Annotated in this window: 51 protein-coding genes (1 of these 51 only partly in view); 35 read left to right on the plus strand and 16 right to left on the minus strand. The window is 71.7% G+C overall.

Features of this window, described 5'->3' with window-relative positions:
- The first annotated feature begins 125 nt into the window (after positions 1–125).
- The 25 genes from ACFSNB_RS11915 to ACFSNB_RS12035 all read left to right on the plus strand — a co-directional run bounded on the left by ACFSNB_RS11915 (position 126) and on the right by ACFSNB_RS12035 (position 23,034).
- The gene (locus tag ACFSNB_RS11915) at positions 126–875 is read left to right on the plus strand and encodes a hypothetical protein (protein WP_377316803.1); all 750 of its coding nucleotides are present in this window, start codon (positions 126–128) and stop codon (positions 873–875) included.
- A complete protein-coding gene (locus ACFSNB_RS11920; RefSeq protein ID WP_377316805.1) occupies positions 872–2,920 on the plus strand; it encodes a PP2C family protein-serine/threonine phosphatase in 2,049 nt (682 codons plus the stop codon). The genes ACFSNB_RS11915 and ACFSNB_RS11920 overlap by 4 nt, the downstream gene beginning before the upstream one ends.
- A gap of 514 nt (positions 2,921–3,434) precedes the next feature.
- On the plus strand, positions 3,435–3,629 hold the full coding sequence (locus ACFSNB_RS11925) for a Flp family type IVb pilin (RefSeq protein ID WP_377316807.1): 195 nt from the start codon (positions 3,435–3,437) through the stop codon (positions 3,627–3,629).
- A 38-nt stretch (positions 3,630–3,667) separates the two neighbouring features.
- Positions 3,668–4,213 (plus strand): prepilin peptidase, encoded by a 546-nt coding sequence (locus ACFSNB_RS11930; RefSeq protein WP_377316809.1) that lies wholly within the window; start codon positions 3,668–3,670, stop codon positions 4,211–4,213.
- Between the two features lie 6 nt (positions 4,214–4,219).
- Complete coding sequence (gene cpaB, locus ACFSNB_RS11935; RefSeq protein WP_377316811.1) at positions 4,220–5,230, plus strand: Flp pilus assembly protein CpaB; 1,011 nt, start codon at positions 4,220–4,222, stop codon at positions 5,228–5,230.
- Positions 5,231–5,361: 131 nt separating this feature from the next.
- The gene (locus ACFSNB_RS11940) at positions 5,362–6,729 is read left to right on the plus strand and encodes a type II and III secretion system protein family protein (protein WP_377316813.1); all 1,368 of its coding nucleotides are present in this window, start codon (positions 5,362–5,364) and stop codon (positions 6,727–6,729) included.
- A 29-nt stretch (positions 6,730–6,758) separates the two neighbouring features.
- Positions 6,759–7,418, plus strand: coding sequence for a CpaD family pilus assembly lipoprotein (locus tag ACFSNB_RS11945; protein WP_377316815.1), 660 nt, complete (start codon positions 6,759–6,761; stop codon positions 7,416–7,418).
- 23 nt (positions 7,419–7,441) lie between these two features.
- Positions 7,442–8,683: an AAA family ATPase gene (locus ACFSNB_RS11950; RefSeq protein ID WP_377316817.1), complete on the plus strand. Its 1,242-nt coding sequence runs from the start codon at positions 7,442–7,444 to the stop codon at positions 8,681–8,683.
- Positions 8,684–8,685: 2 nt separating this feature from the next.
- On the plus strand, positions 8,686–10,041 hold the full coding sequence (locus tag ACFSNB_RS11955) for a CpaF family protein (protein ID WP_377316819.1): 1,356 nt from the start codon (positions 8,686–8,688) through the stop codon (positions 10,039–10,041).
- The gene (locus ACFSNB_RS11960) at positions 10,038–11,018 is read left to right on the plus strand and encodes a type II secretion system F family protein (protein ID WP_377316821.1); all 981 of its coding nucleotides are present in this window, start codon (positions 10,038–10,040) and stop codon (positions 11,016–11,018) included. Before ACFSNB_RS11955 ends, ACFSNB_RS11960 begins: the two co-directional genes overlap by 4 nt.
- A 4-nt stretch (positions 11,019–11,022) precedes the next feature.
- Positions 11,023–11,970 (plus strand): type II secretion system F family protein, encoded by a 948-nt coding sequence (locus ACFSNB_RS11965; RefSeq protein ID WP_377316823.1) that lies wholly within the window; start codon positions 11,023–11,025, stop codon positions 11,968–11,970.
- Positions 11,967–12,833, plus strand: a complete 867-nt coding sequence (locus tag ACFSNB_RS11970) for a tetratricopeptide repeat protein (RefSeq protein ID WP_377316825.1) — start codon at positions 11,967–11,969, stop codon at positions 12,831–12,833. Before ACFSNB_RS11965 ends, ACFSNB_RS11970 begins: the two co-directional genes overlap by 4 nt.
- The gene (locus ACFSNB_RS11975) at positions 12,830–13,420 is read left to right on the plus strand and encodes a TadE/TadG family type IV pilus assembly protein (protein ID WP_377316827.1); all 591 of its coding nucleotides are present in this window, start codon (positions 12,830–12,832) and stop codon (positions 13,418–13,420) included. The genes ACFSNB_RS11970 and ACFSNB_RS11975 overlap by 4 nt, the downstream gene beginning before the upstream one ends.
- The gene (locus ACFSNB_RS11980; RefSeq protein WP_377316829.1) at positions 13,413–14,039 is read left to right on the plus strand and encodes a TadE/TadG family type IV pilus assembly protein; all 627 of its coding nucleotides are present in this window, start codon (positions 13,413–13,415) and stop codon (positions 14,037–14,039) included. Before ACFSNB_RS11975 ends, ACFSNB_RS11980 begins: the two co-directional genes overlap by 8 nt.
- A 25-nt stretch (positions 14,040–14,064) precedes the next feature.
- Complete coding sequence (locus ACFSNB_RS11985; RefSeq protein WP_377316831.1) at positions 14,065–15,906, plus strand: hypothetical protein; 1,842 nt, start codon at positions 14,065–14,067, stop codon at positions 15,904–15,906.
- Positions 15,907–15,970: 64 nt separating this feature from the next.
- Positions 15,971–16,312, plus strand: coding sequence for a hypothetical protein (locus tag ACFSNB_RS11990; protein WP_377316833.1), 342 nt, complete (start codon positions 15,971–15,973; stop codon positions 16,310–16,312).
- A 116-nt stretch (positions 16,313–16,428) separates the two neighbouring features.
- Positions 16,429–17,826, plus strand: coding sequence for a F0F1 ATP synthase subunit beta (atpD, locus tag ACFSNB_RS11995; RefSeq protein WP_377316835.1), 1,398 nt, complete (start codon positions 16,429–16,431; stop codon positions 17,824–17,826).
- Positions 17,823–18,233: a F0F1 ATP synthase subunit epsilon gene (locus ACFSNB_RS12000; RefSeq protein WP_377316837.1), complete on the plus strand. Its 411-nt coding sequence runs from the start codon at positions 17,823–17,825 to the stop codon at positions 18,231–18,233. Before atpD ends, ACFSNB_RS12000 begins: the two co-directional genes overlap by 4 nt.
- Entirely contained in the window at positions 18,230–18,541 is a 312-nt protein-coding gene (locus ACFSNB_RS12005; RefSeq protein WP_377316839.1) for an AtpZ/AtpI family protein, read from the plus strand. Before ACFSNB_RS12000 ends, ACFSNB_RS12005 begins: the two co-directional genes overlap by 4 nt.
- Entirely contained in the window at positions 18,538–18,780 is a 243-nt protein-coding gene (locus ACFSNB_RS12010) for an N-ATPase subunit AtpR (protein ID WP_377316841.1), read from the plus strand. Before ACFSNB_RS12005 ends, ACFSNB_RS12010 begins: the two co-directional genes overlap by 4 nt.
- Positions 18,777–19,451, plus strand: coding sequence for a F0F1 ATP synthase subunit A (gene atpB, locus ACFSNB_RS12015; RefSeq protein WP_377316843.1), 675 nt, complete (start codon positions 18,777–18,779; stop codon positions 19,449–19,451). The genes ACFSNB_RS12010 and atpB overlap by 4 nt, the downstream gene beginning before the upstream one ends.
- Positions 19,452–19,660: 209 nt before the next feature.
- Entirely contained in the window at positions 19,661–19,915 is a 255-nt protein-coding gene (locus ACFSNB_RS12020; RefSeq protein WP_377316845.1) for a F0F1 ATP synthase subunit C, read from the plus strand.
- The gene (locus ACFSNB_RS12025) at positions 19,912–20,643 is read left to right on the plus strand and encodes a F0F1 ATP synthase subunit B family protein (RefSeq protein ID WP_377316847.1); all 732 of its coding nucleotides are present in this window, start codon (positions 19,912–19,914) and stop codon (positions 20,641–20,643) included. The genes ACFSNB_RS12020 and ACFSNB_RS12025 overlap by 4 nt, the downstream gene beginning before the upstream one ends.
- Positions 20,627–22,144, plus strand: a complete 1,518-nt coding sequence (locus ACFSNB_RS12030) for a F0F1 ATP synthase subunit alpha (RefSeq protein ID WP_377316849.1) — start codon at positions 20,627–20,629, stop codon at positions 22,142–22,144. The genes ACFSNB_RS12025 and ACFSNB_RS12030 overlap by 17 nt, the downstream gene beginning before the upstream one ends.
- Positions 22,144–23,034 carry a F0F1 ATP synthase subunit gamma gene (locus tag ACFSNB_RS12035; RefSeq protein ID WP_377316851.1) on the plus strand — a complete coding sequence of 297 codons (891 nt, stop codon included), beginning with the start codon at positions 22,144–22,146 and terminating at the stop codon, positions 23,032–23,034. Before ACFSNB_RS12030 ends, ACFSNB_RS12035 begins: the two co-directional genes overlap by 1 nt.
- On the opposite strand, the gene ACFSNB_RS12040 is transcribed toward ACFSNB_RS12035, so the two are convergent.
- From ACFSNB_RS12040 to ACFSNB_RS12050, 3 genes are read right to left on the minus strand one after another with little or no spacing between them, the layout of a single operon-like run.
- Positions 23,035–23,523, minus strand: a complete 489-nt coding sequence (locus tag ACFSNB_RS12040) for a MarR family winged helix-turn-helix transcriptional regulator (protein ID WP_377316853.1) — start codon at positions 23,521–23,523, stop codon at positions 23,035–23,037.
- A gap of 13 nt (positions 23,524–23,536) precedes the next feature.
- On the minus strand, positions 23,537–25,033 hold the full coding sequence (locus tag ACFSNB_RS12045; RefSeq protein ID WP_377316855.1) for a class I adenylate-forming enzyme family protein: 1,497 nt from the start codon (positions 25,031–25,033) through the stop codon (positions 23,537–23,539).
- Between the two features lie 32 nt (positions 25,034–25,065).
- Positions 25,066–26,727 (minus strand): acyl-CoA dehydrogenase family protein, encoded by a 1,662-nt coding sequence (locus tag ACFSNB_RS12050; protein WP_377316857.1) that lies wholly within the window; start codon positions 26,725–26,727, stop codon positions 25,066–25,068.
- A gap of 166 nt (positions 26,728–26,893) precedes the next feature.
- On the opposite strand from ACFSNB_RS12050, the gene ACFSNB_RS12055 reads away from it, so the two are divergent.
- On the plus strand, positions 26,894–28,087 hold the full coding sequence (locus tag ACFSNB_RS12055; protein ID WP_377316859.1) for a thiolase family protein: 1,194 nt from the start codon (positions 26,894–26,896) through the stop codon (positions 28,085–28,087).
- Between the two features lie 12 nt (positions 28,088–28,099).
- On the plus strand, positions 28,100–30,181 hold the full coding sequence (locus ACFSNB_RS12060; protein ID WP_377316861.1) for a hypothetical protein: 2,082 nt from the start codon (positions 28,100–28,102) through the stop codon (positions 30,179–30,181).
- 412 nt (positions 30,182–30,593) lie between these two features.
- Here ACFSNB_RS12060 and bcrD read toward each other — a convergent pair whose 3' ends face one another.
- The 7 genes from bcrD to had are packed head-to-tail and all read right to left on the minus strand — an operon-like array spanning position 30,594 to position 38,213.
- Positions 30,594–31,427, minus strand: a complete 834-nt coding sequence (bcrD, locus tag ACFSNB_RS12065) for a benzoyl-CoA reductase subunit D (RefSeq protein WP_377316863.1) — start codon at positions 31,425–31,427, stop codon at positions 30,594–30,596.
- Positions 31,428–31,445: 18 nt separating this feature from the next.
- Positions 31,446–32,735, minus strand: coding sequence for a benzoyl-CoA reductase subunit A (gene bcrA / locus ACFSNB_RS12070; RefSeq protein WP_377316865.1), 1,290 nt, complete (start codon positions 32,733–32,735; stop codon positions 31,446–31,448).
- Positions 32,736–32,749: 14 nt separating this feature from the next.
- Positions 32,750–34,033, minus strand: a complete 1,284-nt coding sequence (bcrB, locus tag ACFSNB_RS12075; RefSeq protein WP_377316867.1) for a benzoyl-CoA reductase subunit B — start codon at positions 34,031–34,033, stop codon at positions 32,750–32,752.
- A 4-nt stretch (positions 34,034–34,037) separates the two neighbouring features.
- A complete protein-coding gene (bcrC, locus tag ACFSNB_RS12080) occupies positions 34,038–35,201 on the minus strand; it encodes a benzoyl-CoA reductase subunit C (RefSeq protein WP_377316869.1) in 1,164 nt (387 codons plus the stop codon).
- 2 nt (positions 35,202–35,203) lie between these two features.
- Positions 35,204–35,974 (minus strand): cyclohexa-1,5-dienecarbonyl-CoA hydratase, encoded by a 771-nt coding sequence (locus ACFSNB_RS12085; protein ID WP_377316871.1) that lies wholly within the window; start codon positions 35,972–35,974, stop codon positions 35,204–35,206.
- Entirely contained in the window at positions 35,971–37,110 is a 1,140-nt protein-coding gene (gene oah / locus ACFSNB_RS12090; protein WP_377316873.1) for a 6-oxocyclohex-1-ene-1-carbonyl-CoA hydratase, read from the minus strand. Before oah ends, ACFSNB_RS12085 begins: the two co-directional genes overlap by 4 nt.
- 35 nt (positions 37,111–37,145) lie before the next feature.
- Positions 37,146–38,213, minus strand: coding sequence for a 6-hydroxycyclohex-1-ene-1-carbonyl-CoA dehydrogenase (gene had / locus ACFSNB_RS12095; protein WP_377316875.1), 1,068 nt, complete (start codon positions 38,211–38,213; stop codon positions 37,146–37,148).
- Positions 38,214–38,354: 141 nt separating this feature from the next.
- Here had and ACFSNB_RS12100 point away from each other — a divergent pair, with 141 nt between their 5' ends.
- Positions 38,355–39,536 carry an acyl-CoA dehydrogenase gene (locus ACFSNB_RS12100; RefSeq protein WP_377316877.1) on the plus strand — a complete coding sequence of 394 codons (1,182 nt, stop codon included), beginning with the start codon at positions 38,355–38,357 and terminating at the stop codon, positions 39,534–39,536.
- An 83-nt stretch (positions 39,537–39,619) separates the two neighbouring features.
- Complete coding sequence (locus ACFSNB_RS12105; protein WP_377316879.1) at positions 39,620–40,624, plus strand: MBL fold metallo-hydrolase; 1,005 nt, start codon at positions 39,620–39,622, stop codon at positions 40,622–40,624.
- A gap of 54 nt (positions 40,625–40,678) precedes the next feature.
- Here the strand turns inward: ACFSNB_RS12105 and ACFSNB_RS12110 are convergent, their stop codons facing one another.
- A complete protein-coding gene (locus tag ACFSNB_RS12110; protein ID WP_377316881.1) occupies positions 40,679–41,089 on the minus strand; it encodes an Rrf2 family transcriptional regulator in 411 nt (136 codons plus the stop codon).
- Positions 41,086–41,541: a GNAT family N-acetyltransferase gene (locus ACFSNB_RS12115; protein WP_377316883.1), complete on the minus strand. Its 456-nt coding sequence runs from the start codon at positions 41,539–41,541 to the stop codon at positions 41,086–41,088. The genes ACFSNB_RS12110 and ACFSNB_RS12115 overlap by 4 nt, the downstream gene beginning before the upstream one ends.
- Positions 41,542–41,738: 197 nt before the next feature.
- Here ACFSNB_RS12115 and ACFSNB_RS12120 point away from each other — a divergent pair, with 197 nt between their 5' ends.
- From ACFSNB_RS12120 to ACFSNB_RS12130, 3 genes are all read left to right on the plus strand, one after another.
- Positions 41,739–43,313, plus strand: a complete 1,575-nt coding sequence (locus ACFSNB_RS12120; RefSeq protein ID WP_377316885.1) for a benzoate-CoA ligase family protein — start codon at positions 41,739–41,741, stop codon at positions 43,311–43,313.
- Entirely contained in the window at positions 43,310–44,536 is a 1,227-nt protein-coding gene (locus tag ACFSNB_RS12125) for an acetyl-CoA C-acyltransferase (RefSeq protein ID WP_377316887.1), read from the plus strand. The genes ACFSNB_RS12120 and ACFSNB_RS12125 overlap by 4 nt, the downstream gene beginning before the upstream one ends.
- Positions 44,537–44,601: 65 nt before the next feature.
- Positions 44,602–46,287, plus strand: a complete 1,686-nt coding sequence (locus ACFSNB_RS12130; RefSeq protein WP_377316889.1) for a methyl-accepting chemotaxis protein — start codon at positions 44,602–44,604, stop codon at positions 46,285–46,287.
- Positions 46,288–46,329: 42 nt separating this feature from the next.
- Here the strand turns inward: ACFSNB_RS12130 and ACFSNB_RS12135 are convergent, their stop codons facing one another.
- Complete coding sequence (locus ACFSNB_RS12135; protein ID WP_377316891.1) at positions 46,330–47,043, minus strand: SDR family oxidoreductase; 714 nt, start codon at positions 47,041–47,043, stop codon at positions 46,330–46,332.
- Positions 47,044–47,238: 195 nt separating this feature from the next.
- Between ACFSNB_RS12135 and ACFSNB_RS12140 the strand changes: the two genes are divergently transcribed.
- The gene (locus ACFSNB_RS12140) at positions 47,239–48,810 is read left to right on the plus strand and encodes a helicase HerA domain-containing protein (protein WP_377316893.1); all 1,572 of its coding nucleotides are present in this window, start codon (positions 47,239–47,241) and stop codon (positions 48,808–48,810) included.
- Positions 48,811–48,958: 148 nt separating this feature from the next.
- Here ACFSNB_RS12140 and ACFSNB_RS12145 read toward each other — a convergent pair whose 3' ends face one another.
- The gene (locus ACFSNB_RS12145) at positions 48,959–49,582 is read right to left on the minus strand and encodes a hypothetical protein (protein WP_377316895.1); all 624 of its coding nucleotides are present in this window, start codon (positions 49,580–49,582) and stop codon (positions 48,959–48,961) included.
- Between the two features lie 340 nt (positions 49,583–49,922).
- On the opposite strand from ACFSNB_RS12145, the gene ACFSNB_RS12150 reads away from it, so the two are divergent.
- Complete coding sequence (locus ACFSNB_RS12150; RefSeq protein ID WP_377316897.1) at positions 49,923–51,683, plus strand: DEAD/DEAH box helicase; 1,761 nt, start codon at positions 49,923–49,925, stop codon at positions 51,681–51,683.
- A gap of 146 nt (positions 51,684–51,829) precedes the next feature.
- The gene (locus tag ACFSNB_RS12155) at positions 51,830–53,314 is read left to right on the plus strand and encodes a bacteriohemerythrin (protein ID WP_377316899.1); all 1,485 of its coding nucleotides are present in this window, start codon (positions 51,830–51,832) and stop codon (positions 53,312–53,314) included.
- A gap of 22 nt (positions 53,315–53,336) precedes the next feature.
- Here the strand turns inward: ACFSNB_RS12155 and ACFSNB_RS12160 are convergent, their stop codons facing one another.
- The gene (locus ACFSNB_RS12160) at positions 53,337–55,121 is read right to left on the minus strand and encodes a cation:proton antiporter domain-containing protein (RefSeq protein ID WP_377316901.1); all 1,785 of its coding nucleotides are present in this window, start codon (positions 55,119–55,121) and stop codon (positions 53,337–53,339) included.
- A gap of 91 nt (positions 55,122–55,212) precedes the next feature.
- Positions 55,213–56,235, minus strand: partial view of a protein translocase subunit SecD gene (gene secD, locus ACFSNB_RS12165; RefSeq protein WP_377316903.1) — the end only. 1,455 nt of this gene lie beyond the right edge of the window; 1,023 of the gene's 2,478 nt are visible here — the last part of the coding sequence; the start codon falls outside the window, past its right edge; its stop codon occupies positions 55,213–55,215.

The raw sequence follows: 56,235 nt of genomic DNA on the forward strand, positions 1-56,235 counted from the left end.
CGGCGGCGCGGCCGGGCCGGCGGACGACCCGCTGGTCGCCGCCGCCGCCGCCGCCGCGACCGCCGCCGCCACGGCGGAACGGCGGTTCGACGAGCTGCTGGGCGAGGCGCGGAGGCGCGACGGCGATGAATGAGCCCCCGATCCGCGCCAGCCTCGCGGTGCTGGCCCTGCTCCTCGCCCTGCTGTCGGCGCTGCTGCTGTGGCGGCATGACCGGCTGCAACGGGTCGAGCAGGAGGCGCTGCTGCGCGCGGTGGCCGGCACGGTGGCCGATCAGGTCGGGCTGGCGCTCGATTACGGCATCCCCTTCTCCGCCTTGCGCGGGATGGAACCGTTCCTCGACGCGGTGCTGGCCGCCAATCCCGAGCTGGCCGGCATCGGCGTCGCCGCCGCCGACGGGACGGCCCGGTTCGCACGCGGCGCCCCGGACGGCGGGGGGCTGGCGGTGACGGTGGCGATCGCCACCGGGCAGGGCGAGGCCGGCGGCGTCCGGGTCAGCGCCGCGCGCGGCCTGCCGGGCGGCTGGCTGGGCCCGGGGCTGGGGCTGATCGACCTGCTGACCCTGGCGCTGGCGTGGGCCGGCCTGCGCCACGCCGGACGGCGGCGGGTGGCGCGGCCGCTGGCGGCGCTGGAGGCGGCGCTGGCGGCGATCGGCCGGGGCGATTTCTCGCCGCCGCCGCAGCGGGGCCGGGGCGAGATCGCCGGGCTGGAACAGGCGGCGGCGGCGCTGGTGGCGCGGGTCACCGGCCGCGCCACCGCCTTTCGCCAGGAAATCGAGGAACGGACGGTGGCCCAGCCCGACGCGGCGGCACGCGCGGCGATCGCCGCGCTCGGCCGCGACGGCACCGCCGGGCTGCGCTTCGGGGAGGAGGGATGAACCGGTTCGGCGCCTCGCTGCGGCTGAAGATCACCGCGCTGGCCCTGCTGGCGCTGCTGGCGCTGATCGCGATCGGCATCGCCGCCCAGACCATCCGCGAGCGCCAGTTCGCGGCGGCGATGGCGGCGGCGGTGCAGCAGGATGCCCGCCTGCTGTGGCGGGCCACCCTGGGCGACGGCGTCGCCCGGCTCGACCGCGCCGCCGGGCGGATCGCCGCCGACCCGGCGGTGGCGGCGGCGCTGGCCCGGCCGGGACGGGCCGGGCTGGCGGCGGCGCTGGCGCCCCATCTCGACCGCCTCGGCGCCGAGGGCGGGCGGGGCCGGATCGAACTGGTCGGGCCGGACGGCGGATTGCTGTTCAATTCCGGCGGCGAGCTGTTCTGGCGGCCGACCCTGACCGGGGCGGCGCTGCCGCCGGGCGGCGGCGCGGTCGATGCGGTCCAGCTCGATTGGGGCCGGGCGGCGGTGCTGGCCCATGGCCTGCGCCTGCCGGGGCGGTCGGGGGCGATCCTGGTGGTCTCGGCCGGGATCGAGCCGCTGCTGGCCGAGATGAAGGCCGGCACCGAGGCCGAGGCGTTCCTGGTCAACCGCCGCGCCCGGCTGCTGGCCGGCACCCGGCCCGGCTTGTGGGAGCGGATCGCCGCCGAAACCGCCGACGCGGCGGAGGCGCCCCGGCGCGAGATCCGCCTCGACGGCCACACCCTGGCGGTGACGGCGCTGCCGCTCGACCCGCAGGGCGGGTTGACCGCCCGGCTGGTGCTGGTGCGCGACGTCTCGCGCGAGGCCGGGGGGCGGCTGACGGTGCAGGCGCTGTCGCTCGGGCTGGCGATGCTGGCCACCCTGCTGGTGGTGGGCGGGCTGTGGCTGTGGCTGCGGCGGATGTTCCGCCCGCTCGAACAATCGGTGGCGGCGATCAACGCGCTGTCGGCGGGGGACGGTTCGGTGTCGATCGCCGCCCACGGCCGGCGCGACGAGATCGGCCGGCTGGCCGAGGCGCTGGAACGGTTCCGCGCCAACATGGCGACGCTGGCCCGGTTGCAGGCGGCGGAACGGCGCCAGCGCCGGCGCCAGGAACGCTTCATCCACCGCGAAATGACCGCGCTGGCCGGCACGCTCGACCCGCTGGCGCGGGAAGAGATCCTGCGCGATCTGGCCGAACTGGAGGGCGATGGCGGCGACCAAGGCGGGCTGGGCGTCACCGCCGCCGCCTTCCGCCGGATGTCGGTGCGGGTGCGCCAGCAGCAGCAGCATCTTCAGGAACTGATCGGCGAACTGCGCGAGGCGCTGAAGATGCAGGCGGCCTATCTTCAGCTCCAGCAGGAACTCGACATCGCCCGCCAGATCCAGCGTTCGATGCTGCCGGTCAATTTCCCGACCGATCACCCCCGCGTCGCGCTGTACGCGGAAATGGAGCCGGCCAAGGAGGTCGGCGGCGATTTCTACGATTTCTTCTTCCTCGACGAGCGCCGGTTGGGGATGGTGATCGCCGACGTGTCGGGCAAGGGCGTCCCCGCCGCCTTGTTCATGGCGATCGCCCGCACCCTGCTGAAGGCCACCGCCTTGTTCGGCAGCCCGCCCGCCCGCTGCCTCGCCAACCTCAACAACCTGCTGGCCGAGAACAATGAGAAGGACCTGTTCGTCACGGTGTTCTACGGCATCCTCGACCTCGACAGCGGGCGGTTCACCTATTGCAACGCCGGGCACAACCCGCCCTATCTGCTGCCGGCCGACGGCCCGCCCCGGCCGCTGCCACGGACCGGCGGCGCCGCGCTGGCGATCCTGGCCGACCTGCCGCAACGCGACGCGACGGTGACGCTGGCCCCCGGCGACGGGCTGTTCCTGTTCACCGACGGGGTGACCGAAGCCCAGGAGGAAGGCGGCACCTTCTGGGGCGAGGCGCGGCTGGAAGCCACCCTCGCCGCCGCCGGCCGCACGCCGCACGATTGGATCGGCGCGGTTTATGACGGGGTGCGCGGTTTCGTCGCCGACGCGCCGCAATTCGACGACATCACCTGCCTCGCGGTGCGCTGGCAGCCCGGCGGGTGATCCCGCCCGGCATCTGCGACGATTTGTGACGAAAGCGGGCGGCGCCGGAACAGCCCGGCCCCACCCGCCGCGCCAAGTCCCGCCCCCGCCAAACCTTTTTCCACCATTGGGACTTGACCCCCCGCCGCCGGACAAAGCGGCGGTCGCAACCGCCCGTGTCTGTGACCCGACCCGGCGCGCGGACCTTCCACGCTTGGATCTTCTTGGTTTTTACCATCAAAGGCTGCGTCTTTTTCTCGGCGAATGGGGAAATTTAAATAAAATTGTCTCTTTTCTCGGGCCGGGACCCGATGCCGGAGCGCCGACATAATCAATTGAAAATGAACGCTTTTACGTAAAACTTTGTTGCAATTGCGTTAATGACGCTTTGGTCATATCCCGTTATGGTTTCGCTCATTGCCCTCATGGATGCCTTTCGGCTCGGGGTGAGCCGGCGGCAGGGGGGCCCGGTCGTGCGCCGCACGCTGGCGACCGACACCGGGGGACGATCGGTTCAAACCCAAGGAGAGAGACCATGAAGAGACTTTTCGCCAAGCTGTCGCGCGACGAAAACGGCGTCGCCGCCCTCGAATATTCGCTGCTGGTCGGCCTGATCACCCTGGTGGTCGCCGCCGCGCTCAACACCGGCACCATCAGCAAAGACCTGAAGACCATCTTCACCAACCTCAGCACCGACATCACCACCGCCGCCACGGCCTCCACGAAGTAGTCCGTCCGGACCGGAACGGCGTCGGGGGAGGAACGGAGATGGGGCTGACGGGAGGGACCGTCTGTTCCGGGATCGCGGCGGGCGCCTTCGCGCTGGCCGCGCTCACCGACCTTGCCCGGCGCCGGATCGCCAACCGGCTGGTCGGCCTGGCCGCCGCCGCCTGGGTGGGGGCGGCGCTGGCGGGAGGATTGGGGATCGACCCGCCGGACGGAATCGCCCCCGGCGGCTGGCCGGCGGCGGCGGCGGCCCTGGCCACCGGACTGGCGGCGTTCCTGGCGATGCTGGCCTGCTACCGCTTCGGCTGGGTCGGCGGCGGCGACGTCAAGCTGGCGGGGGTGGTCCTGCTGTGGGCCGGGCCGGCGCTGGCCCCGGCGGCGCTGACGGTGATCGCCCTGTCCGGGCTGGCGCTGACCCTGACGATGCTGGCGACGCGGCCGCTGCGGCGCCGGACGGGGGGGCCGGCCGCGCCAAGGGGGATGCTGGCGGCGCTCGACGACCGGCGCGGCGTGCCCTACGGGGTGCCGCTGGCGCTGGGCGGACTGGCGGTCACCCTGCCCCCCTGGCTCGGCCTGCTGAAGGGGTAAGGGATCGTGACCCTGCGCGGATTGTTTCGGATCGTCCTGATTCTGGCGGTCGCCCTCTGCTCCGGGCTGCTGTTCCGCGGCCTGTTCATCGCCTCGACCGCCGCGCCGCCGCCGCCCAAGCCGGTGGCGGTCGGCGCGGTCGCCACCGCCGCCCGGCCGCTGCCGAAGGGGCTGCTGCTGCGCGAGGACGATTTCGGCTGGCGCGAGATCCCGCAGGATCAGGTGACGCCGACGATGATCGCGAAGGGCAGCCCCAACGCCCGCCGCCTGCCCGGCGCGGTGGTGCGCCAGCCGATCGAGGACGGCGCCGACCTCACCCCGCGCGACATCGTGTTTCCCGACGCCCCCGGCTTCCTCGCCGCCGCGCTGGCGCCGGGGATGCGGGCGGTGTCGGTGGCGATCGACGACGTCACCGGCAATGCCGGCCTGATCCTGCCCGGCGACCGGGTCGATCTGCTGCTGACCCAGCGGCTGGAAAACACCGGCCCCCAGGCCGCCGCCAAGGTGGCGAGCGAGATCGTGCTGTCCGACCTGCGGGTGATCGCGGTCGGCTCGCAGATGAAGGCGCCCGAATCCGACGGCGCCCAGCCGCGCCCGGCCCGCACCGTCACCCTTGAGGTGACGCCGGACCAGGCCGAGCGGGTCTCGGTGGCGACCCGGCTCGGCCAATTGTCGCTGGCGCTGCGCAGCCTCGCCTCGCCCCGGCTCGACCCGGCGCCGGGGGCGGCCGGCGCCGCGCCGGCCCCGGCGATGCCCGCCCCGCTCGCCGTCGAAAGCGAGCCGGCCCAGCCGACCTGGGGCGAGGACGTGTCGATGGCGATCCGGATGCAGGCGGAACGCCGCCCGGCCCCGGCCCCGGCCCATGCCGCCGCCCCGGCGCGGCGGGGGGTGCAGGTCTATCGCGGTTCGAGCCGGCCGGAAAACAGCGCCGGCCCGGGGGGGCTGGCTGGCGGGACGGAAAGCGGCCCGGTCGATTCCGCCGCCTTCGCGGCGGCGGCCAGCGCGATGCCGCGCTGAAACCAGGGGACGCGCTGACGGCTCGGGGCGGCGCGACCGAGAGACGGAACCGGCGACGCGGCGAAGCCCGCGCCCGGAGGGGGACGGAAGGGGTGGGACGAATGGGGTGGTGGCGCAACGGGGGATGGAGGGTGGCGATCGGGGCCGGAATGGCGCTGGCCCTGGCGGGACCGGCGGTGGCCCAGACGATGCGGGCGGCGCCGGTCGCGGCGGAGGCGGCGGCCGGCGCGGCGCCGATGAGTCTGGCGGTCGGCCAGGGCCGGCTGCTGCCGCTGGGGCGGCCCGCCACCAGCGTGTTCGTCGCCAATCCCGAGATCGCCGACGTCCAGGTGCCGTCCGGCAACGCGGTGTTCGTGTTCGGCAAGAAGGTCGGCACCACCACCCTCTACGCCCTCGACGGCAACGACCGCACCATCCTCAGGACCGAGATCGCGGTCAGCCTCAACACCGACGAACTGGAGCGGATCCTGCACCAGCGTTACCCCGATTACCGGCTGACCCTGACCTCGGCCCCCGGTTCGCTGATGGTGGGGGGGGTGGTCAACAATGCCGAGGACGCCGCCGGGGTGGTCAACACCCTGGCCCCGCTGGTCGGCAAGGACGAGACCCTGATCAACGCGCTGAAGGTGCGGGCGCCGACCCAGATCCAGTTGCGGGTGCGTTTTTCCGAGGTGGCGCGCGACATCGTCCAGAATCTCGGCATCAACTGGAGCGCGGTCGGCCAGTCGGGCAATTACCTGTCCGGGCTGATGAACGGGCGCAGCTATTTCAACAGGACCACCAACACCTACACCAAGCCCGACACCAACTGGGGGCTGCTGCTCGGCTTCGTCAAGGGCGACCTCGACATCGAGGCGATGATCGAGGCGCTCGACGGCGAGGGGCTGACCACCACCCTGGCCGAGCCCAACCTGACCGCGGTGTCGGGCCAGACCGCCAGCTTCCTGGCCGGCGGCGAGTTCCCGATCCCGGTGGCGCAGCAGAACAACACCACCACGATCGAGTTCAAGCCCTACGGCGTGTCGCTGGCCTTCACCCCCTCGGTGCTGGGCAACGACCGGATCAGCCTGCGGGTCCGCCCCGAGGTCAGCGCGCTCGACTGGAGCAATGCCGTGACGATGGATTCGGTCCGGATCCCGGCGATCACCGTCCGCCGCGTCGATACCACGGTCGAACTGGCCAGCGGCCAGAGCTTCGCCATCGGCGGGCTGTTGCAGAACAACATGACCGACGCGATGTCGCGCCTGCCCGGCCTCGGCAACCTGCCGGTGCTGGGCAAGCTGTTCTCGTCGCAGAATTTCGCCAGCAACCGCACCGAACTGGTGGTGATCGTCACCGCCTATCTGGTCCATCCCACCGACGGGCGCGGCCTGCACACCCCGGCCGAGAGCCTGCGCCCGGCCAACGACGTCGAATATTTCGCCCAGACCCGACTCGGCAGCGATCCGATGGCCGCCCCCGGCAACCGGCTGGTGGGCAATCCCGGCTTCGCCTACTGAGCGGCCGGCCCAGGCAAGGAGTGACGCGGATGCGATCCCGCCCGATCATGACGGCCCTGCTGGCGGCGGCGGCGCTGGCCGGCTGTTTCCCCCGCCCCGATTACACCGAGATGCCCGACGCCCGGGTGATCCCGCTGCAAACCACCGCCCGCACGGTGGCGGTGGCCGACCCCGACCGCCCCACCCCGGAGGAACGCGCCGCCATCGCCGCGCTGCTGGCCCAGGCCGGGCCGGCCGACGGCCATGTCCGCCTGCTGCCGCCGGCGGGGTGGCCGCGCCCCGATCCGGTCGGGCTGCGGCAGCTGACCGACCGGCTGGGGCTCCCGCCCGGCGCCGCCGTGGTGGCCGGCGCCGCCCCCGGTCCCGACCTGCTGGTCGAGGTGATCACGGTGCGGGCCCAGGCCCCCAATTGCGCCGACCTCGTCACCCCCAACCCCTCGCCCAGCGCCGGCAGCCGGCCGAGCGTCGCCTTCGGCTGCGCCACCTACGGCAACCTCGCCGCCCAGGTCGCCGATCCGGCCGATCTGGCCCAGCCGCACGCCTTCGCCGGGCCGGACGGCGCCACCAGCGCCGCCGCCGTCACCCGCTACCTCACCGACAAGGTCAAGCCGCCGCCGGTGCTCGGGGTGTCGCGGCTCGGCACCAGTTCGAGCGGTGGCGGCGGCGGCGGAAACGGCGGGTCGCAATAGTTCCAAGCCAGGGAGAACAGCCGATGTCGATCCTCGACCGCCTCACCGGCCAGGACCGCCCGAGTCCCGCCAACGCCGAATTCATCGCCGTGCTGGCCGACGAGGCCAGCGCCGCCCTGCTGCGGCAATTCGTGCTGGAGGGGATGGTGTCGCACGCCCATGTCCTGGTCGGCGGGGTGCGCGACCTGATCGGCCTGCTCGGGCAGGTCGAGCGGCCGCCCCGGCAATTGGTGGTGGACGTCTCCGGCTCGACCATGTCCAACACCGAACTGGCCGAACTGGCCGCCGTCTGCCCGCCCGGGGTGGCGGTGGTGGTGGTGGGCGAGCGCAACGACGTCGGCACCTATCGCGAATTGCTGCGGATGGGGGTGGACGATTATCTGGTCAAGCCGCTGACGATGGACCTGCTGCGCCGGGTGCTCAACCGCCGCACCGGGCGCTCGGTGCCGGCCCAGCAGATCCGCACCGGCAAGGTGGTGGCCTGCGTCGGCAGCCGGGGCGGGGTCGGCACCAGCACGCTGGTGGCCAATCTCGGCTGGCAGCTGGCCGGGCCGCTGGAACGGCGGGTGGCGGCGATCGATCTCGACCCGTTCGGCGGCGCGCTCGACCTGATGCTGTCGGCCCCCAACAATCACGGCCTCGCCGACCTGCTGGCCAACGTCAACCAGCTCGACCCCAATTTCGTCGAACGCAGCTTCGCCCAGGCGGCGCCCCGGTTGTTCCTGCTCGCCGCCCGCGCCGAGCTGGACCAGAGCGGCGTGTTGCCGCCGCGCGCGGTGCTGACCCTGCTGGCCGAGCTGCGCAAGCTGTTCCATTACGTCTTCCTCGACCTGCCGGCGCGCGGCGGCGAGCTGACCGCCGCGCTGCTGGCCGACGCCGACACGGTGGCGGTGGTCAGCGAGCCGTCGGTGGTGGCGACGCGCGAGACGCTGCGGCTGATCCAGCTGGCCGAGACCCGCGACGACCGGGTGCCGCTGATGCTGCTGGTCAACCATCCCCGCCAGCCCGGCCACGCCGAACTGAAGCTGGCCGATTTCGAGGAGGCGGTGGGGCGGCGGGCCTCGCATGTGCTGCCGTTCGACCGCGACGCCGCCGGGCTGGGGGAAAATCTCGGCCCGCCGCTGATCAGCCGGCGCGGGCCGCTGGCGCTGGCGCTGCGCCGGGTCGCCGACGATCTCGCCGGGCGGCGCAGCGCCGAGGGCGGCCGCCGGCTGCTGCCCGACTGGCTGCCGCTGCCCGGGCTGGCCCCGGCGCGGGGAGGCTGACGATGTTCGGCCGCAAGCTGGCGGTGCCGCCGCCCGGCGGCGACGCGGCGGGGGGGACGGCGGCGGAAACGGCCGCCGCCGCCGAACCGCCGCGCCCGATGCTGCGCTCGGACAGCTTCCAGAAGGTCCGCACCGCCGTGCTGGCCTCGATCAACGTCTCGGCGGCGGTGCTGCGCTCGCAGGAACAGCTTGAGGGCGACCTGATCGCGCTGGTGGCCGAGATCTGCGTGCGCGACCGGCTGATGGTCACCGCCGCCGAGCAGGAACAGATGGTGCGCGAGCTGCTGCACGACATGTTCGGCATCGGCCCGATCGAACCGCTGCTGGCCGACGACAGCGTCACCGACATCCTGGTCAACGGCCCCGATCAGGTCTATGTCGAGCGGCATGGCCGGCTGGAGCCGACCGCGATCAAGTTCCGCGACAACGTCCACGTCACCAACATCGCCCAGCGCATCGCCGCCTCGGTCGGGCGGCGGGTGGACGAATCCTGCCCGATGGTCGATGCCCGCCTCGCCGACGGCAGCCGCGTCAACGTGGTGCTGCCGCCGCTGGCGCTGAAGGGCACCTACATCTCGATCCGCAAATTCTCCAAGCGTTCGATCACCTTCAACCGGATGGTGGCCCAGGGCAACCTGTCGGCGCCGATGGCCAAGGTACTGGAGATCGCCTGCGCCTGCCGCTGCAACATCCTGATCTCCGGCGGCACCGGCAGCGGCAAGACCACGATGATGAACACCCTGTCGCACCGGATCGATCCGGCCGAGCGCATCGTCACCATCGAGGACGCCGCCGAACTGCAATTGCAGCAGCCGCACGTGGTGTCGATGGAGACCCGCCCGCTCAACACCGAGGGGGTGGGGGCGATCGACCAGCGCGATCTGGTCCGCAACGCCCTGCGGATGCGGCCGGACCGGATCATCCTCGGCGAAACCCGCGGCGCCGAGGCGTTCGACGTGCTTCAGGCGATGAACACCGGCCATGACGGCTCGATGAGCACCATCCACGCCAACAGCGCCCGCGACGCGCTGACCCGGCTGGAAAGCATGGTGCTGATGGCCACCAGCAGCCTGCCGCTCGGTTCGATCCGGCGCCAGATCGCCGGGGCACTGCATCTGGTGATCCACCTCGAACGGATGCGCGACGGGGTGCGGCGGATCGTCAGCGTCGCCGAGGTGACCGGGATGGAGGGCGACATCATCATCACCCAGGACCTGTTCACCTTCGAATACGACGCCACCGCCTACAATCAGGAGGTCCGCGGCCGTTTCGTCAGTTCCGGCCTGCGCCCGGCCTTCACCACCCGGGCCAGCTATTACGCCCTCGACGGCGCCCTGATCGAGGCGATGCGGGAATGAGCGCGCTGAGCCCCGAGGACGTGATCACCCTGGCCGGCTTCTGCGCGGTGCCGGCCGGCTGGGCGCTGGTCGCCACCCTGCGCGCCGCCTACCGCGACAGCCCGCGGATGGTGATGCGCCGCCGCGCCCTGGAGGTCGCCCACCGCAGCCGGCGCAGCGAAAGCGCGCTGGCGGCCGGCGACGACGACCTGCTGCTGCGGCCGCTGCGCGGGGGGGACGGGCTGCGCGAGCAGGCGGCGCGGTGGCGGCGGCGGGTGATCGATCTCGGCGGCCGCCGGGGCTGGCATCTGCTGCTGGCCGCCGAGGCGATCCTGGCCGTCACCACCCCGATCGCGGCGGCGCTGCTCGGCCTGCCGGCGCTGCTGGCGCTGGCGCTGCTGCCGGCGCAGGCGGTGCTGGTGGCGGTGGGAATGCAGCGGGTGCTGCGGGCGCGGTTCCGCCGCCGTTTCCTCGACGGCTTCCCCGGGGTGCTCGACCTGATCGTCCGCGCGGTGCGGGCCGGGGTGCCGGTCAATGCCGCGATCCAGACCGCCGGCGAGGACCTGCCCGAGCCGATCGGGCCGGAATACCGGCGGATGAGCGACGCGCTCAGGCTCGGGGTCGATCAGGGCGAGGTGTTCGCCGCCGCCAGCCGGCGGATCGGGCTGGCCGAATTCCGCTTCTTCGCCATCTGCCTCGAGGTGCAGCGCGAGACCGGCGGGCCGCTGAGCGAGACGCTGGAGAATCTCGCCGCGATCATCCGCGCCCGCGCCGAGGTGCGGCTGAAGACCCGCGCCCTGACCGCCGAGGGCCGCTCCGCCGCCAAGATCATCGCCACGATTCCGCTGGTGATCACCGCCGGGCTCTATTTCGCCGCGCAAGATTATCTCGGCCCGTTCCTCGAAAGCGATGCCGGCCATCACCTGCTGGCGGTCGCCGCGATCATGGTCGGGCTCGGGCTCGGCCTGATCTTCCAGATGACCCGGCTGGAGGCATGAGGAGATGGCGCCGTCGTCCCCCGTCCTGTTCGCCCTGATCGCGCTGGCGCTGGCCGGGCTGGTCGGCGGGCTGACCTATCTCGGCCTCAGCCGCCCCCATCTGCGCATCGCCGAACGCGCCCGCGCCGTCGCCGCCGACCAGTTCGGCCGGGGCGACGGCGGCGGCGCCCGGCGCGGCGCGCTGCTGCTGGCGCTGGCCCATCCGCTGTTCCGCGCCGTCGGCCGGCTGCCGCTGATCGAGGCCGCCCAGCGCGAGCGTTTCGCCGCCCTGCTGCGCACGGCGGGCTGGCGCCACCCCCAGGCGCTGTCCTGGTTCATCGCGGTCAAGGTCCTCGCCGGCGCCGGGCTGGCGGCGGCCGGGTTGGCGGTGGCGACGCTGGCGGCCCCGCCCGGGTCGTCGCCGCTGCTGGCGGCGGCGCTGACCCTGGGCGGGCTGGTCGGCGGCCTGATCCTGCCCGAGGCGGCGCTGCGCTGGGCGGTGGCGCGGCGGCAGCGGCAGGTGCTGGCCGGCGTGCCCGACGCGCTCGACCTGATGGTGATCTGCACCAATGCCGGCTTCAGCCTGGGCGCCACCCTGCGCCGGGTGGCGACCGAATTCGCCGACCTCAACCCGGCGCTGGCCAACGAGCTGGCGATCACCGCCGACGACATCGCGGTGCGGGCCGATCCGCTGTCCGGGCTGCGCAACCTGTCGGCGCGGATGGAGATCCCCGCCTTGACCGCGATGGTCACCACCCTGGTCCAGGCCCAGCGTTACGGCACCCCGATCACCCAGTCGCTGCGCACCCTGGCCCAGACCGAACGGCGGGCCCGGATCCTGGCGATGGAGGAAAAGGGGGCCAAGCTCTCGACCAAGATCACCATCCCGATGATGACCCTGATCCTGCCGGCGGTGCTGATCCTCGCCGCCGGCCCCGCGGTGCTGCGAATCATGGAGGCGTTCGCGAAATGACAGCCCTGAGGTCCCTGGCCGTCCTGGTGGCGGCGTGCGCGGCGGCGCTGACCGGCGGATGCGCCGACCATGCCGCGCCGGCCGGCGCCGAGGCGGCCGCCCGCCCGATCCCGGCGCCGGATTCGGTGCGGATGGGCCGGGCCACCCTGAGCGGCGGCGACGCGCGCGGCGCGATCGGCTTCTACGAACAGGCGCTGAAGGCGCGGCCGGACGATTACGACGCCACGCTCGGCCTCGCCGACGCGCTGGCCCGGATCGGCGAGGTCAGCGCGGCGCGCAAGACCTATCAGCGCGCCGCCGCCCTCAATCCCGGCGCGGTCGAGCCGGTGCTGGCCCAGGCCCGGCTGGCCACCCGCCAGCGCCAGCTCGACGAGGCGCGGCGGCTGTTCGCCCAGGCCGCCACCCTGGCCGCCGCCGACGATCCGCGCGCCCTGGCCGGGCTGGGCGCGGTCAACGACCTCGACGGCCGGGGCGAGGAGGCCCGCGACTGCTATCGCCGCGCCCTGGCGATCCGGCCCGACGACCTCGCCACCCGCAACAATCTGGCGCTGTCGCTCGCCTTGTCCGGCAATCCGCGTCAGGCGATCGACCTGCTGCTGGAACTGGCGCAGAACCCGTCCGCCCCGCCCCAGGCCCGCCACAACCTCGCCTTGGCCTATGGCCTGCTCGGCAACACCGAGGCGTCGGAAAACGTGCTGTCGGCCGATCTCGACGCCGGCTCGGTGCAGAACGACCTGCGCTATTACGCCATGCTGCGCCAGCGGCTGGCCGAACCGCCCCCGCCGCCGCCCCAGCCGGCGGCGGCGCTCGGGCTGCAACCGCTGCCCTTCCCGGCCGCCGGCGGGGAGGCGGCGGCGCGATGAGCCGGGGGCGGTGGAGGCGGCTGGGGGAACGGGCCGGGGTCGCGGTCGAGTTCGCCCTGACCTTTCCCCTGCTGCTGCTGCTGACGGCGGGAACGATGGAGGTCGGGCTGGTGCTGATGACCGACGCCAGCCTGGAACTGGCCGCCCACGATTCCGCCCGCTACGGCACCGCCAGCAGCCTGCTGGCCACCGCCACCCGCACCCAGGCGATCGACACCATCGTCCATTCCTATCTCGACCGCTGGGCCCGCACCCCCGCCGACATCGCGATCGACACCCGGTCCTATACCTCGTTCGCCAATGTCGGCCAGCCCGAGCCGGTCGATTCGACCCTGCATCCCGACGGCACCTGCACCAAGGGCTGCGTCGCCTGCACCGGCTCGGCCCTGACCGGCTCGTGCGACTACATCGACGTCAACGGCAACGGGGTGTGGGACGCCGACATGGGGGTGAGCGGAGTCGGCGGCAGCGGCGACATCACCGTCTACACCATCACCCTGACCCGCCCCGGCTTCACCGGAATCCTGCGGCTGGCCGGGATCTCGACCCTGACCTTTTCCCGCAGCGTGGTGGTGCAGAATGAATAGGGGCTGGCGGCTCGGGCGCGACCGGCGCGGGGCGGTGATGGTCGAACTGGCGCTGGCGCTGCCGGTGCTGCTGATCCTGCTGATCGGCTTCACCGAGGCCTATCTCTACGTCCGGGCGGCGGTGGCGCTGGAACGGGTGGCGTTCGACATGGCCAACCTGATCGCGCGGCGGACCCTGATCTGCCGCGCCACCAGCACCAGCGACCCCAACAGCATCAACACCTACCTGACCACGGTGGCGCCGCTGTCGGCCCAGCCGCTCGACCTCGCCGCCAGCGGCGAGGTGATCGCAAGCGGGGTGGTCTACGATTCGGCCAGCGCCGGCGCGGTGGTGCGCTGGCAGGCGGTCAGCCCCTACACCCTGTCCGGCATCGCCAGCGGGGTGGGCAATGTCGGCGGCAAGGCCACCCTGGCCGGCGGCATCGTGCCGACCAGCGGCGGCGACACCGTGATCGTGGTCGAGGCGTTCCATTCCCATGACTGGCTCAGCGGACTGCGCCAGCTGCTGCCGACGCTGCCGACCGCCACCACCCTCAAGCGGACCGCCTATTTCCGGGGCCGCGTCGCCTCGCTGGCGACGCTCAACACCGCCGCCACCAACCCCGCCTGTCCCGACTGACCGGCGGCCCAACAGGAGGGGAGCGATGCCAGACACGACCAGACGCGGCGCGATCGGCGCCCTCGGCCGTGATTGCCGGGGGGTGACCGGGCTGGTCGTCGCCCTGACCCTCACCACCCTGACCATGCTGATGGTGGCGGGGATCGATTTCGTCCGCGCCGACATGGTCAAGGCGCGGGCCCAGGCGGCGATCGACGCGGCGGTGCTGGCGGCCGGGCACAGCCTGGGCAACGCCAATTGCCTGAGCCAGGGCACCGCCTATTTCAACGCCAACATGGGCAGCGGCTATCTCGGCACCTCGATCAGCGTGCCGCTGACCTTCAAGGTCAACGGCACCACCGTCACCCCCACCAACACCGCCACCACCTGCGCCGTCGCCCATGCCTCGGGCGACCTCGTCACCGCCACCGCGACCATCAAGCTGCCACTGCTCAGCGTCGGCTTCCTGTCGCTGGCCGACATCCCGATCGAGGTCGCCAACGAGGCCCAGCGCACCACCAACAACAATCTCGAACTGGTGCTGGCGCTCGACACCACCGGCTCGATGGACCAGTCGTCCGGCTATGGCGGCCAGACCAAGCTTCAGGCGATGCAGAAGGCGGCGGTCAGCATGGTCACCACCCTGTTCGGCAGCAACAGCAGCGGCGCCAACATCTTCATCGGCCTCGTTCCCTTCACCGAAACGGTCCAGGCCGGCAAGGAGAGCGGCGGCGCGGTGCATGACGGCTGGCTGCGCACTGGCGCCCCTCAGCATTTCGCCTCGGCCAGCACCTGGGGCGGCTGCTTCTACGAACGGCCGACCACCTCCGGCGGCACCACCTTCACTTTCGACGCCACCCCGCCGGCAACGTTGAAGTTCGAGGACTGGCGGGTGGCGTCGTATGACTGGCTTGCTTCCGGAACAGCGGTCCTGACCTGCTCCACGACATACAAGTCATGCACACAATCAGCCACCAGCATCCAAAACAGCAGTATTACCTACACCACGACGTCCGCCGGCTGGAAAGCCGGTCAGCCGCCGTTGACGAACGCTCTCAATGGCAGCACCTATGGCCACAATTATATCAACTCCAATGCCAATAGCGTCGCCGATGTCTGGTCAGATGGCTATTACGGCTGCACCCCCAGCCCGGTGACCTTCCTCAGCAGTTCGTCGGCCACCCTCACCACCCGGATCAACAGCCTGACCGCCAGCGGCGCGACGATGATTTCTTCCGGCATGCTGTGGGCGTGGCGAATGCTCAGCCCCAACTGGCGCAATTCTGATCCCGATATCGGCTGGGGCAACGCCACCCTGCCCAAGGACACCAGCAGCACTCTTACCAAGGCGGTGGTGCTGCTGACCGACGGCAACAATGCGCCCGCTTACGCCGACAGTGTGACGACAATTTTCACCAACACCAAAAGCACAACATCAAACAAAAACAGGGAAACGACGGCAAATTTTAGCAGTACTTATTTTTATAACATGTTCGGGGCCTATCAGGGCACGCCACAAGCCTCTAGCGGTACTCCGACCAACCGCAACGGCTCAACACGTAACGGCTACGACGGCAACATCCTGTTCAATGTGCGTTCGGCAGCAACCACCTACCAACTGCACATCACCCCGGGGGGCGATCCCGACAGCACCACCGCCGCCGACGCGATCCTGACCCAGGCCTGCACCAACGCCAAGGCCGACGGCATCACCATCTTCACCATCGCCCTCAACACCAATGGCAGCGTGTCGTCAAAAACCCAGACCCTGCTGAAGGGCTGCGCCTCGGACGTCAGCTATTATTACAACGTCACCGACGCCAGCACCCTGACCGGGGTGTTCCAGTCGATCACCGGCGCGCTGTCCGAGCTGCGGCTGGTCAAGTGATCGCCCCGCCCCCGGCCCGTCCGCGCTATAATGGCGCGGGCGGGCCTCGGCATTGGAGGCGATCATGGCGTTCGATCTGAAAAAGGTGCTCGACCGCAAACGCGACGCCGAATGGGCGGCGCGGGACGATTTCGCCTTCCGCTGGCGGGTCCGCACCATCCGTCTGCTGATCGACCACGTCGCGGCGGAGGATCCGGCGGTGCCGCTCGACCGCGCCCCCTACATCGCGATGGTCCCGACCGCCGACGACGAGGCGATCCTGACCGCGCTGTCGCACGCCCTGGCCGAGGCCGGGCGGCCGGTGCCCGACGCGGTGCTGGCGGCGTGGTTCGCCACCGCCCACGCCGAGGCCGAGGCCCAGTTGCGGGTGCAGATCGGCCGGCCCGACCCCGCCATCCTGGTCTGATTCCACCCGCGAGGGGCGAATCGCTCGCCCCTGCCCTGTCCGGCGCGGATGGGTGCGGCGGCGCCCGGGCCAGGCGGGATCGTGCTATGCTGTCCGGGTCGGCATCGGGGGTTCGCATGATCGGAACCGTCATCGGCGTGGCCGGATCGGTGGTCGATCTCGCCTTCGCGGAGAACGCCCTTCCCGCGCTGGGCGAGGCGCTTGAGATCGACCGCGACGGCGCCCCGCCGCTGGTGCTGGAGGTCCAGCAGCATCTCGCCCCCGGCACGGTGCGGGCGGTGGCGATGCAGACCACCAGCGGACTGGCGCGCGGGATTCCGGCGCGGGCGACCGGCGGGCCGATCACGGTGCCGGTGGGCGAGGCGGTGCTGGGGCGGATCATCGACGTGGTCGGCCGCCCGACCGACCGGCTGGGCGCCTTCCCGCCCGAGGTGCCGCGCCGGCCGATCCATCGCGCCGCGCCGCCGCTGGCCCGCCAGGGCGGGGCCAACCGGGTGTTCTGGACCGGGATCAAGGTGATCGACCTGCTCGCCCCGCTGGTCGAGGGCGGCAAGGCGGCGATGTTCGGCGGCGCCGGGGTCGGCAAGACCGTGCTGATCATGGAACTGATCCGCGCCAGCGTCGAAAGCCATGGCGGGCTGTCGGTGTTCGCCGGCATCGGCGAGCGCCAGCGCGAGGGGCACGAATTGCTGCTGGAGCTGCGCCAGTCGGGGGTGCTGAAACGCACCGCCCTGGTGTTCGGCCAGATGAACGAGCCGCCCGGCGCGCGCTGGCGGGTGGGGATGGCGGCGCTGGCGGTGGCGGAATATTTCCGCGACGAGCGCCACGAGAACGTCCTGCTGCTGATGGACAACGTGTTCCGCTTCGTCCAGGCCGGGGCCGAGGTGTCGGGGCTGCTGGGCCGGCTGCCGTCGCGGGTGGGCTACCAGCCGACCCTGGCGACCGAGATCGCCGAGCTGGAGGAGCGGATCGCCTCGGTCGGCGGCGCCGCGATCACCGCGATCCAGGCGGTCTACGTCCCGGCCGACGATTTCACCGACCCGGCGGTGGCGGAAACCTTCCCCCATCTCGATTCCAGCATCGTGCTGTCGCGCGAGATGGCCTCGGCCGGGCTCTATCCGGCGGTCGATCCGCTGGCCTCGACCTCGGTGCTGCTCGATCCCGGGGTGGTCGGGCGGGCGCATTACGACATCGCCCAGGCGGTGCGGCAGGCGATCGCCCGCTATCGCGATCTTCAGGAGATCATCGCCCTGCTCGGCATCGAGGAACTGAGCCGGGCCGACCGGCTGCTGGTCGGGCGGGCGCGGCGGCTGATCCGCTTCCTGACCCAGCCGTTCCTGGTCACCGAGGCCTTCACCGGCAAGCCGGGACGCAGCGTGCCGATCGCCGACACCCTGGCCGGCTGCCGCGCCATCCTCGACGGGGCCGGCGACGATTGGGCCGAGCCCTCCTTCTACATGGCCGGCGGCCTCGACGAGGTGCGGGCGCGCGAAGGCAAGGAGGCGGCGGCATGAAACTGGTGATCGCCACCCCCACCCGGATCCTGGTCGAGCGGGACGACGTCGCCGCGCTGCGGGCCGAGGATGCCACCGGCTGGTTCGGCCTCCGCCCCGGCCACGCCGATTTCCTCACCGTGCTGGAACCCTCGGTGGTGAGCTGGAGCGACCAAGGCGGCGCCGAGCATTACGCCGCGGTGCGGGGCGGGGTGCTGACGGTGCGGGGCGGCGCTGAAATCGAGATCGCCAGCCGCGAGGCCTTCGTCGGCGCCGATCTCGACCAGGTGGAGGAATCGCTGGCCGCCCTGGCCGCCCGCGACCGCGACGCCCGGGCCGAGGCCCGCGCCGGCGCGGCCCATCTCGAAGCGGCGGCGCTGCGCCATCTGCGCGATTATCTCGCTACCCTGCCGGGAGAGCGGCGATGACCGCCCCCGCCCCCACCCCCGCCCCGTCCCCCCTGCCGCCCGACGACCACGCCCCGCTGCGGCGCGGCATCGCCGCCCGCCGCCGCTCCCCCGCGCTGCGGGCCGAGGGCGAGCGCACCTTCTTCCGCAGCCTGGGGATGATCGGCGGGCTGGGCTGGATGATCGTGCTGCCGACGCTGGGCGGGCTCGCGCTGGGGCGCTGGCTCGACGCCCGGCTGGGCGGCGGCCTCGTCGCCACCGGGGCGCTGCTGATGGTCGGGCTGGCGCTGGGCTGCCGGCTGGCCTGGCTGAGGATCCACCAGCCATGACCGCGCTCGGCTGCCTGCTGCTCGGCTTCGTGCTCGGGCTGGTCTATTTCGCCGAACTGCGCGCCAGCCTGCGCCATCTCGGCCACCCGCTGCGGCTGTGGGGGGCGGCCCTGCTGCGGCTCGCCCTGGCCGGGCTGGTGTTCTGGCTGGTGGCGACCCGGGCCGGGGGGGTGGCGACGCTGGCGGCGCTGGGCGGGTTCGTCGCCGCGCGCTGGGCGATGCTGCGGAGGGCGCGATGATCGAATCCTCGCCGTTCGCGCCGCAGGTGCTGTTCCAGCTCGGCCCGCTGGCGGTGAGCCGGGCGGTGGTCACCACCTGGGTCCTGATCGCCGCGCTGGGGCTGGTCCTGGCCCGGGCCACCCGCACGCTGTCCGACCCGCCGGGGCGGGGGCAGGCGGTGCTGGAACTGCTGGTCGAGGGCATCGCCGGCCAGATCGAGGAGGTGATGCGGACCCCGCCCCGCCCGTTCCTGCCGTTGCTCGGCAGCCTGTTCCTGTTCGTGCTGGTCGCCAACCTGTCGGCGCTGCTGCCCGGGGTGCAGGCGCCCACCGCCCGGATCGAAACCACCGCCGCCCTGACCCTGGTGGTGTTCGCCGCCACCCACCTGTACGGCGTGCGCGCCCGGGGAGTGCGGCGCTATCTGGCCCATTACCTCGAACCGACCCCGCTGATGCTGCCGCTGACCGTGCTGTCGGAAATCACCCGCACCTTCTCGATGATGATCCGCCTGTTCGGCAACGTGATGAGCCACGAGATGGTGCTGGCGGTGCTGCTGTCGCTGGCCGGGCTGCTGCTGCCGGTGCCGGTGATGGCGCTCGGGCTGCTGATCGGGGCGATCCAGGCCTACATCTTCGCCATCCTCGCCACGGTGTTCGTCGGCGCGGCGATCGGCGCGGTCGAAACCGGATGAAGGAGAAGGGCTGATGTGGGCTCCGCCCACCCCCGCCAAGGGCCGCAAGGCCCTTGGAACCCATTAAGGGTCGGGCGCGGAACGGCCTGTCAGCTTGGGCGCGGGCATTGGCCGCGCGAAGGGCAAGGAACGGGATCCAAGGGCCTTGCGGCCCTTGGCGGGTGCGGGCGGAGCCCGCGAAGGATCTCAAGAGCGAAGGAGAAACAGCCGTGACCAACGAAATCGTCGCCATCGCCAGCATCCTCGGCGCCGCCCTGGCGATCTCGATCGGGGCGATCGGACCGGCGCTGGGCGAGGGCCGCGCGGTCGCCGCCGCGCTCGACGCCATCGCCCGCCAGCCCGACCTTGCCGGCACCCTGTCGCGCACCCTGTTCGTCGGCCTCGCCATGATCGAGACGATGGCGATCTACTGCCTGGTGATCGCGCTGTTGCTGCTCTACGCCAATCCCTACGCCGCGTCATGAGCCTCGATTGGTCGACCCTGGCGTTGCAGACGGTCAATTTCCTGGTGCTGGTGTGGCTGCTGCAACGCTTCCTCTATCGCCCGGTGCTGGCGGCGATCGACCGGCGCCGCGCCGCCGCGACCGAGGCGGCCGAGCGCGCGGCGGCGGCGGAACGGCGCGGACTCGAGGCCGAGGCGGCCTGGCAGGCCCGGACCCGGACGCTGGAGGCCGAGGCGGCCGAACGGATCGCCGCCGCCGAGGCGGAAGGCCAGCGCCGCGCCGCGTCGATGCTGGCCGAGGCGCGGATCGAGGCCGACCGGCTGACGGCGGCGGCGCGCGCCGCGATCGCGGCGGAACGGAAGGCGGCCGGGGCCGCGCTGGCCGAGCATGCCGCCCGGGTGGCGGCGACATTGGCCGGGCGGCTGCTGGCGGCGGTGGCGCCGGGGGTCGGCGCGGCGCCGTTCCTGACGCTGCTGGAACAACGGCTGGCCGCGCTCGATCCGGCCGAACGGGCCCGCTTCGCCGAGGGCGGGGCGCGGGTCGAAACGGCGCCGCCCCTGTCCGCCGCCGAGGCCGAGGCATGGCGCCGCCGGCTGGCGCCGCATCTGGGCGCGGTCGAATTCGTCGCCACGCCGGAGTTGATCGCCGGGGCCCGGATCGCCAGCGCGGCGGCGGTGGTCGAGGTGAGCTGGGCCGAGGCGCTGGCCCAGGCCCGGCAGAGGATGGCAGGCGATGACGGAACTCGATGACGACCTCGCCCGCTGGGCGGCCCAGGCGCAGACGGTGGCGGCGGCGGCGACACTCGAACCCCACCAGCGCGAACGCGGCCGGGTCGAGCGGATCGGCGACGGGGTGGCGCTGCTGTCCGGCCTCGCCGGGGCCGGGCAGGACGAGATGCTGCGCTTTGCCGACGGCGGGCTGGGGATGGCGGTGACGCTGGCGCCCGAGCGGATCGGGGCGGTGCTGCTGTCGCCCTCGGCCGGCATCGCCGCCGGGTCGGTGGTCGAACGCGGCGGCGCGGTGGTGCGGGTGCCGGTGGGCGAGGCCCTGCTCGGCCGGGTGGTCGATCCGCTCGGCCGCCCGCTCGACGGCCGGCCGGCACCGGTTTGCCAACGCTCGGAACCGGTCGAGCGCCCGGCCCCGGCGATCGTCGAGCGCGACCCGATCACCCGGCCGCTGGCGACCGGGATCACCGTGCTCGACGCGATGATCCCGATCGGGCGCGGCCAGCGCGAACTGATCATCGGCGACGGCAAGACCGGCAAGACCGCGATCGCCGCCGACGCGGTGATCAATCAGCGGGACAGCGACGTGATCTGCGTCTGGGCCTCGATCGGCCAGCGCGCCGCCGCGGTCAACCGGCTGATCGAGGCGGTCGGCCGGTTCGGCCCGCGCGAGCGCACCCTGTTCGTGATCGCCGAGGCCTCGGCCCCGCCGGGACTGGCGTGGCTGACCCCCTACGCCGCCTGTTCGATGGCCGAACATTTCGTCGAACAGGGGCGCGACGTGCTGCTGGTGATCGACGATCTGACCCACCATGCCGCGCTGCACCGCGAACTGTCGCTGCTGCTGCGGCGGCCGCCGGGGCGCGAGGCCTATCCCGGCGACATCTTCTTCGCCCATGCCCGGCTGCTCGAACGCGGCGCGCAGCGGGCGGCGGCGCTGGGCGGCGGCTCGCTGACCATCCTGCCGATCGTCGCCACCCAGGGCGGCAACCTGACCGCCTACATCCCGACCAACATCATCTCGATCACCGACGGCCAGATCATCCTCGACCCCAAGCTGTTCCATGCCGGGCAGAAGCCGGCGGTCGATGTCGGCCTGTCGGTGTCGCGGGTGGGGGGCAAGGCCCAGCCGCCGCTGCTGCGCCGCCTCGCCGGCTCGCTCAAGCTCGATTACGCCCAGTTCCTCGAACTCGAGATGTTCACCCGCTTCGGCGGGATGGCCGACGAGCGCACCCGCCGTCAGGTCGAGCATGGCCGGCGGATCCGCGCCCTGCTGATCCAGACCAACACCCGGGTCCGGGGCCTGCCCGAACAGGCCGCCGGCCTGCTGGCGCTGGGCGCGGGCCTGCTCGACCCGCTGGCGGAACCGGCGCTGGCGGCGTTCCTGGACGGGCTGGCCGACTGGCTGGCGACCGCCTGCCCGGCCCTGGCGGCGCGGATCGCCGCCACCGGCGAGCTCGACCCGGCCGGCCAGAGTGAACTGATCGAACGGCTGCGCGGCCATCTCGCCGCCCTGGGGGCGTGATGGACCGGCCGGAAACGGTGCGGGCGCGGATCGACAGCGTCGCCCAGTTGCAGGAGGTGGTGGGGGCGATGCGCTCGCTGGCGGCGATGCGGATGCAGCAGGCGAGCGAAAGCCTCGACGGCATCCGCCGCTATGCCGCGATCGTCGCCGCCGGGCTGGCCCAGGCGCTGCGGCTGGCCGGCGGCGCGGCCCCGCCCCGGCGCGGCGGCCGCCGCGCCCTGCTGCTGTTCTCGGCCGAACACGGCTTCGTTGGCGCCTATGCCGAAACCCTGGCCGAGGCGGCGCGGGCCGACCCGCCCGACCTGCTGCTGGCGGTGGGAACCAAGGGCATCCAGGCCCTGACCGAAGCCGGCCTGACCCCGGACTGGTCGCTGCCGATGGCCTCGCATGCCGGCGGGGTGGAGGACCTCGCCCGCCGGATCGCCGCCGAACTGGCTCGCCGCCTCGGTGCCGGCGCCTTCACCCGGCTCGACCTGCTGTTCGGCCGGATCGGCGCGGGCGGCGGCTGGCAGCCGGTGCGCCGGCCCCTGTTCCCCCCCGACTTTGCCGACCTGCCCCCGCCGCGCGGCAGCACCGCCCCGTTGCATCACCTGCCCGCCCCCGCCCTGCTCGACCGGCTGATCGAGGAACGGCTGCTGGCCGACCTGGCGCTGGCGGCGACCGAAGCACTGGCGGCCGAGAACGCCGCCCGCCTTGCCGCGATGACCACCGCCGGCGACAACATCGACCGCAAGCTGACGGAATTGCGCGACCAGGAACGGATCCTGCGTCAGGCCCAGATCACCGAGGAACTGCTCGACGTGGTCAACGGCGCCGAACTTCTGTTCGAGAAAGAGGAGGAGGTCCGGAGGCGCCCGCCTCCGGGCGGGGCCGGGGCGACCGTCCCGTAGCTATCCCTCGATGCTGTCGATCAACCGATTGAGCAGGGCGAGCAATTGCTCCCGCCCCTCTCCCCCGAGCCGGTCGGCGAACAGCTGCTCGTGGCGTTCGACCGCCGCCAGGGCCTGCTCGAACCGTTCCTTGCCCGCCGGGGTCAGATAAAGCGACTGCGTCCGCCGATCCGAGGCGTTGGGCCGCCGCTCGGCCAACCCGCGCTGCACCAGCGATTCGAACAGCGGAACGAAATTGGTGCGGTTGATCGCCAGCGCCTCGGCCACCTGGGACGGCGACAGGCCGGGATTGCGGTCGAGCACGGTCAGCACCGCGAACTGGCCCGGCCGCAGGTCGCCCTCGGCGAAGGCGGCGGCATAGGAATGGATCACCCCGACCTGGGCCCGCCGCAGCAGATAGCCGAGTTGGCGCGGCAACGGCCCGAGATCGACGGCGCCCGCCGCCGCCGGCGCGACGCCTTCCGGCTCCCTGTGCCCCCGCTTCACCATTCCCCCGTCCCGGTCAGGCCTGTTCCCGCAGCACCCGCTTCAGCAGCTTGCCGGTGGCGCTGCGGGGCAAGGCGTCGAGGATATCGACGCGGGACGGCACTTTATAGGCGGCCATGTGATCGCGGCAATAGGCGATGACCGCCTCCGGGGTCAGCGCCGCGCCCTCTTTCGCCACCACGGCGGCGACCACGCATTCGCCCTTGTCCGGGTCGGGGCGGCCATAGACCGCGACCTCGCGCACGCCGTCGAGACGGTAGAGTCCGGCTTCGATCTCGGCCGGCCACACCTTGAAGCCGGAGACGTTGATCATGTCCTTGAGCCGGTCACACAGATAGAGATAGCCGTGCTCGTCAATGCGGCCGATGTCGCCGGTATGCAGCCAGCCGCCGCGCAGGGCGCGCGCGCTGTCGTCGGGCCGGTTCCAGTAGCCGGCCATCACGTTGTCGCCGCGCAGGACGATCTCGCCGATCGCGCCGGGGGGCAGCTCGGCGCCGGTCTCATCGACCACCCGGGCCTCGACCCCCGGCAGCGGCCGGCCGACCGAGCCGAAACGATGCTGGTGGAAATCGTTGTAGCAGGCGAACGGGGCGCATTCGGTCAGGCCGTAGCCTTCATAGATCCGCCGGCCGAAGCGGTCGAACCAGCGGCGGGAGATTTCCTCCGGCAGGGTCGCCGCCGCCGACATCTCGTAACGCAGCGACGACAGGTCGTAGGGGGCAAGGTCGCTCGCCAGCAGGGCGATGAAGATCGCCGGCACCGCGAACAGGTGGGTGACGCGCTCGGCGCCGATCGCCGCCAGCACCGTCTCGGGGCTGTAGCGCGGGAACAGCACCAGGGTCGCCCCGGCCAGCATCGCCCCGTTCATCAGGTAGTTCTGACCGTAGGCGTGGAACAGCGGCAGGAAGGCGGCGACGCGGTCGCCCGGCCGCAGGTCGGAGCAGCAGGCCGACAGGGCGATGTTGGAATGGATGTTGCGCTGGGTCAGCACCACCCCCTTGGGCTGGCCGGTGGTGCCGGAGGAATAAAGCAGCGCGGCGGGGTCGTCGGCGGCGCGTTCGATCGGGGTGAACCCGGCCGCGCCCTCGGCATACAGCCGGCCCAGCGCCAGCCAGTCGGGCCCGGCCGGACCGTCATCGACCACGATCCGCAGACGCAGCCCCGGACAGTCGGCCGGGACATGAAAGGTCAGCCCGGCCGGGGCCAGCACCGCCGCCGCCGCCGAATCCTCCAGCAGGTAGCGCACCTCGTCCGACTTGAACATCGGGTTGACGCTGACCGCGACCGCGCCGAGCTTCTGCACCGCGTAATAGGCGACCAGGAACTGGGGCTGGTTGGGCAGATAGAGGGCGACCCGGTCGCCGGGGCCGATGCCGCGCCGGTGCAGCGCGGCGGCGAGCCGGCCAGCATCGCGGTCGAGCTCGGCGAAGGTCACCGACCGTCCCTCGAAGCGGAGGGCGTCGCGGTCGGGCTGACGCTGGGCGTGACGCTCCAGATAGGACGCGAGATTCATGCGCGGGCCTCCCTGCCGGCGGGTGGGGTGGGTTAGGGGGTCAGGGCCTCCTCCAGCCCGGCCGGATCGGGCCGGAACCCGCCGGCGCAGCGCGCGGCCAGCAGGGGGATTTCCGGCAGCATCCAGCGGCGGACGAAATCGGCGCCCTGGCGGATCCGGGCCGGCGACGGGGCGGCGTCAGCGGCGGCATGCAGCCGCGCCCAGGCGGCGGCGAACGCCAGCAGACCGGACAGGCGGAGGAAATCGGCGGCGGCGTAGCCGGGCTCGGGCGCGGCCAACAGCGCCGAGGCCGCCTCCTCCCACGCCGCCAGGGCACGGGTCAAATCCTCCCGCCACGCCGCCTCGGCCTGCGCCGCCGCCGCCACGATCTCGGCGTGAAAGGCGCGGCGACAGGCGCCGTCGTCGAGAGTCAGCAGCCGCCCGGCCAGGGTCATCCCCTGGATGCCGTTGCTGCCCTCATAGATCCGGGTGATGCGGGCGTCGCGCAGGATCTGCTCGACCCGGTATTCGCGCAGATAGCCGTAGCCGCCATGGATCTGGATGGCATGGTCGGCCGCCTCGCCGCCGGCATCGGTACAGAACGCCTTGCAGATCGGGGTCATGATCTCGACCAGCGCCGGATTGGTCCCGAGTTCCAGCTCGACCAGCACCCGGTACAGCATCGCCCGCCCGCCCAGCGCCAGCGCCAACTGGGTCAGCAGGGCGCGGCGGATGTCGGGATGGGCGGCGATCGGATCGGGACCACCGCCCGGACCGGCGCGGCCCTGGTGGCGCTGGGCGGCATAGGCGCGGCTGCGCTGGCCGGCGATCTCGGCCAGCCCGATCCCCTGGGCGGCGACGTCGAGCCGTTCGGCGTTCATCATGGTGAACATCCGCGCCAGCCCCTCGCCCGGCGCCCCGACCAGCTCGGCCCAGGCCGCGTCGAAGGCCATCTGACAGGTCGGCGAGGCATGCAGCCCCATCTTGTCCTCCAGCCGCAGCACCGAGACGGCATTGCGGCTTCCGTCCTCCAGCTCGGACGGACAGAGGAACAGCGACAGCCCGCGCACCCCCGGCGGGGCGTCGGGGGTGCGGGCCAGCACCAGATGGAGCGTCCGCCCGGTCAGGTCCTGATCGCCGCCGGAGATGAACACCTTGCCGCCGGAGATCCGCCAGCCGCCGGCCGGATCGGGCCGGGCAAGGCAGCGGATGCGGCCGAGGTCGGAGCCGGCCTGCGGCTCGGTCAGGCACATCGTCGCCAGCCAGTCGCCCGAGGCCAGCCGCCTCATCCAGCGCGCCTTCTGCGCCGGCGAGCCGTTGGCGCCGAGGGTGCGCAGCGCCCCCTGGCCGAGCGACAGCAGCATCTGGAACGACAGGCAGGCCCCGCTCAGCATTTCCGACACCGCCCCGGCGAGGACATGCGGCAGACCCTGGCCGCCCTCGGCCTCGGCCACCGCCAGCCCGGGCCAGCCGCCATCGCGATAGAGGGCGTAGGCGGCGGCGAAGCCCGGCGGCAGCCGCACCCGTCCGCCCTCCAGCCGGGCCGGATGGGCATCGCCGAGCGGATCGAGCGGGGCGACCACCGCATCGACCAGCCGCCCGGCCTGATCGAGCACCGTCCGGGCGAGGTCGTCGTCCCAGCCGGGCAGGCGGTCCGCCCCGGCGGCGCGCAGGGCGAACAGGATGTCGGCGACGGGCGAGCGATAATCGATCATCGGGGCGCTCCTCCTTTCGGTGGTTGGCGATGGTCTCATCCACAACGAATGGCGTCAAGATTTTGATTGCATATCATAACCATTATGACGGCAACTATTTCATTGACCGAAAGGTTGCCGGTTGCGTAGCCTCGGCGACGGTTCCCCCGCGCAGGAGCATTCCGCGATGAGCAAGGACGGCGCCTTTCCCCGCGTCAGGATCCCCTACGGCACCTGGGGCAGCAGCTTCTTCCCGGCCTGGCAAAGCTCGCCGCTGGCCGAGGTCAATATCGGCCAGGCCGCCGGCGAGGCGATGGCGCTGATCCTGGGGCGGCGCCGGGTGCCGGCCCGGGCGCTGGAGTATCTGGTGATCGGCTCGACCGTGCCGTGGCACTGGAAGTTCTGGACCGCGCCGCTGGTGTCGTCCTGCCTGGGCCACCGCCTGCCCGGCTGTCACGTCGAACAGGCCTGCGCCACCGGCCTCCAGGCCATCGCGGTCGCCGCGCTCGAGGTGCAGGGCGGCGGCAACGACGCGGTCGGGGTGCTGACCTTCGACCGCACCAGCGATTCCCCCGCCGGGGTCTTCCCCGAACGGCGCGGCCCGCAGCGCACCGCGGTGCTGTCCGACGTATGGGACAATTTCGGCTTCGATCCGGCCACCGGCGGCTCGATGCTGGCGGCGGCGGGCAAGGCGGCGCGGCGGCACCGGCTCGACCGGCGCGAGATCGACGAGATCACCCTGTGTCGCTACCAGCAATATTTCGCGGCGCGGGAGCGCGGCTTCCTCGATCGGGTGCTGGTGCCGCTCGACCTGCTGACCAGCGCCGGCCGCCCGGCCGGGCGGGTGGCCGAGGATACCGGGGTGAAGATGGTGACGCTCGACGGGCTGCGGGCGATGCCCGAACTCGACAGTTGCGTCACCGCCGGCGGCCAGACCCATCCGGCCGACGGCATCGCCACCCTGCTGGTGACCAGCCCGGACAAGGCGCGCGACCTGAGCCCGCGCCCGGAGATCGAGATCCGGCTGATCGCCAAGGTCGATGTCCGCACCGGCCCCGGCCTGATGCCCGAGGCCCCGGCGCTGGCGGTGCAAAAGCTGCTGCGCCAGACCGGCCTCGGCATCGACCAGATCGCGGTGATCAAGAGCCACAACCCCTTCACCGTCAACGACGCGATCTTCTCGAAGCTGCTCGGGGTCGATTGGCGGGCGGTCAACCGCACCGGCTCGTCGCTGGTGTGGGGCCATCCGCAGGGGCCGACCCTGACCCGCATCGTGATCGAGGCGCTGGAGGAGGCGGTCGAGTTGGGCGGCGGCTATGTGCTGGTGATGGGATGCGCCGCCGGCGATGTCGGCATCGCCGGCCTGTTCCTGGTGAGCTGAGGAGAGCGGATCATGCGGAGAGCGATGCGGAAATCGACCCTGGAAACGCTGGGCCTCGGCTCGGTGCTCGACATCTTCCGCCGGGGCGGGCTGCCGGTGACGGCGGCGGCGCTGGTCGATCAGGTGTTCGGCCCGCCGGAGGCGCGCGGCTGTCTGGTGGTGTCGGGCGGCAACGGCGTGGTCGGCGCCGGCAAGGTGATGCAGTTCGCCAGCCGGCTCGAACCCTACGGGGTGCCGGTGGTGGCGCTTGACTTCCCCGGCGGCACCGGGCTGGCGCGGGAATATGACGGACTCGCGCGCGGCTTCGGCCCGGCGCGGGCGGCGCGGATCATGAGCAGCGTGATCCAGCTCGGCTATGACGGCACCAGCCTGCCCCCCGCCCTCGCCGCGCTGCGCCCGCGCGTGCTGATCGAGGCGATCCCCGAACTGCTGGAGGTCAAGCGGGCGCATTACGCGTTGTTCCGCGCCGCCTTTCCCGAGATCGAGATCCGCTCGGTCACCTCGGGCTTTCCGGCGCGGGAACTGGGGGTGGCGGTGGCCCATCCCGCCTATCCCCACGCCGTCAACAAGGTGTGGGAGGTGGTCGAGCCCGCCCCCAGCCCGCTGACCCAACTGATGTGGGCGCTGGGGCTGGTGCCGATGCGGATGGAGGACCATTGGTCGTTCGTGCTCGACGTGCTGTTCTGCGGGGCGATGCAGGCCGCCTGCCGCGCCCACGACGCCACCAACCTGCCGCCGTGGAAGCTCGACAAATGGGTGCGCCGGCTGCTGGGGCCGAACCCGTTCCGCGCCCATGACGCGATCGGGGCCAAGGGGGCGACCTTCCTGACTTGGTCGTGCCTCGACCATCTCGCCCGCGAATACGGCCCGCTGTTCGCCCCGGCCCCGGTCCTGGTCGAACACAAGGACAGCGGCCAGGACTGGTACCCGCCCAACCATTTCCGCCCGGTGATCGACTGGCCGCTCGACCCGGCCGGGCAGGAGGAGATCGAGGCCCGCCTGCTCGGGCCGGTGGTGCAGATGCTGACGCTGATCCTGGCCGAGCGGCGCGCCGGCCTGCCCGAGATCAACGCCATCGGCGAACTGTGCGCCCAGTTCGCACGCGGCGCGGTGGCGCTGGCGCGGGGGCTGGGGCGCGAGCGGGTGGTGGCCCTGGTCGAGCGTTACCACGCCCTCGACCAGGCCGCCGCCGCCAGCCCGTGGCACCCCGAGGCGCTGGCCGCGCTCGACGGCCCCGAGGGGCTTCAGCTCTACGTCAATGCCGAGCATGACGGCACGGTCGGGGTGATCAGCCTCGGCCGCGAGAGCTACAATTGGGACGTCGATGCCGAACTCAACCGCGCCCTCGACTGGCTGCGGGCCGAGGGGATCGCCCGGGTGATCGTCACCGGCGATTTCCACCTCGCGCCCCAGATGGTCGGGGCCGACACCGCCGACTTCCACCCCGCTTTGGGCGACGCGGCGCGCGGGGCGGCGCTGTCGCGGGCCTGGACCGCCACCGCCCGCCGCCTGCATGACGAATTCGCCGTCTCGGTCGGGCTGATCAACGGCAAACGCTGCCTGGGCGGCTTCCTCGAACTGATGAGCCATTGCCATACCCTGATCGCCGCCGAGGGGGCCGAGTTGGGGATGCCGGAGGTGACCCTGCCGGTGGTACCGGGGATGGAAGGCTGCCACTGGCCGTTCCGCCGCGCCGAGCCGCGCCACTGGCCCGATCTGCTGCGCCTGCTGCTGGAGGGGACCAGCGTCCGCGCCGCCGACACGGTCGGCTGGCTGACCGACGCCGCCGCCCCGCTCGACGCGGCGATCGCCCTGGCCTGGGCGGTGGCCCGGGGCGATCGGACCCTGCCCCGCCGGCCGCTGGCCGCCGGCCCGCTGAGCGGGCTGCTTGAGCGGATGCCGCCGCTGTCGCCCGCCACCGGCCCGGCGCTGGCGGCGGGACGGGCGGCGATCCTCGACGCGATCCGCCAGTGCGGCGCGGTGCCGCTCGATCAGGCGCAGGAGCTCCAGGCCGAGTTGTCGGCCCGCTTCCTCGCCTCGGCCGAATGCCGCAGCGGGCGGATCGGCGCCGCCTACGCCAAGACCGCCGCCTAGGGTGGGCTGCCGCCCACGCCCGCCCGGGGCGATGCCCCGGACCCCCTTTGTTTTTTCGGTTCATCACCGGATCCCGGGGGAAAAAGCAGGTCATGGCCGGGCTTGACCCGGCCATCTCCGTGTCAGCGCGGAGCAAGGCGCCAAGTGGCTCCCATCGATGCGCGGTTCAAGTCCGCGCATGACGGAAAAAGAGTGGCCGGGCAACAGACTCAGGCGGCGAGGCGTTCCAGCTTGCGATGGCGAAACGCCCCCGTTTTCGGTTCATCACCGAATCCCGGGGAAATAGAAGCAGGTCATGGCCGGGCTTGACCCGGCCATCCACCTGTCAGCGCGGGGCAAGGCGCCAAGTGGCTCCCATCGATGCGCGGATCACGTCCGCGCATGACGGAAAAAGAGCGGTCGGGCAACAGGCTCAGGCGGCGAGGCGTTCCAGCTTGCGATGGCGGAACGCCCCCCACAATGCGGCGCCGATCGCTCCGGCATAGAGCGAGTCGGGGTGGCCGACCGCTTCCAGACCGACCTGTTCCCCGGCCAGCGCCTCGTTGAGAGCGGCGACCAGCCCGTCATCGAGGGCGAGGCCGCCGGTCATCAGCACCCGCCCCTCGGCGGCGCCGACCGATTTCAGCAGCTTGGCGAGCCGCACCGCCATCGATTGATGGATCCCCTTCAGGATGTTGGCGGCGGAGATGCCGCGCGACACCATGTTGATCACGTCGGTCTCGGCCAGCACCGCGCAGATCGACGACACCTTTTCCGGCGCGTCGGCGGTGCGCGACAGCGCGCCGATCTCGTCCTGGGCGATGCCGAGATAGCGGGCGATGTTCTCAAGGAACTGGCCCGAGCCCGAGGCGCACTGGCTGGTCATCTTGTAGGACAGCACCTTGCCGCCGTCGTCGATCCGGATCGCCCTTCCGTTGAGGGCGCCGACATCGAGCACCGCCCGCGCCGCCGGGTCGAGGAACGCCGCGCCCCGGCCATGGGTGGTCATCGAATAGAAATGGCCGGTGGCGAAGGACAGGCTTTCGGCGTCGCCGGTCGAGGCGACATAGGCGACCTGATCGGCGGCGACACCGGCCTGGGCCAGCAGGGCGTGGAAGCCCTCCTCCGCCAGCCGGAACGGATCGCGGCTGCGGATGCGGGCGGTGTCGCGCGCCAGCCATTCGGCGCGCTCGCCCTCGACCCGGAACAGCACGCTCTTGACGCAGCCGGCGCCGATATCGATGCCGGCGGTGAGGATCGCGGTCATGGGATCTCCTTTCCTGGCTCAGGCGGCGGCGCGGACGGCGAAGGCCGCCCCGCCCAGTGCGCCGGTGTAGATCGAATCGGGGTCGATGTTGATCTGGACCTCGCCGTAATTGTCGCGGATCAGGCCGCGCAGTTCGTTCACCGCCGCTTCGTTCTTGGCGACGCCGCCGGTGAAGGTGAACTGGTCGCGCACCCCGCCGGCCCGGCTGAGGATCGACATCGCCCGCAGCATGATGGCCCGGTGCAGCCCGGCCAGGATGTCCTCGCGCTTCTCGCCCAAGGCCAGCCGGTCGCGCAGCTCGGCCCCGGCGAACACGGTGCAGGTCGAATTGATCCGCACCTGCCGGGTGGCGTTGCTGGCCAGCGGCCCCAGTTCGTGCAGGCCGATGTTCATCTCGTCGGCGATGTAGCCGAGATAGCGGCCGCAGCCGGCGGCGCAGCGGTCGTTCATCTGGAAATTCTCGACGATGCCGTCGGCATCGACCTGGATCCCCTTGGTGTCCTGGCCGCCGATGTCGAGCACGGTGCGGGTGCCGGGATACATGATGTGGGCGCCGAGGCCGTGGCAGAGGATCTCGGAGCGGATCTGTTCCTTGGGGAAGGGCAGCCGGACCCGGCCATAGCCGGTGCCGACCACATGCGCCTCCTCCAGCGGGATCGCCAGCGCCGCCCGCACCGGGGCGGCCAGATCGGTCCCGCCCGCCGCGCCGCGTTCGAGGGCGCGCAGGAACTTGTCCTCCATCGCGCCGGCGGGGGGCCGGTTCTCGACCGCGATGATCGACTTGTCATAGAGGTTGAGCAGCAGGTCGAACGGCAGCCCGGCGGCGCGGCACACCGCCTCGCCCTCGGTCATGAACGCCGCCCCGGCGAGGTCGCGGAAGAAGTCGGACTTGCGCCGCACCCCGGGGGCGTAGAGCGCGGCCGAGCCCGCGCGCAGCCGGGCGAACACCGCCGCCAGCGCCTCGGCCACCGCCCGTTCCCGGCCGGAAAAGCGCGGCCCGCGCACCGCCTCGGCGCAGGTGCGTTCGAGGTCGTCGAGCTGTTCGAGGAACTGGATGTGGCGGAAATGACGTTCGAGGTCGGCCAGGATCGTCTCGACCCGCCCGGCCAGCGCCGGTACCCCGGCCAGGGCGCGGCGGAACAGGGTCAGGCGGGTATCGATCAGCGCCTCCTGCTTCGACACCAGCGCGGCGGTGTCGTAGTTCGAGCGCGAATTGGTGATGCCCCGGCCCAGCACCTGGCTGTTTTCGTCCATCACCACCGCCTTGGTGGTGGTCGAGCCGAGATCGATTCCGATGAAGCAGCGCATCGCGGGCATCCTCCTCAAGCAGCCTGACCGAGCGAGCGGCGCTTCTGCTCGATCATCTGGAAATAGCTTTCCAGCCGGTTCTTGACGTTGGCGGCGGAGAAATAGCGGGGATCGACCAGATCGGTCTCGATGAAGGCGCCAGGGCGGCCGGTGCGGCGCTCGACCTCCTTCATGATCATCAACTGGCCGGCCGAGAAGCTGTTGCAGCTCTTGATCGAGTTGATCAGCAGGCCGTCGGCCTCGTATTCCTCGACATAGCGGGCGAGCAGATCGACCCGGGTCGGCAGGCTGCGGTTGGTGTAGCAACCGAGGCAGTAATCGGCGAGCGATTCGAGCGGGTGGTCGGGGTCGTGGCGGAAGCCCTGGTCGTAAAGGCCGCCGACCTTGGTGTAGCTTGATGCCACCACCACCGCGCCCTCGTCGCTGAACATCTGCCAGAACTCGCGGAAGCTGGTCCAGTTGGGCGGGCCCTCGACCACCAGCCGGTATTTCTGCCGGTCGAACGAACTGCCGTCGGGCAGCACCGGCCCCTGGCCGGCGGCGATCCGCGCCTCGACCTCGCCCCGCAGCGCCTGATAATAGGCCACCGCCTCGGGGGTGCCGCGAAAGGCGGTGAAGATCGGGCCGATGTAATAGACCCCGCCGAAATAGGCGTCGATCGGCGAGGGCTTGCGCTTGCCCTGTTCCAGGCACCACACCAGATCATCCTCGGCCCGGGCCGAGGCGCGCAGATGCTCGCGCAGCTGGTCGATGTCGAATTTCACCCCCGACACCTGCTCGAGGCCGGGGATGATCACCTCCTGCAACTGGCGGACGACGTAGTCGCGCATGTTGCGGGTGGTGTGGCCGTCGCCCTCGTAGGGGACATGCAGCATCAGGGTCGGGCATTGGTACTGCGACCGCAGCAGCTCGAACCATTTCATGAAGGTGTAGCAGCCGGTATAGGACAGCAGCAGCACGTCCGGCACCGGGAACGGCCGGCCGTTGGGGGCGATCGCCCCCTTGCCCATCATGCCGATGTCGGCCTTGACGTAGGTGCAGACATCCTCGGAATGGCCGCGCTTCTCCGCCTCCATGATGTAGTCGCCCGACCGCTTGCGCATGCCGTTCTGGATCGCGTTGATCTCGGGCAGATTGTTGACCAAGCCGAAACACATCAGCAATTCGTTGAGGTTGCCGGGAACGAAGGTCGAGGCCACCTTGCGCCCGGTCTCGTGCTTGGAGGTGATCGCGTCGTAATTGCGGGCGATCAGCTCCTTTTGCAGCAGCATCGACGGTTCCTTGACGATCGCGCTCATGGTCTCAGCTCCACAGCTTGATGGAATCGGCGAAGGTGCCGGCCTGTTCGCGGATCGGCTGCATCTGGCCGGAATTCTCGGCGTATTTGAAGGCGATGTGGGGAATGCCGGCCTCGGTCAGCCGGTGGCAGATCATCGGCCGGTCGAGCAAAGCCGGGTCGCAGAAGCTGGGGCTGGCATAGATCACCCCCTCGGCGCCGCAATCGCGCACCCGGTCGAGATGGAACCGGCCCTTGTCGGCCTCGACCGGGACATATTTGCAGGCGGTCTCGACCGAATGGCCGAGATAGGCGTCGCTGAGCGCCTGGAGCGGATCGCCCTCGGTGGCGACGTCGGCGGTGAGGAAGCGGTTGACCAGGGCGTAATCGTCCTCGACCACGTAGCAGCCGGCCATCTCGATCGAGCGGATCAGCGCCAGCGGCGGCTGTTCGCAAAACGAACCGTAGATCGCCACCCGGACATTGTCGCGGCGGGGCCGGGCCTCGGCGGCGATCGCGGCGAGATAGTCGGCCAGCAGCCGGTTGTGCTCCTCGACCGGCATCATCAGCCCGGCCCGCATCAGCACGTAAACGTCGGCGGCCGGGGCCCGCCACGGCTCGGCGGCGCGGGCGGCGTAGACCGCGCGCACCAGCCGGCGGTTGTCGTTGTAGAGCGCGATCGAGGCGCGGAGCGCCGCCTCCTCGATCGGGCGGCCGGTCAGCGCCGCCAGCCCGTCGCGCAGTTCGCGCAGTTCCTCGACGTAATAGGCGCCGCCGACCGCCGGATCGAAATTCTGCGGGGTGTCGAAGAACTTGCTCCACACCCCGGGGAACATCAGCTTCCACATCCCCGACAGATTGCGGATCACGTCGCAGACGAACGGGAACAGCATGCCATCGACGAAATCGAGCCGGCCGCTGACCCCCAGCTCGACGGTCGAGCGCGGGATGCGGCAGATGTAGCTCTGATAATAGGCGTCGCCGTGGATCACCTCGACCCGGTCGCCGCCGCCGAACAGGCCGAGCGGCAGGCAGCCGGCGGCATGGATCAGTTCGAGCGGGACATAGACCGGCAGGAAGCCGATCACCTTGCGCCCCGGCGCCGCCGCCTTCCAGGCGCGGGCATGGGCGAAGTCGAGGTCGTCGTGGATCTGCTGGCAATGCGCGATGATGTCGGCGGACTGGGTCATGGTCAGCGGCCCTCCCACACGGCGGGTCTTTTGTCGAGAAAGGCGGTCAGGCCCTCGGCGGCGTCGCGGGTCGCCATCAGGCCGTCGAGATAAAGCGCCTCGACCGCCGCCAGTTTGGCCCGCACCCGCTCGACCAGATCGAGCCGGGCGGCGCGCAGGGCGAAACGCAGCGAGGACGGGCTGTGGCGGGCGGCGCCGTGATCGAACCAGGCCAAAGCGGCGGCGGCGGGATCGTCGGCGACCTGCTGGACCAGACCGAGCCGGGCCGCCTCGGCGGCGTCGATCGGCTGGCCCGACAGCAGCAGGCCGGCGGCGGCGGCCGGGCCGATCCGCTCCGGCAGCAGGCAGGAGGCGGCGGGGGCGAACACCCCCAACTGGATCTCGGGCTGGCCCAGCCGGGCATCGGGCGCGGCGAACAGCAGGGTGCCGGCGCAGGCGACCTCCAGCCCGCCGCCCAGGCATTGCCCGCGCAGCGCGACCAGGATCGGCAGCGGAAAGGCCACCATCCGCAGGATCAGCGCATGCAGCCCGGCCAGCATCGCCGCGCATTGGTCGGGCAGATGCTCGGCGACGCTGGCGCCGAAGCTGAAATGCGGCCCCTCATGGTCGAGCAGCACCGCCTTCAGCGCCGGATCACCCTCGGCCGCCACCAGCGCCTGATCGAGCGCCGCGATCATCGCCGCGTCGATCAGGTTGGCCTTGGGCCGGGCCAGGGTCAGCCGCAGCAGCGCGCCGTCGCGCTCCGCCCCGAGGGTGAGACAGGGCGCGCTCATCGCCCCGCCCTCGCCGCCGGCAGCAGCCGCTCGGTCAGCGCCTCGTTCCACGGCGTGCCGGCGGCCAGCGCCTGCCGCAGGGCGATGAAGTCGATCTCGCGATCGTCCTTGCTGCCCTCGTTGAAGGCGCGGAAGCCGGCGCGGGCCTCGGTCATCATGTTGAGCGCCAGCCAGGCCCGGCTGTTCTCCTTGTTGGCGTTCCAGGCCGCCAGCTTGGGCTTGCGCAGTTCCTCCAGCGTCTTGGTGAAGCAATCGGGGAAGGTCAGCAGGATCTTGCCGCACAATTCCTCGACCTTGGCATCAAGCAGCGACAGATCGACCGTGCCCTGTTTCAGCAGGTCGCGCCCGGCCGCCGCCTCGGCCCCGGTCTTGAACTCGCCATGGATCACCCGTCCATATTCATCGAGATAGCGGTCGGTGATCACGGTCGGGTTGGCGACGAAGGCGCCGTCGATCTTCAGCGCCGGGACGATGTCGGTGATCATCCCCAGCCGCGCCGCCTTGTGCGCCGACCAGGGTTCGCACAGCGAACCCGACACCATCGCCCGCTCGGCGCCGATCATCACCGGCAGGAAGTCGGTGGCGCCGCCGATCGGGGCCGAGCCGTGCTTGGGCCCGGCCTGACCGAAGCGGGCGAGGTCCTGGGCGACCGAGAAGTCGCAGGCCATCCCGATCTCCTGGCCGCCGCCGATCCGCATCCCGTTGACCCGGCAGATCACCGGCTTGTCGCAGCCGAGGATCGCCGACACCATGTCGTTGAACAGCCGCATGTACTGGCGGTATTCCTGCGGGTTGCCGGCGTAATATTCGGCATATTCCTTGGTGTTGCCGCCGGTGCAGAACGCCTTGTCGCCGCTGCCGGTGAACACGGTGGCGACCACGTCGCGGGCGTTGGAGGCGGCGCGGAAGGCCAGGATCACCCCCTTGACCATCTCGGTGGTGTAGGAATTGAACTGACGCGGATTGTCGAGGGTGATCCAGGCGTTGTAGAGCCCGGGCACCAGAGCGCCGTCGGGGGCGCGGGCCGGTCTCTTCTCGTACAGCACCCCCGGCACCACCGTCTCGGGCACCAGATCGTGATCGTGCAGCGCGGCCGGAGCGGCGGCGGCAAGGCTGGAAGCGGAATGCGCGGTCATGGCTCTTCGCTCTCCGTTGGATGCGGGCGGACGGATCAGGGCACCAGCACGGCGCGGCGGCCGAGCCGGTGGGCGTGGGCGTCGTCGAAGATCCGGTTGATCTGGTCGAGCGGATGGTGCTCGACGAAGGCGGCCAGCTCGATCCGGCGGTCGAGCACCAGAGCGAGCGCGGCCGGGTAAAGCTCGGGCGGGCAGCCCCAATTGCCGAGCGCGCGGGCGTGGAACGCCATCAGGTTCGACAGCCGGATCTCGACCCGCTCCATGGTGAAGCCGACCACCGCCAGCGTCGCCCCATGCACCAGCAGGTTCCAGGCGCTCTGCTGGCCGGCGGCGGTGCCGGAACATTCGAAGATCACCCATTCCCGCGCCGGCAGGCCGTGCGCCTCGGCCCAGGCGGCGACCGCCTTCTTCAGGCTTCGGGCATCGTGGGCGCGGGCGTTGAAGGTGGCGGCGGCGCCGTGGCCGGCCACCGCCGCCAGTTTGGCGTCATCGACATCGACCGCCACCACCGTTGCCCCGAAGGCCCGGGCGATCTGGACGCAATGGCCGCCGACCCCACCGACCCCGATCACCACGCACAGGCTGCCGGGGCCAACCCCCGCCTGGACCACCGCCTGATAGGGGGTGGTGACCGCGTCGGCCACCACCGCGAGATCGGCCAGGGTCAGCCCGGCGGCGGCGAGGCGGTCCTCATCGACCGGGCACAGCCCGCGCGCCGGCACCACCACATGGCTGGCGAACCCGCCCTCGATGTCGTTGCCGGGCATCTGCTGGTGCGGGCAGATGGTGCCCTTGCCGCGCCGGCAGGCATCGCATTCGCCGCAGGGGATCACCGCCGGCACGATCACCGCCCGCTCCAGCCAGGATTCGGCGCCGGGGCCGGCGGCGACCACCCGGCCGCTGATCTCGTGGCCCAGGGTCAGCGGCAGCGGCCGGTTGGTCCGCACCCCGTCATAGTAATAGCCGAGATCGGTGTGACAGACGCCGCAGCCGGCCACCGCCACCACCACCTCGCCCGGACCGGGCGCGGCCAGCGTCACCACCTGCCGCTCCAGCGGTGCCCCCACCCCGGTCATCACCCAGCGCCGCGCCTCGATCGTCATGTGTCGGACCTCCCCCGGTGGGCCGCCTCTTGACGCGGCGGCCGGTTCGAAACTACGATAATGGCATTGGGGTACCATAATACATTTTTTGGCGTCAAGCGGGTTTCACCGCCGCCAGGACAACCGGAGGGGAGAGCGACGATGTCAGCCGAAAAGCGCCGTTTCCTGTGGGACGACCCACTGCTGCTGGAGGAAGCCCTGACCGAGGAGGAGCGGATGGTGCGCGACACCGCCGCCGCGTTCTGCCGCGACCGGCTGCTGCCCGGGGTGATCGAGGCCAACCGCCACGAGCGGTTCGACCGCGCGATCATGACCGAGATGGGCGCGCTCGGTTTCCTCGGCCCGACCCTGCCCGAGGCCGACGGTGGCGCCGGGCTCGGCTATGTCGGCTACGGCCTGATCGCCCGCGAGGTCGAGCGGGTGGATTCCGGCTACCGCTCGGCGATGAGCGTCCAATCCTCGCTGGTGATGTACCCGATCCACGCCTATGGCAGCGAGGAACAGCGGCGCCGATACCTGCCCGGCCTCGCCAAGGGCGAGCTGATCGGCTGTTTCGGCCTGACCGAGCCCGATGCCGGCTCCGACCCGGCCGGGATGCGGACCCGGGCGCGCAAGGTCCCGGGCGGCTACCGCCTGACCGGGTCCAAGATGTGGATCACCAACAGCCCGATCGCCGATCTCTTCGTGGTGTGGGCCAAGACCGAGGACGGGGTGATCCGCGGCTTCCTGCTGGAACAGGGGATGGCGGGGCTGTCGGCGCCGAAGATCGAGGGCAAGTTCAGCCTGCGCGCCTCGATCACCGGCGAGATCGTGATGGACGAGGTGTTCGTGCCCGACGACAACCTGCTGCCCGGAGTCGAAGGGCTGAAGGGGCCGTTCGGCTGTCTCAACCGCGCCCGCTACGGCATCGCCTGGGGGGTGCTGGGCGCGGCCGAATTCTGCTGGCACGCGGCGCGGCAATACACCCTCGACCGCCGGCAGTTCGGCCGGCCACTCGCCGCCACCCAGTTGATCCAGCTCAAGCTGGCCGACATGCAGACCGAAATCACCCTCGGCCTGCACGCCTGCCTGCGGCTGGGCCGGCTGTTCGATCAGGGCGGGATGGCCCCCGAGATGGTCTCGCTGCTGAAGCGCAACAATTGCGGCAAGGCGCTGACGATCGCCCGCACCGCCCGTGACATGCATGGCGGCAACGGCATCGCCGACGAGTTCCACGTCATCCGCCATGTGATGAACCTGGAGGCGGTCAACACCTACGAGGGCACCCACGACATCCACGCCTTGATCCTCGGCCGGGCGATGACCGGGCTGGCGGCGTTCTGAGGCAACGATTGGTGGGCGGCCGCCCGCCGGCCCGCTCGGGGAGCAGAGCTCCCCGAACCCCTCCCTTTTGGAGCGCGTGTCCGATGTATCACACCGCCCTTCCCACCCCGGTGGCGCCGGGACTCGAGGCGTTGCGGCTGCCGCTGCCCTTCGCCCTCGATCATGTCAATCTGTGGCTGCTGGCCGATGGTGACGGCTGGGTGCTGGTCGATAGCGGGTTCGGCGACGAGGACGGCTGCGCCCGCTGGGAGGAATTACTGGCCGGGCCACTGGCCGGGCGGCGATTCACCCGGCTGATCTGCACCCATTCCCATCCCGATCATATGGGGCTGGCCGGCTGGCTGGCCGGGCGGCTCGGCGTGACGTTGCTGACCAGCCGGGGCGAATGGGAGGAAGGGCGGCAGAGCTGGTTCGCCGACCCCGCCGACCTGCTGGCGCGCAAGCTGGCGCATTACCACCGGCTGGGCTATCCGCCGGAGCGGCTGGAGGCGATGCGCCAGGGCGGCGACATCTATCGCTCGCGCGTCTCGCCGCCACCGGACTCCTTCGTGCCGTTGGCCGATGGCGACGAATTGCGGATCGGCGAGGGAGTCTGGCGGGTGCTGACCTTCGGCGGCCATTCGCCCGAGCATGTCTGCCTGTGGAACCCCGAGGCCAACATCCTGATTGCCGGCGATCAGATCCTGCCGACCATCAGCCCGGTGGTGGCCTGCTGGCCCGACGCCCCCGAGTCCGACCCGCTGCGCCTTTTCCTCGACGGTCTGGCCACGCTGCGCCGCCTGCCGGCCGAAACCCTGGTGCTGCCGGCGCACGGGATGCCGTTCCACCACCTGCGCCAACGCTGCGACGACCTCGCCGAACACCACCGCCGACGGCTGGCGGCGATCGCCGCCGCCTGCACCACCCCGGCGACGGGATTCGCGATCGTCACCGCCTTGTTCACCCGCCCGCTCGACATCCACCAGCAGGGCTTCGCCGGCGGCGAGATCCTGGCCCACCTCAACCGCCTTGAGGCCGACGGCCAGATTCGCCGCGAGATTTCCCCCGCCGGCGTGTGGACCTTCCAATCCGCCCCGCCTTTACCCTGAAAAAGAAGGGGGTTCGGGGCATCGCCCCGAGCGGGTGCGGGCGGCAGCCCGCCGTCACCCCTGCCGGCGGATCAGCTTCAGCATCGTCTCGATGGTGATCGAGGACAGGGTGGCGCGGGTGGCGCCGTCGATCTCGTCCATCACCAGCCGCAGGCCGCGTCCCTCGGCGGTGTCGTCGCCCGGCTCGGCGCCGAGGGCCGGACGCACCCCGACCGGCTCGAAGATATGGATCAGATCGAGCAGGGTCAGCCGCCGGGCGTTGCCGGCGAAGCGATAGCCGCCGCCGACGCCGCGCACCGCCTCGACCAGCCCCTCGCGGCCGAGGATCCGCATCACCTTCGACAGGTGATTGGTCGAGATGCCGTATTTGGCGGCGATGTCGGCCGCCGGGATCTGGCTGTCGGGCCGCGCCGCCAGTTCGAGCATCGCGAACAAGGCGTGGCGGGTGGCCATCTGGAGGTTCATTCCTCCAGCCCCTTTTCGAGCTGGATGAACGGGCCGGCCATCATCCCCTGGCTGCGGAAGAACGACATCACCAACTGGGCGTCGCGGGCCAGCATGGTGCGGATCCGGGTGGCCCCGGCCTGCCGGAACAGCGCGCACAGCGCCTCGAACAAGGCGGTGCCGACATGGCGCAGCCGCTGGTCGGGCTGAACCGCGATCGCGAACACCCAGCCGCAGGGCGGCGAGCCGAATTCCCAGGCGCGGATCTCGCCGACGACGAAGCCGAGCAGCCGGCGTCCCTCCACCGCGACCAGAAAGGTGCCGCCCGCTCCTTCGCGCCGCATCCGTTCGAAGATCCCCCGCCAATAATCCGGCTTGGGGGTGGCGGTGATCTGGGTATCGAGACGGATGATCTCGTCGAGATCCTCGGTCTCCGCCGGACGGATAAGGAAATCCTGAGCCTCGGACGGCACGGTCAACTCCCTGGCACTGAACGAAAGTTTAGTATCACATCCTTCCTGGTAACGCAGTACCGGAATGCCGGGTAAGGCGCCCCGCGCGCCTTGACTTCCGCCGCCGAACCCGGCAAAAAGTAAAGCGGTACTTCTTTACCTGTTTAACCAACCCCCGCGTGAGACGGGGGATTCGGACCAAACCCAGGGGGAAGCCGATGACCATCGACACCAACGGATCCGACGGGGGGCGTCCGCTGACCTTCCCGCCCGGCTACAACGCGGCCCAGGCCTTCATCGACCGCCATCTCGACGAAGGGCGCGGCGACCGGGCGGCGATCCTGTCGCGCCACGGCACGGTCAGCTATGCCGAACTGGCGGCGCGGGTCAGCCGCTGCGCCCACGCCCTGACCGGGCGCGGGGTGAGGCCGGGCGACCGGCTGCTGATGGTGGTGCAGGACCGCCCGGCCTTCTTCTACCTGTTCTGGGGGGCGATCAAGGCCGGCATCGTCCCGGTGCCGGTCAACACGATGCTGCGCAGCCGCGACTATGCCGTCCTGATCGAGGATTCCGGCTGTGGCGCCCTGGCCTATTCGGCCGAGTTCGCCGGCGAAATCGAGCCGGCGCTGGCGGAGCGGCGGCCGGCGCTGGTGCTGCGGCTCGATCCGGCGGAGGAGGCGGCGCTGTTCGAGCATGGCCCGGACCGGTTCGATCCGGTGCCGGCCGGGGCCGAGCGGGACTGTTTCTGGCTCTATTCCTCCGGCTCGACCGGACGGCCGAAGGGCGCGGTCCATCTCCAGCGCGACATGGCGGTCACCAGCGAGCTGTACGGGGTGCGCACCCTGGGCGCCACCGCCGAGGACCGCTTCTTCTCGGCGGCACGGCTGTTCTTCGCCTACGGGCTCGGCAACGCGATGACCTTTCCGCTGTGGGTGGGGGGGACGGCGGTGCTGCTCGACGAGCGGCCGACCCCAGCCAGCACCTTCGCCACCATCGCCCGCTTCCGCCCCACCCTGTTCTTCGGCGTGCCGACCCTCTATGCGTCGCAGTTGGAGGCGCTCGACCAGGACCGCCCCGATCTGTCGTCGCTGCGGGCCTGCGTCTCGGCCGGCGAGGCGCTGCCGGGCGACCTGCTGCACCGCTGGCGCGAACGCACCGGGCTCGAAATCCTCGACGGGATCGGCTCGACCGAGGCGCTGCACATCTTCATCTCGAACCGGCCGGGCCGGACCCGGGGCGGATCGAGCGGCACCCTGGTGCCGGGCTATCGGGCCAGGATCCTCGACGACACCGGGGCCGAACTGCCGCCGGGTCAGCCCGGGCGGCTGTGGATCCAGGGCGAGTCGATCGCCAGCCGGTACTGGCGCAACCCGGAAAGGACGGCGGCGGCGATGGTCGGCGGCTGGCTCGATACCGGCGATACCTATCTGCGCGACGAGGACGGCCATTTCTATTATTGCGGCCGCTCCGACGACATGCTGAAGGTCGGCGGGATCTGGTGTTCGCCGTTCGAGATCGAATCGGCGCTGATCGAGCATCCGGCGGTGCGCGAGGCGGCGGTGATCGGCCGCGCCGACGGCGACGGCCTGATCAAGCCCGAGGCGTGGCTGGTGCTGACCGAGTCGGCGGTCGGCGACGACGCGCTGGAGCAGGATTTGCGGCTTCATTGCAAGGCCCGCCTCGCCCCCTACAAGTTTCCCCGCCGCTTCCACTTCGTCGCCGACCTGCCCAAGACCGCCACCGGCAAGATCCAGCGTTTCCGCCTGCGCCTCGGCGCGGAGCCGGCGGGATGAGCGCCGCCTGGCTCTATGACGGGCTGCGCACCCCGTTCGGCCGCCATGGCGGGGCGCTGGCGCCGGTGCGGCCGGACGAGCTGGCCGCCGGGCTGATCCGCGCCCTGCTGACCCGCCATTCCCTCGACCCGGCCGGGATCGAGGACGTGGTGCTCGGCTGTGCCGGTCAGGCCGGCGAGGATGGCCGCAATCTCGGCCGCAACGCCGCCCTGCTGGCCGGCCTGCCGGTGACGGTGGCCGGGGCCACCGTCAACCGCCTGTGCGGCAGCGGCCTCCAGGCGGTGATCGATTGCGCCCGGGCGATCCGCCAGGGCGAGGGGCGGCTGTTCCTGGCCGGCGGGGTCGAATCGATGAGCCGGGCCCCGTTCGTGCTGAGCAAGGCGGCCAGCGCCTTCGGCCGCGACGTCGCCCTGTTCGACACCACCATCGGCGCCCGTTTCCCCCACCCGGCCCTGGTCGCCGCCCACGGCAACGAGACGATGGCGGAAACCGCCGAGCTGGTCGCCGCCCGGCTCGGCATCGACCGCGCCGCCTGCGACCGCTTCGCCCTCGCCTCGCAGCGCAAGGCCGAGGCCGCCCGCGCCGCCGGCCGGCTGGCCGAGGAGATCGCCCCGGTGACGATCCCGCCGGCCCGGCGCGGCGGCGCGCCGAGCGTGGTGGCCGAGGACGAGCATCCCCGCCCCGATACCAGCCTCGATTCGCTCGCCCGGCTGCGGCCGCTGGCCGAGGGCGGGGTGGTCACCGCCGGCAACGCCTCGGGCCTCAATGACGGCGCCGCCCTGCTGCTGCTGGGCGACGAGAGTTTCGGGGCGGCGCACGGCCTCGCCCCGCTGGCCCGGCTGGAGGCCGCCGCGATCGCCGGGGTCGAACCGCGCCTGATGGGGCTCGGCCCGGTGCCGGCGATCGCCAAGCTGCTCGACCGCGCCGGGTTGCGGCTGGCCGAGCTTGACCTGATCGAGATCAACGAGGCGTTCGCCGCCCAGGTGCTGGGCTGCTGCCGCGAACTGGGGCTCGACCCCGACGATCCCCGCCTCAACCCCAATGGCGGGGCGATCGCGCTCGGCCATCCGCTCGGGGCCAGCGGCGCCCGCCTGGTCCTCGCCGCCGCGCGCGAACTGCGCCGGCGCGGCGGCGGCCATGCCCTGGTGACGCTGTGCATCGGGGTCGGCCAGGGCATCGCCCTGCTCCTTGCTTCCCCCGACCGGAGCGGACACCCGAGGTGAGCCGCGCCCGCCCCGGGCCACCGGCCGGCGCCGCCGGCCTCAAAAAAAGATCAGGAGGGACCTTCATGTTCAACAGACTGCGCCTGTGGCACCGGCTGATGGTGCTGGCGGTGCTGGGCGGCCTCGGGGTGGCCGCCGCCACCGCCGTGGTGATCGCCCATCTGCACGAGACGATGTATGCCGACCGCCGCCACGAGGTGAAGCAGACGGTCGAGACCATGGCCGCCGTGCTGGCCGGCTATTTCGCCGATGCCAAGGCCGGGCGGATCAGCCACGCGGAAGCGGTGGAGCGCAGCATCGAAACGGTCAACCGCACCCATTTCGGCGACGGCAATTACTTCTTCCTGTGCGACAGCCAGGGGGTGATGGTGGCCCATGGCGGCAACCGCGCGGTGATCGGGCGCAACTTCTTCGACGCCAAGGCGCCGGACGGCACCTTCTTCGTGCGCGAGCAGATCCGCCTGTCGCACCAGCCCGACGGCGGCTTTGTCAGCTATGCCTGGCCCCGGCCCGGCAGTGACGCCCCGGTCGGCAAGGTGTCCTATGTCCGCGCGGTCGAGGGGCTCGAACCCTATCTCGGCGGCGGGCTGTACACCGACGACGTCGAGGCGGCGTTCCGCGCCGTGCTGATCAAGGTGGGACAGGTGGTGCTGGGGGTGGTGGCGCTGCTTGGCCTCGCCGTCTATGCCGTCGCCGCCGGCATCGCCCGGCCGCTGACCCGGATCACCGGCGACATGCGCCGGCTGGCCGAGGACGACACCTCGATCGAGGTGCCGTTCACCCACCGTGGCGATGAGGTCGGCGCGCTGGCCCGCGCCCTCGACACCTTCAAGGCCAACCGGCTGGAGATGGCGCGGCTGCGCGAGGAGCAGGCGGCGACCCGGCGCGAGGCCGAGGAAACCCACCGCCGCGAGATGCGGGCGCTGGCCGACCGGTTCGAGCAGGAGGTGGGGGCGCTGATCGCCCAGGCCGCCAACGCCGCCGGCAGCCTCGACCAGCAGGCCGGGGCGATGCGCCGCTCGGCCGAGCAGACCAGCAGCGAGGCGGAGACCATCGCCCACGGCGCCGAGGAATCCTCGACCAACGCCCAGACCGTCGCCGCCGCCACCGAGCAGCTCGCCGCCTCGATCGTCGAGATCCAGCGTCAGGTCGGCCATGCCAGCCAGACCGCCGACAGCGCCGACCGCGAGGTCGCCGCCGCCAACCGTCAGGCCGAGGGGCTGGCCCAGACCGCCGACCGGATCGGTCAGGTGATCGACCTGATCTCGGCCATCGCCAGCCAGACCAACCTGTTGGCCTTGAACGCCACCATCGAGGCGGCGCGGGCCGGCGAGGCGGGCAAGGGCTTCGCGGTGGTGGCGGGCGAGGTCAAGAGCCTCGCCACCCAGACGGCGCGGGCGACCGAGGAGATCTCGGCCCAGATCGCCACCATCCAGTCGGCCACCACCGATTCGGTGGCGGCGATGCAGCGGATCGCCACCACCATCGCCGAGGTCAAGCAGGTCTCGACCGCGATCGCCGCCGCGGTCGAACAGCAGGGCGCCGCCACCCGCGAGATCACCCGCAACGTCCAGCGCACCGCCGAGGCGACCGGACAGGTCTCGTCCAGCATCGCCGGGGTGCGCGATGGGGCGGCCCGCACCGGCCGGGCGGCCCAGGACCTCAGCGAGGCCTCGGAGGCGCTGACCGCCAATGCCGGCCGGCTCAAGAGCCAGGTGGACCGCTTCCTCGACCGGGTCCGCGCCGCCTGAAGTCAGTCCGCCACGACGGGGGCGGGGCGGGCCCGACCCCCGTCAGATGTATTGGCCGGCATCGACCTTCAGCACCTCGCCGGTGATGCGGCGGGCGAGATCGGACAGCAGGAACAGGGTGGCGGCGGCGATGTCGCCGGCCTCGGGCAACTGCTTCAGGACGCTTTCCTCCTCGGCCCGGGCGCGGATCTCGGCCGGCAGCCGGGCGGTCATCTCGGTCAGCACCATCCCGGGCGCCACCGCGTTGACCGTCACCCCCTTCGGCCCGAATTCGCGCGCGGCGGTCTTGGTCAGGGCGATCAGCCCGCCTTTCGCGGCGGCGTAATTGGCCTGACCGAACTTGCCGCGCAGGCCGTTGATCGAGACGATGTTGACGATCCGCCCGCACCCCGCCGCCACCATCCCCGGCGCGACGGCGCGGATCAGGTTGAACGCCCCGGTCAGGTTGACCTGAAGCACCGCCTGCCAATCCTCGTCGCTGAGCTTGAGCAGCGAACGATCGCGGGTGATGCCGGCATTGTTGACCAGCAGCCCGGCCGGCCGGCCAAGCGCCGCCACCGCCGCCGCCACCGAGGCCGGATCGGCGACATCGACCGGGTGCAGCCGGCGATCGGGGGGCACCGTGCCGCCCTGGTCGAACACATGGACCTCGGCCCCGCCGGCCACCAGCCCGTCGGCGATCGCCGCGCCGATGCCCCGGCCGCCGCCGGTGACGATCGCCACCCGGCCGGTGAAATCGAAAGCCCCCCCGTTCATCCCATCCCTCCCGTTCGGTTTATCGCATTATCGTACCCAAATGCCTTTTCTCTGTCGATCCCCCGGCCGGCGAAAGGCGGACGGGGCGAAACCCGATTGAAGAGGGGATCGGGGGTGTCGTAAGACTCCGCCGGCACGGGCGACCGGGGACGGCGCCCGCCGCCCCTCCCCCCGATCACAACAGAGCATCCCGACGTGAACATCGTCCTCGGCACCACCTCTTCCGGCGCCCCCGCCTTCCTGTCGATCGAGGAATTGCTGTCGACCCGCCTGCTGGTGCAGGGCAATTCCGGCTCGGGCAAGTCGCATCTGCTGCGCCGGCTGGTCGAGCAGAGCGCCCAGGCGGTGCAGCAGGTGGTGATCGACCCGGAAGGCGATTTCGCCAGTCTGGCCCAGGTGTTCAATCATCTGGTGATCGACGCGGCGGCGCAGAGCGAGAACGGGATGCGCCAGATCGCCCGCCGCAGCCGGCAATCGCGGGTGTCGGTGGTGGTCACCCTCGAACATCTCGACACCGAGCGGCAGATGCGCCACGCCGCCGCCTTCCTCAACGGGCTGTTCGACATCGACCGCGCCTTCTGGACCCCGGCGCTGGTGGTGGTGGACGAGGCCCAGTTGTTCGCCCCCGCCGCCGCCGGCGACGTGTCGGACGAATCGCGCAAGCTGTCGCTCGAGGCGATGACCAACCTGATGTGCCGGGGCCGCAAGCGCGGTCTGGCCGGGATCATCGCCACCCAGCGTCTGGCCAAGCTGGCGAAAAATGTCGCCGCCGAGGCCAGCAACTTCCTGATGGGGCGGACCTTCCTCGACATCGACATGCAGCGCGCCGCCGACCTGCTCGGCATCGACCGCCGGCAGGCCGAGATGTTCCGCGACCTCGAATGCGGCCGCTTCGTCGGGCTCGGCCCGGCCTTGTCGCGCCGGCCGATCTCGATCGCGATCGGCGAGGTGCAGACCCGCAGCCATGCCGGCGGGGCGCGGCTGCTGCCGCTGCCGGAACGGTCGCAGGAGGAGGCGCGGGAATTGCTGTTCCAGGCCAACGCCCCGCAGATCCCCCGCTATGTCCCCGAGCAGAAGCCGGGCACCGAGGCGCTGCTGGCGGCGATGAAGGACCGCCCCGCCCCGCCGCCGCCCGAAATGCCGGCGCCGGAGCGGGCCGATCCTCCGCCGCCGCCCGAGAGCGAGGCCGAGGCCGAGGCGGGCACGGACGAGGCGCCGGACCAGGAACCGGCCGCCGCCGTCGAACCCGCCGCCCGCTCCTCGGCGGAAGGGATCGACGCGGTGCTGGAGGAATTGTTCGCCGAGGCCGGCGCCACCGGGCGGGCGATCAACCGGCTGTATGACGAATTCCTGGCCCGCTGCCGCCGCCGCCGGCTGTCGGGGCGGGTGCTGGACCTCGCCAATTTCCGCCAGCGGCTGGTGCTGGCCCAGGCCGGGATCACCCCGGCGGTGGCCGCCCTGCCCGGCTGGCCGCTGGCGGTCGAGATCGCGAACCGGCTGGACGAGGCGTTGCAGGGCCTGTTCCTGCATCTCGCCAGCGCGGCGTTGCAGGATCTGCCCTGCCCCAACGACGCGATGATCGCCCAGGCCTGCGGCACCCATTCGCAGCGCCGCGCGCTGGGCCTGCTGGCGCGGCTCCAGGCGCTGGGGGTGATCGAGGTCTATGACGAACTCAACGGCCAGCGGGTGGTGGTGCTGACCGAGCCGCAATGGCGCACCGCCCCGGGCGACACCGGCACCGAGCCGCCCTGGCTGTCCCCGGCCTGATTTTTTGGGTCATCCCGGACCTGCGGCGAAGAGAGGCCGGTTATGGCCGGGCTTGAGGCAGCCCCGCAGGGATGCGTGGATCAAGTCCGCGCATGACGGAACGGACGGGAGCCGTCCTCCCCACCAAGCCGGGATAGTCCTTATTTTTTCAGAGAAGAATGGGGTCCGGGGCCTCGCCCCGGCCGGGCCCGCGGGCGGAGCCCGCGCAGCTTTCGCCAGGCGGGAGCCCGCGCGAAGCCCGCCGCGCCCGCAGCCAGCCGGCGAGGCCGGGCCGTTCCTCCAGCGCCGCCTGCATCGACCCGCCCCGTCCGAGCAGATGGTCGCCGAACCCGACGATCATCCGGTTGGGATCGGCGCCGGGACGGCGGCGGCGCAGCAGGCGCAGGGCGCGGCGCTCGCCGCCGGGCATCCGCTGGCACAGCAGCAGGTAGGCGGCGGCGGCGCTGCGGCTGAAGCCGGCCCAGCAATGGATCAGCACCCGGGGCTGGCGCGGCAGGCCGGCGCCGAAATCGAGGATGGCGCGGGCATGGCCGGCGGCGGGATAGAGGGCACGCTCGGCCGGGCTGAGCCAGGCCGCCTGTCCGGCCGGCAGGTCGCGCACGTCCCAGAAGCTGAGCCGCAGCACCCGGGTGCCGGCGGGAAAGGCCGGCAGATGCGGGCTGGCGGGGTCGGTGATCGAGATGGCGTGGGTCGGGGCGAAGCGGCCAAGGGCGGCCGGAAGCTCGGCCAGTCCGCACAGGGCGAAGGCGAAAGGGGATCGGTCACCAAGCATGACGGCGCGCGAGACCCGAGGCGGTGGAGGTGTGGCGTCGAGATTTACGCCGATCCGCCCCGCCGCCGCAAGCGTCACCGCCGCACGGCAGGGTAAACGTAATCGAAGAAGCGGGCGCCGCCCGCACCCGCCAAGGGCCGCAAGGCCCTTGGATCCCATTCCTGGTCCCGTCGGGCGCGAGGCTTGACTCGGCGCGGGGGGCGCCCCTATGGTCGGCGTTCGGACCGCAGTCGCCCTGCGCCCCGCCGCACCGTCGCCCTTCGCGCCGTCTCCGGTCCGTCACGCCGCATCACCCGCGCCGTTTTCTCCCCTCGCCGGCCCAGAAAGGCCCCTTGCCCGCATGGATCTTCTCTCTCCCGACCACCCCCTCGCCCGGGCCCTGGCCGAACGCGCCTATACCGACCTCACCGCCGTGCAGAGCGCGGTGCTCGCCCCCGAGGCCACCGGGCGCGATCTGCTGGTATCGGCCCAGACCGGCTCGGGCAAGACGGTGGCCTATGGCCTTGCCCTCGGCGGCACCCTGCTCGGCGCGGCGGCGACGCTGCCGCCGGCCGGGGCGCCGCTGGCGCTGGTGGTCGCCCCCACCCGCGAGCTGGCGTTGCAGGTCCATCGCGAGCTGTCCTGGCTGTACCGTCCGGCCGGCGGCATTGTCACCTCCTGCGTCGGCGGGATGGATCCGCGCGCCGAACAGCGCCGCCTCGCCCAGGGCGCCCACATCGTCGTCGGCACCCCCGGCCGGCTGCGCGACCATCTCGAGCGCGGCGCGCTCGACGTCACCGCCCTCCGCGCGGTGGTGCTCGACGAGGCCGACGAAATGCTCGACATGGGCTTTCGCGAGGATCTCGAAGCGATCCTCGACGCCACCCCGGCCGAGCGCCGCACCCTGCTGTTCTCCGCCACCCTGCCCAAGGAAATCGTCGGGCTGGCCCGGCGCTATCAGCGCGAGGCGGTGCGGATCGCGCTGGCGGCCGGGTCCCAGGGCCACGCCGACATCGAACACCGCGCCGTCCGCATCGCCCCGACCGAGACCGAGCATGCGGTGGTCAACCTGCTGCGCTATCACGATTCGCCCACCGCGATGGTGTTCTGCGGCACCCGCGAGGCGGTCAGCCACCTTCAGGCCAGCCTGCTCGAACGCGGCTTCGGGGTGGTGGCGCTGTCGGGCGAACTGAGCCAGAGCGAGCGCAACCGCGCCCTCCAGGCCCTGCGCGACGGCCGCGCCCGGGTCTGCGTCGCCACCGACGTCGCCGCGCGCGGGATCGACCTGCCCAGCCTCGATCTGGTGATCCACGCCGAACTGCCCCGCACCGCCGAGACCCTTCAGCACCGCAGCGGCCGCACCGGCCGGGCCGGGCGCAAGGGCATCAGCGTGCTGCTGGTGCCGCTGTCGCGCCGCCGCCGCGCCGACCTGCTGATCCAGTCGGCCGGGATCCAGGTGGCCTGGGGCGCGGTGCCGAGCGCCGACGACATCCACGCCCTCGACCAGCAGCGCCTGCTGGCGGCGCCGTTCCTCAGCGAGGAACCGGCCGAAGAGGAACGGGCGATGGCCCAGGCCCTGATCGAGGCCCATCCCGCCGAGGCGATCGCCGCCGCCCTGGCCCGGCTCTACCGCTCGGCCCTGCCGGCGGCCGAGGAGGTGTTCGATCCCGGCCCCGATTTGCCGGCGCGCGGCCGCCGCGAGGGCCGGCCGCCGCGCGAGGATTCGAGCGAGCGGCCGATGGTGTGGTTCCGGCTCAATATCGGCCGGCTGAAGAACGGCGATCCGCGCTGGCTGCTGCCGCTGATCTGCCGCCAGGGCCGGGTCGCCAAGCAGGATATCGGCGCGATCCGCATCCTTGAGCGCGAAACCCGCTTCGAGGTCGATGCCCGGGTGGCCGACCGCTTCCGCGCCGCGCTGAAGCAGGTCCAGCACCCCGAGGGCAAGATCGAACCGCTGGCCGACGCCCCGGCGCCGGGGCCGCGCGAGCGGGCGCCCCGGGAGCGGCCCCAGGGCGAACGGCCCCAGGGCGAACGCTCTTCCGCAGAACGGCCCCAGCGGGAGCGGCCCCAGCGGGAACGCCCGCCGCGCCGCCGTCCGCCCGGATCCGGGCCGCAATCGTAAATCGCATCCGCCCCCTTGCGACGGCCACCCCATACCATCGATATTATAACGATGGCGAGGCCGCGCAGGGATGCGGGGAGCGCACCACCGCTCCCCGGTCACCGGGACGTTCCCTCGCCGCGTCAGACCCATGCGCCGGGGGCCCCGTGACCAGACCCGATCTCCCCACCCCTTTGTCCCGCCCGCGGGTGATGTTCGTCGATGACGACGAGAACATCCTGGCCGGTCTGCGCCGCACCCTGCAAACCCTGGCCGACGCCGAATGGGACCTGCATTTCGTCAGCCATGGCGGCGACGCGATCGCCCTGCTCGACCATCTGCGGTTCGACGTGGTGGTCACCGACATCGGCATGCCGGAGATCGACGGCGAGCAACTGGCCCGCCACATCGCCCGCACCGCCCCGACCACCGCGCTGATCGTGCTGTCGGGACGGTGGGGCCAGACCGAGACCTTCCGCCGCCTCGGCCCCGACGTCGCCTGCCTGACCAAGCCGGTCGGCAAGGATCTGCTGGTGTGGACCATCCGCCAGGCGCTGGCCCGCGCCGCCGCCGCCGGGCCGGGCCCGGACGGGCGGACGGCGGCGGAGCGCACGGCGGCCGAGGCGCTGGCCGCCCGGCGCTCGCACAAGGTCGCGCTGCTGATGCTGGCCGACCTCGCCGAATATCGCGACCACGCCACCGGCGGCCATGTGCTGCGGGTGGCGCGGATGACCCACGAGATCGCCCGCACCCTGCGCCGGCGCGGCATCGAGCCCGAGCGTTGCGACGAGCCGTTCCTCCAGCATGTCGCCGTCGCCAGCATCCTGCACGACGTCGGCAAGGTCAGCATCCCGGATTCGATCCTGCTGAAGCCCGGCCCGCTCGACCCCGACGAACGCCGGACGATGGAGACCCACACCTCGAACGGCGGCACCCTGTTGCAGAAGGGACAGTGGCTGCTGGGCGGCAGCCTCTATTTCGAACTGGCGGCCGAGATCGCCGAGGGCCATCACGAATGGTGGGACGGCAGCGGCTATCCGCGCCGGCTGGCCGGCAAGGCGATTCCGCTCGCCGCCCGCATCACCGCGATCGCCGACGTCCATGACGCGCTGATCTCGCGCCGGCCCTACAAGCAGGGCTGGGCCGCCGACGAGGTGCTGGCCTATATCCGCGACCATGACGGCACCCAGTTCGATCCCGACATCGTCGCCGCCTTCTTCGAGGTGATCGCCAACCGGGCCAAGGCGCCGCTGATCGAATGGACCGACGAGATCGCCATCGGCCATCCGGTGATCGATCACGACCACCGCATCCTGCTCGAACTGATCAACCAGATCAGCAACGAGGAGAATGCCGGCGACCGCACCATCGTCGAATTCGTGCTCGACGAACTGGTCGATTACATCCGCTACCATTTCCACAACGAGGAAAGCCTGCTGGCGCAGGCCGGCTATCCCGACCTCGACCAGCACCGCGAGACCCATCGCCAGATGACCGCCGAGGTCGATGACCTCTACCACCGCTTCCTGCACAGCCAGGAGGACATCGGCGAGGAACTGCGCCGCTTCCTCCAGGCCTGGCTGGTCAACCACATCATCGTCGAGGACCACCGCTTCCAGGATTTCATCCTGGCGCGGACGGACCAGGGCTGACACCAGCCCCGGCCCCCTGCCTTCAGGCCGCCGCCCCCGGCCCGGCGGCGTAGGGCGGGCCGCGAAAGCCGTTGACCACCCCCTGCGCCGCCTCTTCCCCCAGCCCGAGCCGGCGCAGGGCATAGCCCATCATCGCCAGCGCCAGTTCGTGCTCGCCCTTGACCACCATCCCGACCCCCTGGCGTTCGAGATAATCGCGTTCGAGGTCGCTGTGGGTGCGCACCACCATGTCGAGCCCGGGGGTGGCGGCGCGGGCGCGGGCGACGATCTGGCGCACCTGGAACCCGTCCGGCACGGCGCAGACCAGCAGGCGGGCCTCGGCGATCCGCGCCTCCTCCAGCACCCCGGGCACCGTGGCGTCGCCGCACAGGATCACCGCCCCCTGCTGGCGCAGGGTGCGCACCACCTGCCGGTTCTTCTCGATCACCACATAGGGGATGCCGGCGCGGTCGAAGGCGCGGGCGACCAGCGCGCCGACCCGGCCGAAGCCGACGATCACCGCGTGGCCACGCCGGCCGGCGGCGGCGTCGGCCGGATCCTCCGCCGCCGGCAGTGCTCCCAGCCGGTCGCCGCCCGACCGCTCCAGCAGCGCGATCAGGCGGGGCCGGGCGGCGAACCAGCGCTCGATCCGCCCGACCGCCCAGAACGCCACCGGATTGAGGGCGATCGACAGCAGCGCCCCGGCCAGGATGAAGGTCTGCCCCTCGGCCGGCAGCAGCCCGAGCGCCATGCCGAGCCCGGCCAGGATGAAGGAGAACTCGCCGATCTGGGCCAGACTGGCCGACACCACCAGCGCGGTCGAGAGCGGATAGCGGAACAGCAGGACGATCGCGAACGCCGCCAGCGACTTGCCGATCAGGATCACCAGCAGCACCGCCAGCACCGACCACGGCGCCTCGATCAGGATGCGCGGGTCGAACAGCATGCCCACCGAGACGAAGAACAGCACGGCGAAGGCGTCCTTCAACGGCAGCGAATCCGCCGTGGCCTGATGGCTGAGGTCGGATTCGCTCATCACCACCCCGGCGAAGAAGGCGCCCAGCGCGAACGACACCCCGAACAGCGCCGCCGACAGGAAGGCGATCCCCAGCGCCAGCGCCAGCACCGCCAGGGTGAACAGCTCGCGCGAGCCCTGGCGCGAGATCTGTTCGAGGATCCACGGCACCACCTTGCGCCCGGCGATCAGCATCAGGGCGATGAACAGCCCGACCTTGACCAGGGTCAGCCCCAGTTCGGGCAGCAGCTCGACCATCCGGTCGAGGGTCAGCGGCCCGGCGCCGTTGACGGCGGCGGCCAGCGCCGGCAGCAGCACCAGGGCGACGATCATCGCCAGATCCTCGACGATCAGCCAGCCGACGGCGATGCGGCCGTTGAGCCCGTCGATCATCTTGCGCTCCTCCAGCGCCCGCAGCAGCACCACCGTGCTGGCGACCGACAAGGCGAGGCCGAACACCACCCCGGCCGGCAGGCTCCAGCCCCAGCTGTGGGCCAGCGCCGCGCCGATCGCGGTGGCGACCGCGATCTGGGCCACCGCCCCGGGCACGGCGATCCAGCGCACCGCCCACAGGTCCCGCACCGAGAAATGCAGGCCGACGCCGAACATCAGCAGGATCACGCCGAGTTCGGCCAGTTCGCGCGCCAGTTCGGCATTGGCGACGTAGCCCGGGGTGAACGGACCGACCGCGATGCCGGCCAGCAGATAGCCCACCAGCGGCGGCAGGCGGAGACGCGACGCCACCCATCCCCCGGCCAGCGCGAACAGCAGGCTCATGGCGATGGTGGCGATCAGGGGGGTGTCGTGGGGCATGCCGAGGCTCTCCGTGCGGGGGGTATCCTTAAATGGGGAACGAACAGGGGCGGAACGAGGGGGCTGGCGCGCGAGCCGCGCCCGCCGCCGGTCACGGCGCGCCTCCCTCGGGCTCGCGCCGCAGCCGCTTTTCGCCGAGGAACAGCAGGATCGGCGCGGCGATGAAGATCGAGGAGGAGGTCGCCAGCACCACGCCGAACAGCAGCACCCAGGCGAAATCGCGCAGGGCCTCGCCGCCGAACAGCGCCAGCGGCAGCGTCGCCAGCGCCAGCGCCAGCGAGGTCCCCACCGTCCGCCCCAGGGTCTGGTTGATCGACAGATCGATCAGGTCGCGCAGCGGCATCTTGCGATAGAGGCGCAGGTTTTCCCGCACCCGGTCATAGACCACCACCTTGTCGTTGATCGAATAGCCCATGATGGTCAGGATCGCGGCGATGGCGGTCAGGTTGAACTGCATCCCGGTCAGGGCGAAGAAGCCGACCGTCTTGGTGACGTCGAGCAGCATCGTCGCCACCGCCCCCACCCCGAACTGCCATTCGAAGCGGAACCAGATGTAGAGCAGCATCGCCACCGCGGCGAGGCCGAGCGCCAGCATCCCGTCGCGGAACAATTCGGCGCTGACCGAGGCGCCGACCGTCTCGACCCGGCGCAGCACGGTGCCGGGGAAGGATTCGACCAGGGTGGCCTGGACCCGCTCCAGCGCCTGCTGCTGCGCCGCCGCCCCGCCCGGCGGCTGTTCGAACCGCAACAGCACGTCGGTCGGCGGGCCGAACCGCTGCAACGACACCGGCCCCAGCCCGAGCTGGCCGGTCGCCTCGCGCAGGCGGGGGAAATCGGCCGGGCCGTCGGTGCGGATCTCCACCACCGTGCCACCGGCGAAATCGACGCCGTAATTGAGCCCGGGGGCGAAGAACAGCCCGACCGAGGCGAGGCTCAGCACCACCGACACCGCCAGACCGGCGATCCGCCCCTTCATGAACGGGATCGCCGTCCGCTCCGGCACCAGCCGCAGGCCACGGTGCAGCGGCAGTTCGGCGCCGCGATGGCGGCGGACCCAGGCGACGATCAGCCAGCGCGTCACCACCGTCGCGGTGAACATCGAGGTCAGGATGCC

It is taken from the genome of Phaeospirillum tilakii (assembly GCF_042683125.1).
In the GTDB taxonomy this organism is placed as follows: Bacteria; Pseudomonadota; Alphaproteobacteria; order Rhodospirillales; family Magnetospirillaceae; genus Phaeospirillum; species Phaeospirillum tilakii.

Bases quoted from the DNA above. Each gene is read 5' to 3' on its own strand.
- ACFSNB_RS11915 (WP_377316803.1), top strand. From the start codon at position 126: ATGAATGAGCCCCCGATCCGCGCCAGCCTCGCGGTGCTGGCCCTGCTC.
- ACFSNB_RS11920 (WP_377316805.1), top strand. From the start codon at position 872: ATGAACCGGTTCGGCGCCTCGCTGCGGCTGAAGATCACCGCGCTGGCC.
- ACFSNB_RS11925 (WP_377316807.1), top strand. From the start codon at position 3,435: ATGAAGAGACTTTTCGCCAAGCTGTCGCGCGACGAAAACGGCGTCGCC.
- ACFSNB_RS11930 (WP_377316809.1), top strand. From the start codon at position 3,668: ATGGGGCTGACGGGAGGGACCGTCTGTTCCGGGATCGCGGCGGGCGCC.
- ACFSNB_RS11945 (WP_377316815.1), top strand. From the start codon at position 6,759: ATGCGATCCCGCCCGATCATGACGGCCCTGCTGGCGGCGGCGGCGCTG.
- ACFSNB_RS11950 (WP_377316817.1), top strand. From the start codon at position 7,442: ATGTCGATCCTCGACCGCCTCACCGGCCAGGACCGCCCGAGTCCCGCC.
- ACFSNB_RS11955 (WP_377316819.1), top strand. From the start codon at position 8,686: ATGTTCGGCCGCAAGCTGGCGGTGCCGCCGCCCGGCGGCGACGCGGCG.
- ACFSNB_RS11960 (WP_377316821.1), top strand. From the start codon at position 10,038: ATGAGCGCGCTGAGCCCCGAGGACGTGATCACCCTGGCCGGCTTCTGC.
- ACFSNB_RS11965 (WP_377316823.1), top strand. From the start codon at position 11,023: ATGGCGCCGTCGTCCCCCGTCCTGTTCGCCCTGATCGCGCTGGCGCTG.
- ACFSNB_RS11970 (WP_377316825.1), top strand. From the start codon at position 11,967: ATGACAGCCCTGAGGTCCCTGGCCGTCCTGGTGGCGGCGTGCGCGGCG.
- ACFSNB_RS11975 (WP_377316827.1), top strand. From the start codon at position 12,830: ATGAGCCGGGGGCGGTGGAGGCGGCTGGGGGAACGGGCCGGGGTCGCG.
- ACFSNB_RS11980 (WP_377316829.1), top strand. From the start codon at position 13,413: ATGAATAGGGGCTGGCGGCTCGGGCGCGACCGGCGCGGGGCGGTGATG.
- ACFSNB_RS11985 (WP_377316831.1), top strand. From the start codon at position 14,065: ATGCCAGACACGACCAGACGCGGCGCGATCGGCGCCCTCGGCCGTGAT.
- ACFSNB_RS11990 (WP_377316833.1), top strand. From the start codon at position 15,971: ATGGCGTTCGATCTGAAAAAGGTGCTCGACCGCAAACGCGACGCCGAA.
- atpD (WP_377316835.1), top strand. From the start codon at position 16,429: ATGATCGGAACCGTCATCGGCGTGGCCGGATCGGTGGTCGATCTCGCC.
- ACFSNB_RS12000 (WP_377316837.1), top strand. From the start codon at position 17,823: ATGAAACTGGTGATCGCCACCCCCACCCGGATCCTGGTCGAGCGGGAC.
- ACFSNB_RS12005 (WP_377316839.1), top strand. From the start codon at position 18,230: ATGACCGCCCCCGCCCCCACCCCCGCCCCGTCCCCCCTGCCGCCCGAC.
- ACFSNB_RS12010 (WP_377316841.1), top strand. From the start codon at position 18,538: ATGACCGCGCTCGGCTGCCTGCTGCTCGGCTTCGTGCTCGGGCTGGTC.
- atpB (WP_377316843.1), top strand. From the start codon at position 18,777: ATGATCGAATCCTCGCCGTTCGCGCCGCAGGTGCTGTTCCAGCTCGGC.
- ACFSNB_RS12025 (WP_377316847.1), top strand. From the start codon at position 19,912: ATGAGCCTCGATTGGTCGACCCTGGCGTTGCAGACGGTCAATTTCCTG.
- ACFSNB_RS12030 (WP_377316849.1), top strand. From the start codon at position 20,627: ATGACGGAACTCGATGACGACCTCGCCCGCTGGGCGGCCCAGGCGCAG.
- ACFSNB_RS12035 (WP_377316851.1), top strand. From the start codon at position 22,144: ATGGACCGGCCGGAAACGGTGCGGGCGCGGATCGACAGCGTCGCCCAG.
- ACFSNB_RS12040 (WP_377316853.1), bottom strand. From the start codon at position 23,523: ATGGTGAAGCGGGGGCACAGGGAGCCGGAAGGCGTCGCGCCGGCGGCG.
- ACFSNB_RS12045 (WP_377316855.1), bottom strand. From the start codon at position 25,033: ATGAATCTCGCGTCCTATCTGGAGCGTCACGCCCAGCGTCAGCCCGAC.
- ACFSNB_RS12050 (WP_377316857.1), bottom strand. From the start codon at position 26,727: ATGATCGATTATCGCTCGCCCGTCGCCGACATCCTGTTCGCCCTGCGC.
- ACFSNB_RS12055 (WP_377316859.1), top strand. From the start codon at position 26,894: ATGAGCAAGGACGGCGCCTTTCCCCGCGTCAGGATCCCCTACGGCACC.
- ACFSNB_RS12060 (WP_377316861.1), top strand. From the start codon at position 28,100: ATGCGGAGAGCGATGCGGAAATCGACCCTGGAAACGCTGGGCCTCGGC.
- bcrD (WP_377316863.1), bottom strand. From the start codon at position 31,427: ATGACCGCGATCCTCACCGCCGGCATCGATATCGGCGCCGGCTGCGTC.
- bcrA (WP_377316865.1), bottom strand. From the start codon at position 32,735: ATGCGCTGCTTCATCGGAATCGATCTCGGCTCGACCACCACCAAGGCG.
- bcrB (WP_377316867.1), bottom strand. From the start codon at position 34,033: ATGAGCGCGATCGTCAAGGAACCGTCGATGCTGCTGCAAAAGGAGCTG.
- bcrC (WP_377316869.1), bottom strand. From the start codon at position 35,201: ATGACCCAGTCCGCCGACATCATCGCGCATTGCCAGCAGATCCACGAC.
- ACFSNB_RS12085 (WP_377316871.1), bottom strand. From the start codon at position 35,974: ATGAGCGCGCCCTGTCTCACCCTCGGGGCGGAGCGCGACGGCGCGCTG.
- oah (WP_377316873.1), bottom strand. From the start codon at position 37,110: ATGACCGCGCATTCCGCTTCCAGCCTTGCCGCCGCCGCTCCGGCCGCG.
- had (WP_377316875.1), bottom strand. From the start codon at position 38,213: ATGACGATCGAGGCGCGGCGCTGGGTGATGACCGGGGTGGGGGCACCG.
- ACFSNB_RS12100 (WP_377316877.1), top strand. From the start codon at position 38,355: ATGTCAGCCGAAAAGCGCCGTTTCCTGTGGGACGACCCACTGCTGCTG.
- ACFSNB_RS12105 (WP_377316879.1), top strand. From the start codon at position 39,620: ATGTATCACACCGCCCTTCCCACCCCGGTGGCGCCGGGACTCGAGGCG.
- ACFSNB_RS12110 (WP_377316881.1), bottom strand. From the start codon at position 41,089: ATGAACCTCCAGATGGCCACCCGCCACGCCTTGTTCGCGATGCTCGAA.
- ACFSNB_RS12120 (WP_377316885.1), top strand. From the start codon at position 41,739: ATGACCATCGACACCAACGGATCCGACGGGGGGCGTCCGCTGACCTTC.
- ACFSNB_RS12125 (WP_377316887.1), top strand. From the start codon at position 43,310: ATGAGCGCCGCCTGGCTCTATGACGGGCTGCGCACCCCGTTCGGCCGC.
- ACFSNB_RS12130 (WP_377316889.1), top strand. From the start codon at position 44,602: ATGTTCAACAGACTGCGCCTGTGGCACCGGCTGATGGTGCTGGCGGTG.
- ACFSNB_RS12135 (WP_377316891.1), bottom strand. From the start codon at position 47,043: ATGAACGGGGGGGCTTTCGATTTCACCGGCCGGGTGGCGATCGTCACC.
- ACFSNB_RS12145 (WP_377316895.1), bottom strand. From the start codon at position 49,582: ATGCTTGGTGACCGATCCCCTTTCGCCTTCGCCCTGTGCGGACTGGCC.
- ACFSNB_RS12150 (WP_377316897.1), top strand. From the start codon at position 49,923: ATGGATCTTCTCTCTCCCGACCACCCCCTCGCCCGGGCCCTGGCCGAA.
- ACFSNB_RS12160 (WP_377316901.1), bottom strand. From the start codon at position 55,121: ATGCCCCACGACACCCCCCTGATCGCCACCATCGCCATGAGCCTGCTG.